General features: G+C 38.5%; 40 protein-coding genes (2 of these 40 only partly in view). 12 read left to right on the forward strand and 28 right to left on the reverse strand.

From position 1 onward, the window contains the following. Together C3K47_RS03825 and C3K47_RS03830 are read left to right on the forward strand one after the other, a co-directional pair. On the forward strand, positions 1–113 hold the 3' end of the coding sequence (locus C3K47_RS03825; protein ID WP_103787791.1) for an RluA family pseudouridine synthase. Its footprint begins 598 nt before the window's first position; 113 of the gene's 711 nt are visible here — the last part of the coding sequence; its start codon lies beyond the left edge, outside the window; it ends in the stop codon at positions 111–113. Positions 114–243: 130 nt separating this feature from the next. Next, complete coding sequence (locus C3K47_RS03830) at positions 244–1,539, forward strand: NCS2 family permease (protein WP_103787792.1); 1,296 nt, start codon at positions 244–246, stop codon at positions 1,537–1,539. 550 nt (positions 1,540–2,089) lie between these two features. Here the strand turns inward: C3K47_RS03830 and C3K47_RS03840 are convergent. The 8 genes from C3K47_RS03840 to C3K47_RS03875 all read right to left on the reverse strand — a co-directional run bounded on the left by C3K47_RS03840 (position 2,090) and on the right by C3K47_RS03875 (position 17,195). Continuing rightward, positions 2,090–4,408 (reverse strand): glycoside hydrolase family 3 N-terminal domain-containing protein, encoded by a 2,319-nt coding sequence (locus C3K47_RS03840; protein WP_103787794.1) that lies wholly within the window; start codon positions 4,406–4,408, stop codon positions 2,090–2,092. A gap of 79 nt (positions 4,409–4,487) precedes the next feature. Further along, positions 4,488–6,002, reverse strand: a complete 1,515-nt coding sequence (locus tag C3K47_RS03845; RefSeq protein WP_103787795.1) for a RagB/SusD family nutrient uptake outer membrane protein — start codon at positions 6,000–6,002, stop codon at positions 4,488–4,490. Positions 6,003–6,062: 60 nt separating this feature from the next. After that, positions 6,063–9,176, reverse strand: coding sequence for a SusC/RagA family TonB-linked outer membrane protein (locus C3K47_RS03850; protein WP_103787796.1), 3,114 nt, complete (start codon positions 9,174–9,176; stop codon positions 6,063–6,065). 636 nt (positions 9,177–9,812) lie between these two features. Continuing rightward, positions 9,813–11,672 carry a 7TMR-DISM family protein gene (locus tag C3K47_RS03855; protein WP_103787797.1) on the reverse strand — a complete coding sequence of 620 codons (1,860 nt, stop codon included), beginning with the start codon at positions 11,670–11,672 and terminating at the stop codon, positions 9,813–9,815. A gap of 144 nt (positions 11,673–11,816) precedes the next feature. Next, positions 11,817–13,112, reverse strand: a complete 1,296-nt coding sequence (gene eno / locus C3K47_RS03860) for a phosphopyruvate hydratase (protein ID WP_103787798.1) — start codon at positions 13,110–13,112, stop codon at positions 11,817–11,819. Positions 13,113–13,395: 283 nt separating this feature from the next. Continuing rightward, positions 13,396–14,016 (reverse strand): trimeric intracellular cation channel family protein, encoded by a 621-nt coding sequence (locus C3K47_RS03865; RefSeq protein WP_103787799.1) that lies wholly within the window; start codon positions 14,014–14,016, stop codon positions 13,396–13,398. Between the two features lie 80 nt (positions 14,017–14,096). Further along, positions 14,097–16,178 (reverse strand): hypothetical protein, encoded by a 2,082-nt coding sequence (locus tag C3K47_RS03870; protein WP_103787800.1) that lies wholly within the window; start codon positions 16,176–16,178, stop codon positions 14,097–14,099. A gap of 216 nt (positions 16,179–16,394) precedes the next feature. Next, complete coding sequence (locus tag C3K47_RS03875; protein WP_103787801.1) at positions 16,395–17,195, reverse strand: TerC family protein; 801 nt, start codon at positions 17,193–17,195, stop codon at positions 16,395–16,397. Between the two features lie 149 nt (positions 17,196–17,344). Here C3K47_RS03875 and C3K47_RS03880 point away from each other — a divergent pair, with 149 nt between their 5' ends. The 3 genes from C3K47_RS03880 (at position 17,345) to C3K47_RS03890 (ending at position 19,834) form a co-directional block, all read left to right on the forward strand. Then, positions 17,345–17,773 carry a nuclear transport factor 2 family protein gene (locus C3K47_RS03880; protein ID WP_103787802.1) on the forward strand — a complete coding sequence of 143 codons (429 nt, stop codon included), beginning with the start codon at positions 17,345–17,347 and terminating at the stop codon, positions 17,771–17,773. A 79-nt stretch (positions 17,774–17,852) separates the two neighbouring features. Continuing rightward, complete coding sequence (locus C3K47_RS03885) at positions 17,853–19,010, forward strand: BamA/TamA family outer membrane protein (RefSeq protein ID WP_207765229.1); 1,158 nt, start codon at positions 17,853–17,855, stop codon at positions 19,008–19,010. Between the two features lie 29 nt (positions 19,011–19,039). After that, a complete protein-coding gene (locus C3K47_RS03890) occupies positions 19,040–19,834 on the forward strand; it encodes an alpha/beta hydrolase (protein ID WP_103787803.1) in 795 nt (264 codons plus the stop codon). A 150-nt stretch (positions 19,835–19,984) separates the two neighbouring features. Here the strand turns inward: C3K47_RS03890 and fabG are convergent, their stop codons facing one another. From fabG to C3K47_RS03905, 3 genes are all read right to left on the reverse strand, one after another. Next, a complete protein-coding gene (gene fabG / locus C3K47_RS03895) occupies positions 19,985–20,731 on the reverse strand; it encodes a 3-oxoacyl-[acyl-carrier-protein] reductase (protein ID WP_103787804.1) in 747 nt (248 codons plus the stop codon). A gap of 118 nt (positions 20,732–20,849) precedes the next feature. Then, a complete protein-coding gene (sucD, locus tag C3K47_RS03900; RefSeq protein WP_103787805.1) occupies positions 20,850–21,734 on the reverse strand; it encodes a succinate--CoA ligase subunit alpha in 885 nt (294 codons plus the stop codon). A gap of 273 nt (positions 21,735–22,007) precedes the next feature. Beyond that, positions 22,008–22,583, reverse strand: a complete 576-nt coding sequence (locus C3K47_RS03905; protein ID WP_103787806.1) for a DUF1579 domain-containing protein — start codon at positions 22,581–22,583, stop codon at positions 22,008–22,010. A gap of 169 nt (positions 22,584–22,752) precedes the next feature. Between C3K47_RS03905 and C3K47_RS03910 the strand changes: the two genes are divergently transcribed. After that, positions 22,753–23,832, forward strand: coding sequence for a serine hydrolase domain-containing protein (locus C3K47_RS03910; protein WP_103787807.1), 1,080 nt, complete (start codon positions 22,753–22,755; stop codon positions 23,830–23,832). Positions 23,833–23,902: 70 nt separating this feature from the next. Here the strand turns inward: C3K47_RS03910 and C3K47_RS03915 are convergent, their stop codons facing one another. The 3 genes from C3K47_RS03915 to C3K47_RS03925 form a co-directional block, all read right to left on the reverse strand. Further along, the gene (locus C3K47_RS03915; protein ID WP_103787808.1) at positions 23,903–25,663 is read right to left on the reverse strand and encodes an ABC transporter ATP-binding protein; all 1,761 of its coding nucleotides are present in this window, start codon (positions 25,661–25,663) and stop codon (positions 23,903–23,905) included. Positions 25,664–25,884: 221 nt separating this feature from the next. Further along, the gene (truA, locus tag C3K47_RS03920) at positions 25,885–26,679 is read right to left on the reverse strand and encodes a tRNA pseudouridine(38-40) synthase TruA (protein ID WP_103787809.1); all 795 of its coding nucleotides are present in this window, start codon (positions 26,677–26,679) and stop codon (positions 25,885–25,887) included. A 15-nt stretch (positions 26,680–26,694) separates the two neighbouring features. After that, positions 26,695–27,345 carry a hypothetical protein gene (locus C3K47_RS03925; RefSeq protein WP_133159324.1) on the reverse strand — a complete coding sequence of 217 codons (651 nt, stop codon included), beginning with the start codon at positions 27,343–27,345 and terminating at the stop codon, positions 26,695–26,697. 419 nt (positions 27,346–27,764) lie between these two features. Between C3K47_RS03925 and C3K47_RS03930 the strand changes: the two genes are divergently transcribed. Together C3K47_RS03930 and C3K47_RS03935 are read left to right on the forward strand one after the other, a co-directional pair. Next, positions 27,765–28,250 (forward strand): DUF4293 domain-containing protein, encoded by a 486-nt coding sequence (locus C3K47_RS03930; RefSeq protein WP_165784621.1) that lies wholly within the window; start codon positions 27,765–27,767, stop codon positions 28,248–28,250. 336 nt (positions 28,251–28,586) lie between these two features. Continuing rightward, positions 28,587–30,467, forward strand: coding sequence for a DEAD/DEAH box helicase (locus C3K47_RS03935; protein ID WP_103787812.1), 1,881 nt, complete (start codon positions 28,587–28,589; stop codon positions 30,465–30,467). Between the two features lie 104 nt (positions 30,468–30,571). Here the strand turns inward: C3K47_RS03935 and C3K47_RS03940 are convergent, their stop codons facing one another. The 13 genes from C3K47_RS03940 to C3K47_RS03995 all read right to left on the reverse strand — a co-directional run bounded on the left by C3K47_RS03940 (position 30,572) and on the right by C3K47_RS03995 (position 52,759). After that, positions 30,572–31,582, reverse strand: coding sequence for an NAD(P)H-dependent glycerol-3-phosphate dehydrogenase (locus C3K47_RS03940; RefSeq protein ID WP_103787813.1), 1,011 nt, complete (start codon positions 31,580–31,582; stop codon positions 30,572–30,574). A gap of 154 nt (positions 31,583–31,736) precedes the next feature. Further along, positions 31,737–33,095: an efflux RND transporter periplasmic adaptor subunit gene (locus C3K47_RS03945; RefSeq protein WP_103787814.1), complete on the reverse strand. Its 1,359-nt coding sequence runs from the start codon at positions 33,093–33,095 to the stop codon at positions 31,737–31,739. Between the two features lie 34 nt (positions 33,096–33,129). Next, the gene (locus tag C3K47_RS03950) at positions 33,130–34,560 is read right to left on the reverse strand and encodes a TolC family protein (protein WP_165784622.1); all 1,431 of its coding nucleotides are present in this window, start codon (positions 34,558–34,560) and stop codon (positions 33,130–33,132) included. 100 nt (positions 34,561–34,660) lie between these two features. Beyond that, positions 34,661–35,326 carry an ABC transporter ATP-binding protein gene (locus tag C3K47_RS03955; protein WP_103787816.1) on the reverse strand — a complete coding sequence of 222 codons (666 nt, stop codon included), beginning with the start codon at positions 35,324–35,326 and terminating at the stop codon, positions 34,661–34,663. 90 nt (positions 35,327–35,416) lie between these two features. Further along, positions 35,417–37,801 carry an ABC transporter permease gene (locus tag C3K47_RS03960; protein WP_103787817.1) on the reverse strand — a complete coding sequence of 795 codons (2,385 nt, stop codon included), beginning with the start codon at positions 37,799–37,801 and terminating at the stop codon, positions 35,417–35,419. 145 nt (positions 37,802–37,946) lie between these two features. Then, complete coding sequence (locus tag C3K47_RS03965; protein ID WP_103787818.1) at positions 37,947–40,394, reverse strand: ABC transporter permease; 2,448 nt, start codon at positions 40,392–40,394, stop codon at positions 37,947–37,949. Positions 40,395–40,563: 169 nt separating this feature from the next. Then, positions 40,564–42,957, reverse strand: coding sequence for an ABC transporter permease (locus C3K47_RS03970; protein WP_103787894.1), 2,394 nt, complete (start codon positions 42,955–42,957; stop codon positions 40,564–40,566). A 107-nt stretch (positions 42,958–43,064) separates the two neighbouring features. Next, positions 43,065–45,425 carry an ABC transporter permease gene (locus C3K47_RS03975; RefSeq protein ID WP_103787819.1) on the reverse strand — a complete coding sequence of 787 codons (2,361 nt, stop codon included), beginning with the start codon at positions 45,423–45,425 and terminating at the stop codon, positions 43,065–43,067. Between the two features lie 28 nt (positions 45,426–45,453). Then, positions 45,454–45,588, reverse strand: a complete 135-nt coding sequence (locus C3K47_RS19780) for a hypothetical protein (RefSeq protein ID WP_262508174.1) — start codon at positions 45,586–45,588, stop codon at positions 45,454–45,456. Positions 45,589–45,673: 85 nt separating this feature from the next. Beyond that, positions 45,674–48,100, reverse strand: coding sequence for an ABC transporter permease (locus C3K47_RS03980; protein WP_103787820.1), 2,427 nt, complete (start codon positions 48,098–48,100; stop codon positions 45,674–45,676). 145 nt (positions 48,101–48,245) lie between these two features. Next, on the reverse strand, positions 48,246–50,603 hold the full coding sequence (locus C3K47_RS03985; protein ID WP_103787821.1) for an ABC transporter permease: 2,358 nt from the start codon (positions 50,601–50,603) through the stop codon (positions 48,246–48,248). Positions 50,604–50,744: 141 nt separating this feature from the next. Further along, positions 50,745–51,422 (reverse strand): ABC transporter ATP-binding protein, encoded by a 678-nt coding sequence (locus tag C3K47_RS03990; protein ID WP_103787822.1) that lies wholly within the window; start codon positions 51,420–51,422, stop codon positions 50,745–50,747. 74 nt (positions 51,423–51,496) lie between these two features. After that, entirely contained in the window at positions 51,497–52,759 is a 1,263-nt protein-coding gene (locus C3K47_RS03995; RefSeq protein ID WP_103787895.1) for an efflux RND transporter periplasmic adaptor subunit, read from the reverse strand. A 280-nt stretch (positions 52,760–53,039) separates the two neighbouring features. Between C3K47_RS03995 and C3K47_RS04005 the strand changes: the two genes are divergently transcribed. The 3 genes from C3K47_RS04005 (at position 53,040) to C3K47_RS04015 (ending at position 56,488) form a co-directional block, all read left to right on the forward strand. Next, positions 53,040–54,437, forward strand: coding sequence for a sigma-54-dependent transcriptional regulator (locus tag C3K47_RS04005; protein ID WP_103787824.1), 1,398 nt, complete (start codon positions 53,040–53,042; stop codon positions 54,435–54,437). Next, positions 54,427–55,776 (forward strand): sensor histidine kinase, encoded by a 1,350-nt coding sequence (locus tag C3K47_RS04010; RefSeq protein WP_103787825.1) that lies wholly within the window; start codon positions 54,427–54,429, stop codon positions 55,774–55,776. Before C3K47_RS04005 ends, C3K47_RS04010 begins: the two co-directional genes overlap by 11 nt. Before the next feature lie 103 nt (positions 55,777–55,879). Then, positions 55,880–56,488 (forward strand): polysaccharide deacetylase family protein, encoded by a 609-nt coding sequence (locus C3K47_RS04015; protein ID WP_103787826.1) that lies wholly within the window; start codon positions 55,880–55,882, stop codon positions 56,486–56,488. A 2-nt stretch (positions 56,489–56,490) separates the two neighbouring features. Here the strand turns inward: C3K47_RS04015 and C3K47_RS04020 are convergent, their stop codons facing one another. Beyond that, the gene (locus tag C3K47_RS04020; protein WP_165784623.1) at positions 56,491–57,228 is read right to left on the reverse strand and encodes a carboxypeptidase-like regulatory domain-containing protein; all 738 of its coding nucleotides are present in this window, start codon (positions 57,226–57,228) and stop codon (positions 56,491–56,493) included. A 247-nt stretch (positions 57,229–57,475) separates the two neighbouring features. On the opposite strand from C3K47_RS04020, the gene C3K47_RS04025 reads away from it, so the two are divergent. Then, on the forward strand, positions 57,476–57,671 hold the 5' end (the start) of the coding sequence (locus C3K47_RS04025) for a DUF4136 domain-containing protein (RefSeq protein WP_103787828.1). It continues 461 nt past the right edge of the window; the window shows 196 of its 657 coding nt (coding positions 1–196); the start codon lies at positions 57,476–57,478; the stop codon falls past the right edge of the window.

A 57,671-nucleotide genomic window follows, 5' to 3' on the forward strand; every position in this document is an offset into this window, starting at 1 on the left:
TTAATCTCCATGCCCGAAAGATTATTTTTGAGCACCCTATTAAAAAAGAACCGATGGAAATTGTAGCTCCATTACCCAAAGATCCGGCCTGGCATAACTTTGGAACTAAATAAAGGTAGAAGTACTTTTAACTTCCTACCTCGCAACACTTCATCAATCTAAAATCTTAAATCGTACTTCGTACTTTGTACTTCTAACTTTATTCGTCTATTTTCATTAAATTCAACATACCAGAATCTATGTATGTTTGAAAAACTCTTTCAGCTTTCGGCACATAACACTACTGTTAAAACTGAAATTCTTGCCGGAATTACCACCTTTATGACCATGGCCTACATTTTGGCGGTTAATCCCGCCATTTTGGGAACTACAGGCATGGACAAGCAGGCTCTTTTTACGGCTACTGCCCTAGCAACAATTGTGGCAACGGTAACCATGGCATTTTTGGCCAATTTACCCATTGCTGCCGCACCAGGCATGGGCCTGAATGCCTTCTTTGCGTTTACCGTGGTACAAATTATGGGGTATAAATGGCAAATGGCCATTACTGCTGTTTTTATTGAAGGACTCGTTTTCTTAGTGCTGACCTTTTTTAATGTCCGTGAACTTATCATCAATAGCATTCCTAAGACCTTAAAAGATGCCATTCCTGTAGGTATTGGATTGTTTATCACCTTTATTGGTTTACATAATGCCGGGCTGGTGGCCTCAAACCCTGATACGCTGGTAACACTGGGCGACATGCACAACCCGAATGTTATAGTAGGCTTAATAGGATTACTACTCACCGGAGTGTTGGTGGCCCTCAACGTAAAATCAGCTATTTTAATTGGAATTATTATAGCCGCATTAGTCGGTATCCCTTTGGGGGTTACTCATTTACCTCAGGAGCATTGGGTTAGCCTTCCACCGTCACTGGAACCCATTTTTGCAAAATTTAATTGGAATGAGATTTTAACAACAGACATGCTGGTGGTGGTTTTAACTTTTTTGTTTGTTAATCTCTTTGATACCGTTGGAACGCTATTGGGAGTGGCTGCTAAAGCTGGGTTAATAGATGCAAACGGAAACTTCCCTAAAGTTAAACAGGCATTATTTGCCGATGCATTTGGAACAACAGTAGGAGCTGTATTAGGAACAAGTACCGTTACTGCCTATGTCGAAAGTGCATCCGGGGTAGCCGCCGGTGGGCGTACAGGGCTTACTGCATTGAGCACCAGTGGAATGTTTGTAATTGCTTTATTTTTTGCCCCGGTATTTCTTATGGTTCCTTCTTCGGCTACAGCTCCGGCCCTGATCATTGTGGGCTTATTCATGGTCTCGTCAATTGCAGCCATAAATTTCTCCGATTTTACAGAAGCAATTCCTGCCTTTATGACCATGGTAATGATGCCTTTTACCTACAGCATTGCCGAAGGTATAGTTTTCGGAATGATCTCATTTGTATTTATTAAGCTTTTCACAGGCAAGGCTTCACAAATAAGTATCACCGTCTACATTATCGCCACCCTGTTTCTTATAAAGCTTTTTTGGGCATAAAAAAGCAGCATCAGAATACCAATGCTGCTCTCTAAATTTCTTATTTGTCTACTTCCTTTTTAAAGAACCTGTTTTTTTAATTTTAGTACAATTGTTTTCTTCATAAATGGACTGTTTTCTTTAATAAATAGGGATAGGGTAAAAGTTGACTAAAACTAATGATTAAGCCTGATTAAAAAATATATAAAACGACAAACGCCGAACCTAAAGCCCGGCGTTGTCTATAAATACAACATAGTTATTATTCAATTAATACTGGGTAATTATTGTCGTCTAATGGACACAACCACAGTTGAGGTCTTTATCAATAATGTTGATGAGTACTGTATTAGCAAAGTTATTATTATTAAGCTAAACCCAAACTTTAGTTCTATCAATATTTTCAAAAGTTATAGAGCCGTTCTATTTAAAATCGATACGAACATAATAGGTAATAGCTATAGATTGATGGAGGGATTTAAGAAGATGAGTAAAGTAAGGAAGGAAAGTTAGCGTAAAAACAAAAAAGTGGGCTTTGAGTTACTACCCAAAGCGCCACTAACCAATTCAATTAATCACTACTTGTAGTACCTTCTAAAACTGAAATGGAGGTTTTTTGATCACCGATCTGAATCATAAATTCACCAGGTTCAGTTACACGTTTCAGATCATTATTGATGAATGATAGTCGTTCTCTGTCAATTTCAAACGAAACAGTTTTAGTTTCGCCTGGCTGAAGTGCCACTTTTTCAAATCCTCTTAAACGTTTTGCTTCAGGAGTAATTGAGGCCACTAAATCTTTAGCAAACAATAACACTGATTCTTTTCCGGCAACTTTGCCAGTATTGGTCACTTCAACAGAAACTGTAATTTTTCCGTTTTCGGCAATTTGGTTATTGCTAACTTTTAAGTTTGCATACTTAAATGTTGTATAGCTTAAACCATAACCAAACTCCCACTGAGGGTTGTATCCTGCCCACTCATCGAAAGGCAATGTTTCAGTGGTTTTATGGTAATAGTTGTGAAGGCTGTTTGAACTACGAGGATATGTATAAGGCAGTTTTCCGCTTGGATTAATTTTACCTGCCAACACATCGGCAATTACATTACCACCTTCGTTTCCTAACAAGAATGCATGAACCACAGCAGAGCTTAACGGTTCAATTTCTGCCAGTACACGCGGACGTCCTTCGGTTAACACAAATACAATTGGTTTTCCGGTAGCAGCAAGGGCTTTCGCCAATTCAATTTGTGATTTTGAAATATCAAGGTCACCAATATTACCAGGTGTCTCAGTATAGCTATTTTCACCAATACATAATACAATCACATCAGCTTTTGCTGCTTTGGCAACAGCTTCGCTAATGCTTGTGGCATCAGTAAAGGATGCACCTTCGCTGTAATCAATATTGGCGGCACCGAAAGTTTTTTGAAGACCCTCGAAAATGTTATTCTTATCTGCTTCGGTAACATCGCTGTTTAAACCTTGCCAGTTACGACTCCATCCTCCGTTTAAGGCACGCATTGATTTTGCAGCAGGACCAGTAACCAAAATCTTAGCAGTTGAAGCTAATGGAAGAATATTATTGTTGTTCTTTAATAAAGCAACACATTCGGCAGCAACATCATAGTTAACTTTTGAATGATCCGCACTGTTAAACGCAAGGTAATCTTTAGCGTTTCCGGTTGGATTATTGAATAAATCAACTTCAAATTTCACTCTTAATACACGTCTTACAGCATCGTCGATACGGCTCATTGGCACCTTACCTTCTTTAGCCAATTCAATTAATGCATCACAAAAGGTATAATCGGTTGGCACCATGCTCATATCAATACCGGCATTAATGGCCATCATTACCGCCTCTTTATTGTCTTTCGCCACATGATGACGTTGGTATAAATACTCAATATCCTGCCAATCGCTTACTGCAAAACCTTTGAAGTTAAGTTCGCCTTTTAAGATATCTGTTAATATATGTTTGTTGGCATGTACAGGTACACCGTTAATTTCACCGCTATTTACCATCACTGTTTTCGCGCCAGCCTTTACAGCTTCAGCAAACTGTGGTAAAAAATATTCACGTAATTCGCGTTCCGGAATCCATGCTGGTGTACGATCATGACCACTTAGCGGCATGCTGTAACCCATATAATGTTTTAAACAGGCAGCAACATGAAATTTATCTGTCACCAGGCTCTCTCCTTGAAAACCCTTTACCATAGCTTTACCCATTTCAGCTACCAGGTAAGGATCTTCACCAAAGGTTTCCCAAATACGTGGCCATACCTGATTGCGCCCTAAATCTAACACAGGACTGAAAGTCCATGGAGTAAACGAAGCTCTTGTTTCGTAAGCGGTTATCTCCGCAGCTTTCCTCACCATTTGCGGGTTAAAAGAGGCAGCCTGTGCAATTTGTTGAGGGAACAGCACCGAGTTGGCGGTATAGTTATTACCATGAATGGCATCGATACCATATAAAACCGGAATTTTATTAGGTGACTCAAGCGCCATTTTCTGTATGGTTTCAATAACGCCCTGCCAATTTGCAACCGTTTGTGCATCGCCACCAACATTAAGGATAGATCCTACTTTATGGGTGCGAATACATTCACTAAGTTTATCAAGATCAAGCTGATGAGGCTCTACCACTTTACCGCTTTCAGTTTTGAGCAAAATCTCGATACTAATTTGAGTCATCTGCCCTACTTTATCTTCCAACGACATTTTAGCCAGCAACTCGTCAATCTTCTTCTCAATATCGGCAGAAGTTAAAGGAGTAGCAGCCGTTTGTGCAGGAGTGCCTTTTGTTTTTTTAGTTTGGGCATAAGCACCAGAGCAAACTGCAGCTGCTAACAGCAGCGTTAATGATACTTTATTAAATTTCATATTGGTTGTGTGAAGCGAAGAGGATAAATTAATCGGTTTACAGCCCGTAAACTGTAAACCGATTAGAAAAATTTAGTTATTAGTAGTTATTTTGAGTTAAACCACCAGTTCTTACATCAGTAATAGGAATTGGCAACACATTATGTTTACCATCAACGTAGCCATATGGAGCAAGCTCTGTTTTAGCCATTCCCCAACGAACAAGGTCAATGTAACGGAAACCTTCAAAGGCTAACTCAACCTGACGCTCGTGAACGATAGCTAAGAACAATGCGTTTCCAGTTGGAGTGATCGATCCCAACTCTGAACGATTTCTCACATCGTTCAAATATCCTTGAGCTTTACCCTCGTTACCAGCTCTGTAGTAAGCTTCAGCAGCCATTAACAATACATCAGCATAACGAATTAAACGCCAATTGGTAGTATAGTTAAGTGGACTATCTCCACCAGGTCCTGTCGCTTTTTCGAAAGTACCATATTTACGCTGCCAATAACCTGTGTAATCCCAGGTAGCCTGATTTGTAAAGTCTCCTCCGGCTGCTTTCAATTCAGCAAGTGACATAACTGAATATTTTTTACGCTCATCACCAGCTTCGAAAGCATCATACATTTTCTTGGTAGGTAAGTTAAAACCCCATCCATTATTTAATGAATCAGTAGGCGCTTTAACATATGAACCCTCTCTTGGACCCATTAACTGAACGTGAATATTACTTTCAGGCTGATTACCCCATGGGAAGTTACCCCAAGTGTATTTTTCAGCATTTGAAAATGAGGTCTCAAAGATAGACTCTTTACCAAACTCTCCATATGTTGAGAAAGTAGCGCCAATTGATGATTCAAGACCGTATACTTTCGAAGTAATAACATTTTCAAACTGAGTTGCTGCTGCAGCCCATTTCTCTTGATATAACAATGCTTTACCTAACAACGCTTGAGCAGCACCTTTAGACACCCTATATCTTTCAGCAACAGCATATGCCGATTTTAAAGGAAGATCAGGAATAGCTTCTGTTAAATCTTTCTCAATTTGAGCATAAACCTCTGCTTTAGGAGCCCTTACCCCTTTCTTATAGTCTTCAGGTTTAACCTCGGTTAAAATCAATGGAACATCACCCCAAAGCGATACTAAGTCTAAATAGTTATAGGCTCTTAATGCTTTTGCCTCAGCAACGATACGTTTACGTAAATCAGTCTCAGGTTTAACATTATTGATAACAAGATTAGCTCTGTAAATAGTGAAATACATTGTTCTCCATGCAATTTCCATATTTCCATTAGTTGGATCGAGCTGAGCTAATTTATCCAAAGCCTGGTAGCCAGGTTGATCACCCGGGCCACTACCTCCTGCTGCGCTCTCATCTGAAGGCATTGTTTTTATCAACAAACGACTACCCCAAGCAGTAAAATAGTCAGCGCTATTCATATCATATACCGCAGTAATAGCCAACTGGGCATCTGCATCGGTTTTATAGTACTCATCCACAGGTAGCTTTCCAGGAACATCTTGCTCCAGGAAACTTTTTCCACAACTACTGGCAACGGTTACCAGAGCAGTGCATAATAGTATATTCTTAACAATTGATAGTTTCATCTTTAAAATGATTAAAAGTTATACGTTGTGTAAATCAACATAATTCAAAAACCTTTTTAATTAAAAGGTAACAGCAAGTCCACCTGTTATCATTCTAGGAGTAGGGTAAACACCTCTGTCAATACCCACACTGTTTGCTGCATTAGCATTTGAGCCACCTTCTGGATCAAAACCTTTATAATTTGTAAAGGTGAAGTAGTTATCCAGTGAACAGTAAAGACGTAAGCTCTTCACTTTAACAGTGTTCATCATTTTGCTTGGGAAAGTATAACCCAATTGTAACTGACGAATACGCATGAAATCACCTTTAAATACCATTAAATCACTTTGATAAATGAAGTCATTATTAGTATTTGAAGCAAACCAAGTGTTTGTACTTCCATCACCGGTCCAACGATCTTTGAAGAAGAATTCAGGTTTATTAGCTGAAGGACGGTCAGTACGGTTAAAGCCCATCATTACGTCGTTACCACCTTGTCCCTGTAAGAAACATAAGAAATCAAATCCTTTGTAGCTCATGTTCAAGGTTAAACCGTAAGTAAAATCAGGATTTGGATCTCCAATCATTGTATGGTCACCTGAACTGATTTGAGTATCGCCATTTGAGTTAACAATAATAGGATCGCCTGGTTTAGGAGCATAACCGGTTAATTTATTATCAGCTATGTACTTGTCGATTTGTGCTTGATTTTGGAAGATACCTGCAGTTTTATATCCGTTAAAGTACCATAAAGGCTTGTTCAAAGAGAACATTGTTGCAGTATAACCAGTACCTATACCAGCACCGTTAATGGTGTTAAGGAAAGGATTCATGTAGGTAACTTTATTTTTCATCAAGCTTAAGTTACCACTAACAGAATACTTAAATGCTTTCGTTGTATTGCTTTTGTAAGTTAATCCAAACTCCCAACCATTATTCTCAACGTCACCACCATTTACAACTGTAAGTACGTTACCAACATAATCAGGAACCACACCTGGAGTTAATAGATCTTTAGTTGTTTTTTTGTACCAATCAACTTCTAAGAATATGCTATTATTTAAGAAACCGAACTCAGCACCAATATCTAACTGCTCACTGGTTTCCCATGTAAGTAGTGGGTTTGGAAGATTACTTGGAGCAGCTCCAATTATGTTTGCTGGATTAGCAGGATCGGAGTTAGGAATTTGAATACCGGCAGTAGAAATACCTGCAGCCCAGGTACCAACACCTATATTTGCCAAACTACCATTTTGACCCCAGCTTGCACGAAGCTTGGTGTAATTCATCACTTTCGCTACACTTTCAGGGAAGAAATCTTCACTTGACATTACCCATCCGCCTGAAACTGCAGGGAAATAACCCCACTGATGACCAGGTGCTAATCTTGATGAACCGTCAGCTCTGATCGAACCGTTCAATAAATACTTGCCTTTATAATCATATCCAACACGTCCAAAATAAGACGCTAAAGTAGAAGTATTATATTGACCCGCTATTTTATCTTGTGTATCAGGTGAAAAATCAGGATAAGCATATTTCTCACCTTGTCTGAAGAATTCGGCATAACTGCTCGCCATATTATTGAAATTCGCCTTGTAAGCCGACATACCAGCCATTGCAGTTAATGAATGACTACCGAATGCTTTTTGGTAGGTAGCAAAGTTTTCCCATTGCCAATTAAACCAGTTGTTTTGGGTATCACCACCACTCAGGGTTGAGTTACGGTTAACATCTGTGAAATAAAATAGAGGACTCCAGTTGTGAGTTTTAACAAATGCAGCATCAACACCAAAACGGGTGGTAAATTTCAATCCTTTAACAATATCAATATCTGCATAAACGTTACCTACAATTTTATTCTGAATTGTCGATGTTTCTGTAACATCAATCAATCCCAATGGGTTTCCATACTCCCCTTGTACAAATCTTGACATTCCGTAGTAGTTACCATTTTTATCCTTAACTAATGGAAGACCACTTGCAAGTGCAGTAGTAACGTGAGCAGGAAGTGTGCTACCTGAAGGATAAGTAACAGGAGTAATTGGATCCAATGCTAAAGCACTTGATATAACCGAACGAAACTCACTGTTCTCAGCAAGACCGGTGGTTGCAAAGTTTGAATACGACAAACGCTCACCGATATTTAACCAGTCTTTTACTTTATTATCTGTATTTAAACGAACTGTGTAACGTTTAAAATCAGCTTTATCACCACCTGCAACCCCTTTTTGGTTGAAATAGCTAAGACCAACCAAATAGCTTGATTTTTCTGAGCCACCACTAAGGGTTAATGCATGACGTTGTTGAGGTGCATTTTGAAATAAGGCATCTTTCCAGTTGGTACCCTCGCCCGCAGCTTTAACTTCTGCGTCTGTAGGTAAATCACCGTAACCTGACTCTTTTAAGTATTGTGTATACTGTTGAGCATTCATTAATGGCATGATGTTGCCAATAGATTGTTGACCGATTTGAAACGAGTAATCAATACTGCTGGTTTCTTTCTTTTTGCTACCCGATTTTGTAGTAATAAGAACAACCCCGTTCGCACCTTCAGCACCGTAAATAGCAGCAGAAGCAGCGTCTTTCAATATTTCAGTTGACTCGATCTCTGATGGATCTAAATACTCGATACCACCAGCTCTCATACCATCGATAATATACAATGGTTGAGAATTTTGGTTTGAACCAGCACCACGAATACGAATACTTACTGGAGAACCAGGAGAACCCGACTGAGGTAACACGGTAACACCAGCGGTACGACCTTGTAAAGCCTGGTCGATACGGCTGATTGAAGTGGTTTTTAAATCTTCAGCTTTAACCTGAGAGATCGCGCCAGTTACTAACCCTTTTTTCTGGGTACCGTAACCTACAACAACCACTTCTTCTAAGGCTGCCACATCTTCCTGTAATTGAACAGAAATAGAAGTTTTACCCGCTACGGCTCTTTCAACAGGTTTGTACCCAATAAAATTAAATACGAGTGTTCCGTTACTAGGTACGGAAATTGAATAATTACCATCTACGTCTGTAGAGGTACCTTTACTGCTCCCTTTAATAGATACAGTAACGCCGGTTAAAGGAAGACTCTGTGCGTCTATTACTTTACCTTTAACGACTAATTCTTGGGCGAGGAGGTGTGTTGTACACAACATCAGCAACGCCAAAAAAACAAGTACATGTTTTCTCATAATTGGTTGAATTTGTTATCGAACAATAAATTGGTTAATAAAAAATTAATTTAAATCGGTCGATTCAAATATATATCACCAAACAAGAAAAACAATACAACTTATTAATTAACAGTGTATTATATACACTATGATACGCTTTGTTACCATGAGGTTTAAGACTGTTATGCATTGATTTTGTGGCTAAAAACAATAAAAAAAACATGTTTTTTTTTTTTCTGATACGCATTTCTACCATAAAACATAAAACAGCAAATAACCTATAAATCAATAAGTTAAACTTGATAATATTTTTTAAGAACTAATAGAAAAAATAATCTTTGCTTGATAAAATGTCAATTTTCTTCTTACAATGCCAACGTTTGCATAAAACTATTAAAAAAGATCTTGGTATAATCAGCTTACAGCAGTACCGAAAAACGCGTTCAAGAGAATATTCAATGGATCAAACAGGCTTTTAATTCATTGAGATGGAGAAGAGGCATCCAGTATTAGATAAAACGAAAGAAAAGACAATACCTGCAAAAGAGGTTTACCCTCCCTTATAACGTTAATAAAGACAGCGTTAAGGCTCAATTGAGCAATAATCCAAGAAGTTTAGCAGGTTAAAGTTGCAGATCGAGTTAAAAGATCCATCTATTCCACCTCTTCCAATAGCAAGTCACTCCAGCCATGGATTGCTCCATTTTTCTTTCCTTTTTTACTCTGAAGCGCTTTTTTAATTTTCGAGGAATAAGCCCAACAAGTACTTTGGCGTATATCCAAAATCTCGGAAAGTTTATGAGATGAAATGCTTCCCTTTGAAGAGTACATAAGGAAGATCATATAAAAGGCTTTATTAATTGGAATACGCGTGTTTTGCAGTATTGTGTTGGCGGTAACCGACTCTTCATAACCACATTTAGCGCATCGCTTATTGAGCAAGCCATGCCCATTATAATACCCACCGTGATTACATTTTAAGCAGGTATAGCCATTTTGCCATTTAAGGTCGGCAAGGAACTTTATGCAACTGTCATTATCAGGATACATCTTACTAAACTCCTCAAAATCCACATCTTTTGACATGATTCTCGCCTGGGTAACTTTAGCAACATCCTCTTTAAGCTGCACATTATCTTTGGCCAACAAGTCGTTCATATGCGCAATTTCATTGGCCTGATGTCGCAATAGCTCATTGGCGTTCAACAGTTCCTGGGTTTTAAGTTTTACCTGTGCCTCAAGTTCTTGATTAAGGGAATCCTTCAGCTGGTGATTTAGCTTCAACTGCTTAATGGTTCGTTGTGTTGCGATTTCCTTTTGCTCTTTCAGTAATCTAACCTTATCTCCTATTGCTATTGAAAGGAACATCATTTCGGCTACAAAACAGAAACTTAAACTATAGTGGGTAATTGGCCCGTAAGGCAAAAAGTTGGGCCAAAAAGTTAATATACTTTTAACCACAAGCCCAAAAAAGAGGAAAGAGTAGGCAATAACATAAAACCTGGCCGGTCTATATCCGGATATTCGAAGCCTGGCTCCTACATAAAAAGCGATACTCAGCGGAATCACCTCAATTCCCCTCATTTCAAAACCTGAATGAAAGTAAAAGAGGCAGTATAAGAAAAAGATGGAACGAAGTACCAAGGTCACCACGATAAGTTTATCGAGCCTAGGCGCTACCTTCTTTAAATTCAATAGCTTACGACCAAACAAGAGCGCAAAAAACGAAGCCGCAAATAAGGTATAGCCCGTTGTATGCTGATTCCAATAGGGGTAATTTGGCCATAGGTATTCGTAGGCAATCCCATCAGCACACATTTCATACATTGCGATCGACAATAAATAAGCTATATAGTACAGGTACTGCACTTCCTTAATGGCGAAATACATGATGAGGTTATAAAAGCAGAAAACTGCGATCATTCCGTAAAAAAAGCCAAAAAAGAAGTATTCATTTAATGCATACTCTACAAACCAGTTAACGGAGCGTAGCACCAGAAGGGCATCCGCTTTTTGGTCGGACTTAATTTTGAAATAATACGTATGAACCTGATTGTCTCCATTATCAATATCCATTACGTAATTTTTATGGATATAATGGCGCTTTCGGAACTTAAACCGGTCTCCAAACTCAACTGCATGATAAGCACCGCTGGGCAATGGCTTGTAAAACTGTATATAATCAATCGTTTGATCGAAAAATTCAAACACCCAACGTTTATTAGAATAAAGATCGTTTTTTAGGCGGATCCGGTACCAATAGGTGGCATTACGTTTAAAATTATACGGAAAGAGAAACTTGCTGGATGTAAACTTATTCGAATATGCTACTGAAGATATGGTATTGATATCAAGTTTCCCACTTTCATCTTCAAGAAATTGTATATCGTTATACATGAAAATATGTTGATTAACACTATCGTTAATAGCAACAATATTTTGTGCCGAAACGCGGTTACAACAAACTAATATGAACGCAATTACAATAAAAGAAGCACGTAAAACTTTAATCATATATGAAACTTTGGTTAGGGAAATTGCCTGCTCCAAAGCTATATAAAAAGTATTTACATCAAAATGTGGCTGTTAATTTTAGCCAAATAAAAAAGCGAGTCTGATTATTAGTCAGACCCGCTTACTTATAGTGTATTTTCTTAACTATTTTTTAGCAAACTTGAAGTTTTTGCCTAAGAAACGAGCAGTACTTCCTAATTCTTCTTCAATACGAAGCAATTGGTTGTACTTAGCGATCCGGTCTGAACGAGAAGCAGAACCAGTCTTGATTTGTCCACAGTTTAAAGCAACTGCTAAATCAGCGATGGTATAATCTTCAGTTTCGCCTGAACGGTGACTCATTACAGAGGTATAGCCATTATTTTGAGCCAAAGTAACCGCATTAATGGTTTCAGTTAATGAACCAATTTGGTTTACTTTAACCAGAATTGAATTAGCAACACCCATATCAATTCCTTTTTGAAGGAATTTAGAGTTGGTAACAAATAAATCGTCACCTACTAACTGGATTTTATCACCTAATTTTTCAGTTAATTTTTTCCATCCATCCCAATCATTTTCAGCTAAACCGTCTTCGATAGAGATAATTGGGTATTTAGCAGCCCATTCGGCCCAGTAAGCAACCATTTCATCGCTGGTCATTTTACGATCAGGGTTTGATTTATAAAAACTATACAAACCAGTTTTCTCATCGTACATTTCTGAACTTGCAGCATCCATAGCAATGTAAACATCGCTACCGGCTTTATAACCTGCCGATTCGATAGCTTGCAACACAGTTTCAATAGCCTCTTCGTTTGATCCGATATTTGGAGCAAATCCCCCTTCATCACCTACGTTAGTCGAATAACCTTTTTTCTTCAACACATTTTTTAAGTGATGAAAAACTTCGGTACCCATACGCAAAGCATGAGAGAATGACTCAGCACCAACTGGCATTACCATAAATTCCTGGTAATCAATTTTGTTATCAGCATGAGCACCACCGTTAACGATGTTCATCATTGGAATTGGTAATGTGTTAGCATTAACACCACCGATATAACGATATAATGATTGACGCGACTCTTGAGCAGCAGCTTTAGCAACCGCTAAAGAAACACCAAGAACTGCATTTGCACCTAAGTTTCCTTTGTTTTCAGAACCATCGATTTCGATCATAGCCTTATCAATCAGGTTTTGATCGAAAACATCCATTCCGCGTAAAGCATCGACTAAATTATCGTTCACATTGGCAACGGCTTTCAAAACGCCTTTACCCATGTATACGCTTTTATCATCATCACGAAGCTCTACTGCTTCGTGCATACCGGTTGAAGCACCGGATGGAACTGCTGCCCGACCCACTACTCCGTTTTCGGTAATCACATCCACTTCGACAGTAGGGTTACCTCTTGAATCGAGGATTTGTCTTGCTTTAACATCTAGGATTAAACTCATGTTATTTTAATTATTAAATAAACACTAGGGTAATGTGTACAAAATAGATTTTTCAAGGTAATAACCCCCCAAATCACACGCACACTTACCATTTTAATTTTCGAAGCCGAAAGTAGTTAAAATTACTCAGAGAGACAAACTGTTTCTCTGAGTAATTTTAATGATTTTACAATAAATTGATAAAAAATTAATGAAATGATTATTTATTAAATGTTTTATTATGTATATTAAAACAAAAACACCTTAGTGTAAAAAATACACAAAAAGAACATTTCAACCTATTTCACTCAGTTTCCTTATAATCATAAATCTTAGGCAGATATAGTTTAAACCGAAATGAAACAACCCGAACCACAACTACTGTTAAGGCGGCAATAACCTCGGTCAAATGTGTTTCGATATTTAGAAATCTTAATAAAAAATACAAACTACCCCCCGCAATACATGCTGTTGCATAAATTTCCTTTCTAAACACTACAGGAATTTCATTGAGCATTATATCCCTGATAACTCCACCGAAAGCACCAGTCATAGTTCCCAAAGCAATGCACAGCACCGGATGAAGTCCGTAAGCCAACCCTTGAGCAATACCCGTTACAGTAAAGGCTCCTAATCCAAATGAATCAAAATAAAATAATAGCTTTTTTAAATGATGAATGTGTGAATTAGCAAAAAGGGTAACGACATAGGTAATAAGAATTATCGAAATGGTGGTAAAATTACGCATCCAAGCCACTGGAGCATAACCAATCATAACATCTCTTAAGGTTCCTCCACCAACAGCTGTCACAAATGCTAAAATAAGCACCCCGAAAATATCAAGGCGTTTATTCATAGCAGCAAGAGCACCCGAAATGGCAAAAGCAATGGTTCCGAGTATATCAAATAAATCGAGGATTGTCATTTAGTTAATTAAGATCGATTAAAAAACACCCAAAGCTTCTTTTAAAAACATTCTATCATTCGATTAATAATTCTTTAATACTAATAATCTCCATTCCTCTTTCTAATGAACCATTCGATCGTTAGTAAAGCCATGATCAAGCCGAATAACCATTTTAAATTGACCAGCTCATTAAGTGTTTTATCTTCATAAGAGACCGGCTTTATCGTATCCTTCTTTGCAATTAAATCAACTAATTTGTTCAGGTTACCGGGATAGATCAGTTCCCCACCATTGTTTTTAGCTAAATTATAAAGTAACTGATGATTAGCAGTAGTCTGAAGTTCTTCAATATTTAATGCATTGATGATGAACATACCAGTAAAAGTTTGCTCTTTATCACCCAATCGAGTTTTAGCGGTATAAGTATAATCGCCAACCGGTAACACACCCACATTTAAAAAATAAGCCTTTTCAGATCTGCTAAAGGTGAAATTGTAATTACGGCCTTCCTTGTTTTTAACCACCAATGTTACTTCGGGATCATTAACCGGCTCATAGCTATCATTGTAAAGCTCCGCATTAAAAATAATAGGCTCATTCTCTTCGAAGATCTTCTTAGGCTGAGTTATTCTGAACTTACGTTTATCGTCACGTGCAGTTAAATATTGAACTGTTTTAGTTAGAAACTCATTAAAAGCATCGTGATTGCCGGTGGTCTGAAAATTAGCCAGTCGCCAGCGCCAAATTCCCTCACCAAATAAATACCCGGTTTTCAATCCATTATTATCAATAAAGCTTAACAATGGTTCGCCCGTTTTCACCGACCCAACCTGTTGCGTAAGCAATGTTCCCGTTTGATTTTTTATTTCAAACCTGGCAAAAGGAACATTCAATGGCGGATAGTTTGTAAACTGACGCTGTGCCGCTTCAGAAAAAGTAAACTGAAAAAAGTCACCTTGAAAAATGGGCTGTGTTTCATTATAACTATTTCTGAAATTATTGATACTGGCCCCCGATTGAACCTTGTTAAACAAATCGATATAAGTTTGATTACCAATTATAAACCAAACCGGAACTCCGGAAGTAAGCACCTTGCTCAAAATTGAAGCAGACCCCGCATTAGAGGTAGGTAACTGATGTAATATAATCAAACTATAATCGCCATATTTTAAACCATTAGCTTTTTCAGCCAGTTCAATTTGCGCCTCATAGTTTTTATTGTTCTCAAGTGTTTGTTTTATAGCTCCCAGATCAGGATGTGGAGCATCAGCCAAAATCAATACTTTCTGACGGGCATCCAAAACATCAATAAAAATATGCTGCGTATTATTCTTTTGGGTAATTTCACCCGGAAGCACCTGCAGGTTAACCGTATATCGCTGCGTTCCTATATTATCCGCTTCAAGGTCAACAGGAAATGATTGACGAAAATCTGTATTAAAAATAGGTACATCTTTTACATAAAGAACTTTACCTCCATTTGAAACGCTCAATCTCGTTTTCTGATTCTGAAGACCAAATGCAGCAACATTAACATTTATTCGAAAGGTGTTGCCCAAATAGGCGATCTTATTATACTCCACCGAAGAAATTAATAAATCTTTCTTCGGAGTAGTATCGCCCAAGGCAACGGTATAAACAGATGCATTAAAGTTTAATCGCTGATAAACAGGGTTAGGACCTCGGTTATACAATCCATCGCTGACCAAAATAACAGCCCCGACATTGCGGTTGGCGAAACGGCTGTTCAGTTCGTCGAACAATTGCCCAAAATCAGTACGTTTAGCCGAAAAATCAATTTTATTCCCCTCCTCTACCTTATCACCAAATGAGTAATTCTTTACTTCAAACTTCGCCGACAGGTCGCCTGTTAATTGTTGAATTGCTTTTGGCAACGTGGTCTTATAATCGGCAGCTTCTTTATTTAATAAAATTGAAGATGAGTTATCAGAAGCAATAATGATCAAAGGCTTTTCAACAGTACGCGAAATGGTTTTTATCAACGGGGCCAACAATAGAAAAGCTATTAAGGTAACGGCCAATGCCCTAATCACGAACAAGCCTTTCCTTAATATTGCATGAAGAGAATTAGCTTTATGGTAAAGTAACCAGGCATAGCCCAATCCTAAAATTATACACGGAATAATCCACCAGGGAGAAACACTGCTAAAAATGATCACTGAAAATTTGTTATTAATTTAATCTTCAAGAGTAAAACGTAACCTGTACACAGCACCAGTAGGCACCTTTTAACAGGGAATTAAAATATTAAAAAAATCAAGCAAAGCGCAATTCAAAAAGTAAAAGTTTTAGTGATGTGATTTTCAGTCACGCTTTAAAACCTATTTATAAAAACAAAGGTGCTTTTTTAAGCACCTTAAATTTTGAATTGTGAATTATTCAGAAATCAACTCTTCTAAAGGCTCTTCAATTACCGTATTTCTTTTAGGATAATTAAATAAAACCGACGTTAATACAGGAATCACGAATATGGCCACTGTTAAGATGGACACAAACAGATCGGCGTGTTCGCTTTCAATAAGTTGTGATATTTCACTAGTCGGAGTAAAATGGGTATAAATAGAAACAGAAAGCTTCAACCCTAACAATCCGATTACTAAAAAAGCAATGGTTTCCAAAAAGGTGAATTTCTCCATTAATTTCACAAAAGCCTGAGCAACAAAACGCATAGCCAAAATGCCTATAAACACTCCTGTACAAATCAGGTAAATGTTATCAGTGAAAGCAACGGCCGCAAACACATTATCTATCGAAAAGGCAAGGTCCATTATTTCAACCAAAGCCACAGTTGCCCAAAAGTTACCCATTAACCCTACCGTTAGTTTATAAAACCAGTTGCCTTTTTTATCTATCAGATCATCATCGGTTTCAGGAGTGGCTTTCCCTTTAAAATAACCATATGCTAAATACAATAGATAAAGTCCACCTAAAGGCTTTAACCACCAGATTTTCACAAGCCAGGTAGCTAAAAGCAAACAAACGCCCCTGAAAAAATAAGCCCCAAAAATACCATAGCGCAGGGCCCTGTTGCGTTCTTCCTTAGGCAGGTCCATAACCATAGTTGCCAATACGGCGGCATTATCAACCGAAAGCAAACTTTCAATAACAATTAAGTTCAGAACAATTAAAGATGCAGCTTTTAAGTCACTGCCAAGAAACTGGTGAATTAAATCCATTTAATGATTAAATTATGGAGCATAAGCTCAACGAGTCCGCAAGTATACAGCTTTAGTTGAAATCAACTTTCAATATTTTTTATAAACCAAACCGAAAGAACTCCTAATTACTGAGAATCATTGAAATATAAACCCAAAAACATACACACATGACCGAAAGAGAACAACTAATTGAATTAGCAAACAAGCTATTTATTTACACCGATTATCGTCAATGGGAAAAGTTAAAAAATGAAGTTTTCACCCAAAACGTCCGCATTGACATGTCGAGCCTTGGAGCCGGAGAGCCGAAAGAACTTCCCGCCATTGAACTTTGCCAACTTTGGGAAAAGGGTTTTGAGGGTATTGATGCCATTCACCATCAATCCGGAAATTTCCTGGTAAGCACCATAAATAATACAGCCGAAATTTATTGTTATGCCATTGCATCGCATTTTAAAGAGTCGGCAACAGAAGGTAAAACCCGCGAATTTGTTGGCAGTTATAATTTAGAAGCTGTAAAATCAGATAAAGGATGGCGACTGCGTAGTTTTAAGTATAATCTTAAGTACATAAACGGAAACCTTTCTTTAAAGTAGCCGTAACAACCGCCTGATTAAGCTTTGCCATTAATTTCCTATTTTGAAGTAGTTCTGTTTTAATAAATGCGCCTTTTAAATGAGATCCTATTTACGCTTGTTTTGTTTTTGGGCAGCCACTGTTTGTACCTGTTTATCAACATTTAAAGTATATGCTCAAAAAAAACATTTTTCTTTAAAAGACTCTCTTGATCACTCTTTTGACCTGAGCGACTGGATAATTAACGCGCATGGATTTATTCCCGTTCCTTACATTATCACAGAACCAGCCTTAGGCAATATTGGAGGTGCTATTGCTCCTGTATTTCTTACCCCCCGAACTCCCTATATCGACTCAATAGGAAATCGAAAGCTGGTTACGCCTCTTCCACCGGATATAACTGGCGTAGTATTTTATTACACTGCCAATAAAACATGGGGAACTGGCGCTTTTCGAACAGGCACATGGAAACAATACCGCATAAAGTACAAGGTGGTTGCCAGCTATTCAGATGTAAACATGGATTACTACAGAACATTGCCACCTACCGGAGAGCAAAAATTCGAATTTAACCTTAAAACAGTTTCATTTACCGGTTTTGCATTAAAACAATTCAGAGACCCTAAATGGGCAGCCGGACTGCAAGCGCTTTTACGACGAACAAAGGTAACATATGACGGCACCCTGCCCGATTTTGTAACCCAACAGGAATTAACAAGCACCGTTTCAGCAATTGGACCGATGATTGAATTTGACAACAGGGACAATATATTTACCCCCAATAAAGGTTTTAAAGCTCATATTGATTCTTATTGGTCAAATAATATTATTGGGAGTGATTATAATTATGGGCTCATCAATTATTTCATTTATAGCTACAAACCCCTGCTTAACAATTTAATTTTAGGCTTACGATTGGAGGGTCAGCAAGCAATGGGCGACCCTCCATTTTATTTACTCCCTTATATTGATATGCGTGCTATTCCAACGAACCGTTACCAGGGAAATGCAGACATCTTAACGGAAGCAGAGTTTCGCTGGGACATTAAAAAACGCTGGAGTATAATGGCTTTTGGTGGCACGGGCAAAGCCTTCGAAAGCTGGGATGACTTTGGTTCATCAACCTTGGCGTATAGCTACGGTACAGGCTTCAGATACCTGCTTGCCCGGAAATTTGGCTTACGGATGGGCATTGACATTGCCCGTGGACCAGAACAATGGGCTTATTACATTGTTTTTGGCAGTGTCTGGCTTTAATAACTTAAGAATTCGTTTATTTTTAGCGAATGAAAAGAACCATTTTATTCGCTGTTTTACTCATCAGTGGGTTTTGTTGTTTTGCACAGGATCAACTACTGCTTAAATCCGCTAAACTTCCTTCCATAGATACCGTATTGGTATTCAAACCGAAACAATATGATTATGTTCAGAAAGTACCAGTTGTTTTTTTACTGCATGGATGGTCGGCTAACTACAACCAATGGAACAGAATTATGAACGCACAAAAATATGCTGATGAATATAATGTATTGATCGTTTGTCCAGATGGCCTTTTTGATTCATGGTATCTTAATTCTCCGATAAAACCTAATTCCCAATACGTCGACTTCTTTTACGAAACACTGTTGCCTAAAATTAAATCGGGGTACCGGATAGATGAAAGCAATATCTTCATTACCGGATTAAGCATGGGAGGCCATGGAGCCTTGAATATTTTCCTTGAGCATCCTGAAGTTTTCAAAAGTGCCGGCAGTACCAGCGGCGGTGTTTATTTGCAAGCATCGGGCGATCGTTTTGGAATTAACAAGGTAGTAGGCAGCTATCAGACTTCGCTCGACACCTGGAATGCGTATTCAATTGTTAACAAAATTGACAAACTAAAAGGCAGCGATAAACAAATTATTTTCGATTGTGGAACGGAAGACTTCTTTTATGAAGCCAATAATATGCTCCGTGCAAAATGTGATTCGTTGAAAATTAAAGCTACTTATATTTCGCAACCTGGAGGACATATTCCTGATTATTGGAAAATCTCGATCAAACAGCAGTTCGAATTTTTCAAGCGATTAATGGAAAACTAACCTGAAGAATTTAAAATTTGCGTAGTTATACTGATGTAGTTTATAAACCATGTACCTACATTTGATCATCAACTACCTATAAAAGCTAACAAGCCGAATTTCTAACGAAATCCGGCTTGTTTTTTATATTGTCTTATAAGATAAAATCAATTACGATTCCATACCACCACAAACAGCGATTGACTGTCCGGTGATATAAGCGCTCATATCAGAACCTAAGAATACAGTTAAGTTAGCTACATCTTCGGTTTCGCCCATACGTTTTAACGGAATAGACTCAGCCCATTTTGCTACTTGCTCTGCTGGTAATACTTCAGTCATCTCAGTTTTAATAAAACCAGGACAAACTACGTTAGCACGGATATTACGTGAACCTAACTCTTTTGCAATTGATTTGGTAAAGCCAATGATACCTGCTTTTGATGCAGCGTAGTTAGCCTGACCAGCATTACCTTGCAAACCAACAATTGAGCTCATGTTTACAAAAACACCTGAGCGTTGTTTCATCATTGGTTTAGAAGCAGCTTTAGTTAAGTTAAAGATCGATTTTAGGTTTACACGTAACACCTCATCCCACTGTTCTTCGGTCATACGCATTAATAAACCATCTTTGGTAATACCGGCATTGTTTACCACAATGTCAATTTTACCAAAATCAGCTACTACATCATTGATCAATTGTTCTGCAGCAGTATAATCAGAAGCGTCTGAACGGTAACCTTTAACTTTAGTTCCGAATTGTTGTAATTCTTGTTCTAAAGCCTGTCCCTTTTCAACAGACGACAAATAAGTGAACGCAACCTGAGCTCCGTTTTTAGCATACAACTCAGCAATCTTACGACCGATTCCTTTTGATGCACCGGTAATTAGCGCTACTTTTCCTTCTAGAAGTTTCATGTTTGTGTTTAGATTTGAAATAGGCGACAAGAACAACCCTTGTCGCAATAATCAGTATAAAATGAAATGAGACATGAAACTTTTCTCAAATCTCATGTCTCAAATCTCATATCTAATTTTAGATCTTTCCGGCTTTCTTCAATTCTTCTGCCATGGCTTCGCCAATTTCAGCAGGAGATTCTACTACCCTGATACCACACTCACGCATGATCTTCATTTTAGCGGCAGCAGTGTCATCAGCACCACCAACAATTGCACCAGCGTGGCCCATACGACGACCTGGAGGCGCTGTTTGGCCTGCGATGAAACCTACAACCGGTTTAGTACCGTTTGCCTGGATCCAACGAGCTGCTTCAGCTTCCATTCCACCGCCAATTTCACCGATCATGATGATACCGTCAGTTTCAGGATCGTTCATTAATAATTCAACTGCTTCTTTAGTAGTGGTACCAATAATTGGGTCTCCACCGATACCGATTGCTGTTGACTGTCCTAAGTTTTGCTTAGTAATTTGATCTACCGCTTCGTAAGTTAAAGTTCCTGATTTAGAAACAATACCAACACGACCCGGAGTAAAGATAAAACCAGGCATGATACCTACTTTAGCTTCACCAGCTGTCATAACACCTGGGCAGTTAGGACCAATTAAACGGCTTGATTTATCTTTTAAGTATTCTTTAACCTGAATCATATCCTTAGTAGGAATACCTTCAGTGATACAAATAATTACTTTAATACCAGCAGCAGCAGCTTCCATAATAGCATCTGCAGCAAATGCAGGCGGAACGAAGATAATCGACACATCAGCGCCAGTTTCTTTTACCGCGTCAGCCACAGTGTTAAATACTGGCAATTCTAAGTGATGTTGTCCTCCTTTTCCTGGAGTTACACCACCCACTACATTTGTTCCGTATTCGATCATTTGCGAAGCATGGAAAGTACCTTCGCTACCGGTGAATCCTTGAACAATAACTTTTGAGTTTTTATTAACAAGTACGCTCATTTTAAGCTTATTTATGAAAGTGTTTTGTTGATTCTTTTTCGTCCTAAATATTGAAACTGCCGAAGATCAAGAGTTTTCAAAAGGCAAAAACAATAATGCTACAGGGTTTAAAAGTTGTGGTGCAAAGCTAAGTTTATTTTAATAATTTGAAAATGCATATAAAGATTTTATGGCCTGGTTCTGTGGCTTAATTAGTTGCTGAATTTCCATAAAAAATCCTGCCCATGGTTTGGGCCATGGGCAGGATTAAAAACTCTCAAATGAGGCTGATTATTATTTCTTCGTTAGCTTAATCTCCATTGTTTTAAACTCCTTTCCATCGGGAGCAGGCATGTACATTTCCAAAACCTGTGTTTTATCATCAATAAATTTCAACACTTGTTTCATCATAGTATCCTTTCCTGTCATTGGATCAACGGATTTGCCTGTAAACGTAATGCTCTTGGCTACTGCGTCCCAGATTCCTTCCATGTACAACAAGCCGGTTCCAAAGTTGTCAATCCATGAAGTAACAAACACCTTTTTGGCGTTATCATACCCGGTTATTCCCAGCCCTTCAAAAGGCATACCCATCATATTTCCGGTATGAACTGCTTTTTGGTAACGCCCTCCTAAGATCATTGTGTTTACACAAGAGGCTTTGTAAGTTAACGGAGGAGTTCCCGGAGACATCCACATGGTGATATCTTCATTCCATTCCCCGGTGTCTTTGGCCATCATTTTATGAACATCCCCAGGAGTCATATAAGCTTGCCAGGCTTTCATGTTGGCATCTTCCGTATTCTGAGCCTTGAGCTGACAACAAACAATAAATAAAATGGCTGATAATAGTAGTGCTGACTTTTTCATTTTAAATTTTTATAAGGTTGGTTATTCTAAATTTACAAAAAGAATGCCATCAACAACTAATAATCAACTAATTAAGCATAACCAAGCGTCTACTTTTGAACATTCACCATTAAATTTTCTTAATTAAACGTTTCGATAGTACTTTCGTCAAAAAACCAAAACCTTAGCTATGATCCGAAAATTCATCCTGTTCATTTGCCTCTTCTTTATATCATTTGCTTTTTCCTGTTCCAAATCCAATCCCGAACCATTTATCAATTCAAACAATTCATATTTTCCACCCATAAACAGTGATAACTGGGAAACAGAAACCCCAAAATCTTTAGGCTGGGACGAAATAAAACTGAACAAAGCCATAAACTATGCTCAAAGCGTTAATACCTATGGATTACTGATAATTCATAAAGGGCGGATAGTAACCGAGAACTACTGGAACGGATGGAATAAAGACACGAAATATTATATCGCTTCGGCTGGAAAAAGCGTGACAGGTTACCTGACAGGAATTGCGCAGCAAGAGGGTTTATTGAACATCAATGATAAAACGTCGAAATATTTAGGAACAGGATGGACCAGTTTGCCCGAAGCAAAGGAAAATCTAATTACAATTAAACATCAACTGAGCATGACCACCGGACTGGATGATGGAGTTGCCGATGTTGATTGTACCGATCCATCATGTTTGATCTATAAAGCAGATGCAGGAAAACGTTGGGCCTATCATAATGCACCTTATCACCTCTTACAAAATGTTATTGCCAATGCGTCAGGCACAACGATGAATAACTTTACCAAAACCCGGTTATCGGATGTTATTGGAATGAAGGGTTCAACCTGGGTGAATTATATTTTGTGGTTGAATACACGGGATATGGCCCGTTTTGGATTGCTGATTTTAAATAAAGGCAAATGGGCAGATAAAACCTTAATGACGGACCAGAACTATTTTAATGCAATGGTAAATACTTCGAATACCTATAATCCCTCGTATGGATATTTGTGGTGGTTAAACGGCAAGAACAGTTTTATGGTACCAACGCTGCAAACTGTTTTTCCTGGCTCATTAGTCCCATCAGCTCCGGCCGATATGTTCTCCGCTTTAGGCAAAGGCGACAAAAAAATCTATATCGTGCCCAGTTTGGATTTAGTTGTGGTAAGACATGGCGATGATACCGGAACAAACCTTTTAGGCACGTCATCTTTTGATGAACAGTTTTGGGCAAAATTGAAATTAGCAATAAAGTACTAATCAAAATAAAAGCGGGAAATCAACAATTATTGTCAATTTCCCGCTTTCCAAAATATCTTTAAAATCTAATTTACACTTTAATCCCTACCGAATTGAATTGCAAATCATACAAGCGTTTGTAAAAACCATTTAGTTTTAGCAATTCCTGGTGATTGCCCATTTCTTTGATCTCTCCCTTATCCAACACAATAATTTTATCGGCATTTTGAATAGTTGACAACCTGTGAGCAATAACAATAGTAGTTCGTCCCTGCATAAGTTTCAGGATCGCGTTCTGAATCAGTTCCTCGGTTTCCGTATCTACAGAAGAAGTAGCCTCATCCAACACCAAAATTTTAGGATCGTAAACCAGCGCTCTGATAAATGAAATCATCTGGGCCTGCCCTACTGAAAGTGTAGCGCCACGTTCCATTACATTATACTCAAATCCACCTGGTAAACGCTTTATAAAATCTACAGCTCCAACTTCCCGGGCCGCCTGTTCTATTTGTTCATGTGTAATTTTATCATTCTTTAAACTGATATTATTATAGATAGAATCAGAAAACAAGAAAACGTCCTGTAAAACGGTAGCTATCGACGAACGCAGATAGTTCAATTCATACTCCCTTACATCAACTCCATCCAACTTTACTGAGCCTTTACCAATTTCATAGAATCGATTTAAAATATTAATTGTTGAAGACTTACCGGCTCCGGTAGCACCCACAAGTGCCAAGGTTTCTCCGGGCTTTATATTAAACGATAGATCTTTAAGCACCCAATGCTCATCATTATAGGCAAACCAAACATTTTCAAATTCAACCTCTCCTTTTAGAACGGCTGGCTTCAACGTTCCTTTATTCGGAGTTATTTCATCGGTATCAATAACCTTAAAAACGCGTTCGGCACTTACAAACCCCATTTGCAATGTATTGAACTTATCGGCCAGTTCCCTGATTGGGCGATAAAGCATATTTATATACATCAGGAAAGAAACCACTACTCCAGGTGAAATTTTATCGCCGATAATTTCTTTTGAGCCCCACCAAACCAACAAACCCACCGACATGGCTGAAATCAATTCAACTACCGGAAAGAAAATGGAATAGTACCAGTTAGAACGAATATTAGCCCTTCTGTGTGCACGATTTATGCCTTTAAACTTATTGAACTCTTGCTCCTCGCGACCAAAAAGCTGGGTAACAAACATTCCCGTAATATGCTCTTGTAAAAAAGTGTTCAAACGGGTAACCTGCTGACGAACATCCTGGAAAGCCGATTTTATTGCTTCCTTAAACACATATGTGGCTCCAATTAGCAAAGGCATTGGCGCTAAAACCACCAGCGTTAAAACAGCATCGGTATAAACCATAAAGGCGATGATGGTAATGATCTGTAAAATATCGCCGATGATCGATATCAATCCTTCAGAAAACACATCTGCAATTGTTTCCAGATCTGAAACGGTACGGGTTATTAATGTACCAATGGGAGTATTATCAAAGTACTTTAAGCGGAGATTAGTAATGTGATCAAAGGTATCTCTCCGAATATCTTTAATTACCGATTGGCCCAGCCAGTTAGTAAAATACGTATGGTTGTACTGAATGATGGTTTGCAAAAGAATAACCGCTATCATTAAACCCGTCATTCGCAGTAAGCCATTTGTATCATTAAATAAAATGAAATGATCAACCGTGTATTCTACCAGGTAAGGGCGTAAAGGAGCCACAATAGCCAGTGAAATGGTCAATATTACGGCCCAATAAAAAATACCTTTATAGGGCCTGGCATAATTAAGTACTCTTCGTGTAAGTTTTATATCTAGGGCATTACCAGTTACTGCCATAAAGTTGGTTGAAACGAATTAAGGTTTTAAAAGTACAAATTGATCTGTTGTTATAATGTTAAATGACAAGATTGTTATACTGTTAAAGTGATTTATTGCCATATTGCTAAATGGCTTTATTGTTGAATTGCTTTAATCGGAAACAGTTTAACGATTTTTTCATTTAACAATATTTCAGTTTAACAATATTTCAATTTAACAGTTTTCCAATCACTGTCTTTTTATAAGTACAGGTAGGAAATTGTGGTTAAGAATAATCCAGCTGCCGGAACTGACTCTCCTGCATTTGAACGGTTTTTACTGTCTAAAATTTCCTGAACGTTGTTGATCGTTAAGTTTCCTTTGCCTACCTCAAGTAAAGTACCCACAATTGCCCTAACCATGTTGCGAAGAAAACGGTCGGCGGTGATATGAAACACCAAACCTCCTTCTACTTCAATCCATTCTGCCCGGGTAATCTTACAGTTATTGGTAAAGGTTTGCGTATTGCTTTTGCTGAAACAACTAAAATCAGTGTGTTCCATAATTACCAATGCAGCCTCATTCATTACCACCACATTGGGTCTGTTAGTTAACAAATAGGCAGTTTCGAGTTTAAATGGATTTTTTTCGAAATAAACATGATACTCATATGAACGACTGATTGCATCAAAACGGGCGTGGGCCTCCGCATCTACTTTTATAAAACGTTTTATAGCGATCTCGTACCCTACCAAAGCATTTACCGCCTTAACTAATCGCTCGTGAGTAATTTGTAATTTATTTTCACTTTTAGGCTGATTGTCAGTTGTAATTTCAGTTATGGTATCATAATGAGCAAAGAAATTAGTGGCATGGACACCTGTATCCGTCCGTCCACAGCCAACGGTTTCAATTTCTTCACGCAACACAGTCGACAAAGCCTTATTCAAAACTTCTTGTACACTAATTGCATTAGGCTGAATTTGCCAGCCATGAAAATTGGTGCCTTTGTAAGCTAGTTCAACAAAATAGCGTTTTTTTAACTGCTCCTCCATCTCCGACGCTCTAAGTTAATTATTAGTTGTGGTTGTATTACTTAATAAGTACTCCTGTACGAGTTCCTTTATCCCCTTAGCTGTATTCTTAATTTGACCGGTATTTATTTTTTTTAATATTGAAAAGTTATCCCAAAAATACCCTACCAAAATCCTAGAAGTCTCCGTTTTATCACCCGAAAAACCAATAGGTATTTTTTTTAATCCAACTTTGTCATTTTCTAAATAAAGCTCCGTAACAACAATTCTATTTCCAGGACTTAAATCAACATTAGTTGTTATAAACAGATAACTAACTTTTTCATTTAAAATGAACTTCATCTCCCCTTCCTTAAACTTAACTGTTGTTTCTTCATTAATTGTTTTTCCTTTAGGTATAAAAATGAAATCCTCCTCATCAGTACCAGCATTTAATACTTTCTTAGAAATATATGTCATCGAACTCATACCATCGAAGTAGCCTTTAATTGCACCAGCAGGAAATTCCTGATCTTTATTTTTGCGTATAAGACCAACCTTTATACTTCTTGGCGTTGCCTCGGAAATATAACCTTCATACTTTACAGAATCAGCATCCAATATATAATCCAATACATAGTCTTGAGCCAACGAACGGTTTATCATTAGACCTAATAACACTACAAATAGGGTAGTTTTAAATCTCATAAATAGAAGTTGTTTTTCCGGCCAAAGATAAACACGAATTTCACGAATTAAACGAATTGCTCCAATTCACTTTCAATCGCCATAAATAGTGTAGCACTGAACTGTGGCTTAGGAATCAATTTTATGCATAAAAAAGGGTTTAACTTGGGTCCAAGGGCCGTAAGCATGAACTATTGGTTACAGCGATTTTTTAATGCTTCTACCATGAGTACTGCAATGATAGACACGAATTAAACAAATTGCTCAAATTCAATTCGAGGGTTGTAAAAAGTGTAGCGCAACGCATTATTTGATTAATTTCCAACTATGATATTGGAATCAATTTATACATAAAAGAGCCCTTAACAATGGCCAAATGGCTATGGACAATTAACTATGGACTATTGACTATCGACTATCGACTACCTATATTTGGCAGCATGATACAACGCGTTCAATCTATCTATTTAGCTATCGCTTTTATTGCTGCAACAGCTTTATTCTTTGTTCCGGTTATTAGTTTTGTCGACATGGACAATGTTGGGCAAGGCAGCATTAAAGAACTAGTAGAGATTAAAACATCAGGAAAATATGTAATGTCAATGGCTGGGCCTAGCCAAGTGGAAACTTATATCCCAGGTATTGTTTTAACTATAGTTGTTGCTGCTTTAGCCTTGATCACCATTTTTCAGTATAAAAACAGAAAACGACAAATTAGTCTATGCTGGATAAATGCATTTATGGCTTTAGGTCTTTCAGTTTTTATGATGATTAAAGCTCAACCCGAAAGTCTCGGTCAGGTTTCGGACTGGAAAGCACATATAGGTTCTTATCTTTTCACTGTAATTATTATTGCGCTGATGCTTGCTCTGCGTTCGATAAGGAGAGATGAAAATCTTGTGCGCTCAGCTGATCGATTAAGATAAAGCTACTACGAAATAAAATTTAATTCTGCCAGAAAATGCGAATTGGTCTATTAAGGATAAATTCGCATTTTCTGCATTTAAAGCTTAACAGCCCCTATTTTAGTTGATTAAAATCAAGCCGCCTACTTCAAAAAAACAATTAAAACCTGATAATCAAGCAACTACAACAAAAATAAATTTCTTTTTTAAAATAAAATAGCCTTACCTTTGCCGCTGTTAAAAAACACCCGATGTTTATCGGAAAAGGTAGAGAGGTATTTTGATCTGGCGATCATCCCCTTTTTAAATCCAAGCTACCCTCCTGTTAACCATTCGGTTAAAACTTAAAAAAACTTGATGAATTTATTTGAACAATTGGGCATTGGCCCCAAAACTGTCCAAGCTATTACTGAGCTGGGATTCGAAGCGCCTACTCCTATTCAGGAACAAGCAATCCCGGAACTTTTAAAAGGCAATCGTGACTTTGTTGGCTTAGCACAAACTGGTACCGGTAAAACTGCAGCATTTGGCTTGCCAATGTTGGAGCTTATCAACCTTGATTTGCGTCAACCACAAGCGTTGGTATTATGTCCAACCCGCGAACTTTGCTTACAAATTACTAACGACTTAGTAAATTTCAGTAAATACCTAGGCCAAGTTAATGTTGTAGCCGTTTATGGCGGTGCCAGCATTATTAACCAAATGCGCGACCTTAAGCGTGGAGCTCATATCATTGTAGCTACTCCAGGCCGTATGTTGGATATTATCAACCGTAATGTTATCAACTTTGATAATGTTAAGATCTCTGTGTTAGACGAAGCTGATGAGATGTTGAATATGGGTTTCCAGGAAGACATCAACGCTATCCTTTCTCACACTCCTGACACTAAAAACACTTGGTTATTCTCGGCAACTATGCCAAATGAGGTTCGTCGTATTTCACAAAATTACATGACCGACCCATTTGAATTAACTGTAGGTAATCGTAACGAAGGTAACGCCAATATTGAACACGAATATTACGTTGCAAAAGCACGTGACAAATACGCTGCTTTTAAACGTTTAGTGGACAATAACCCTGAAATCTTCGGTATCGTTTTTTGTCGTACCAAAATTGAAACTCAGGAAATTGCTGAGGCGTTGATCCGTGATGGATACAATGCTGATGCTTTACACGGCGACTTATCACAGCAACAACGCGATAAAGTAATGAAACGCTACCGCGATCGTTCTTTACAGTTATTGATTGCTACTGACGTTGCTGCCCGTGGTATTGACGTTAACGACGTAACTCACGTAATTAACTATTCATTACCTGATGACGTGGAAAGCTACACTCACAGAAGTGGACGTACTGCTCGTGCTGGTAAAACCGGTATTTCTATGGCTATTGTTAATAGCAAAGAAATGGGTAAGATCCGTCAGATCGAGCGCATCATTAAAAAGAAATTCACTAAATGTGATATTCCTAACGGATTTGATGTTTGTGAAAAACAACTGTTTGCTCTTATTCACAAAGTACACAATGTACAAGTGAACGACCAGATCGATCAATATCTTGAGCGTATCAACGCTGAGTTTGCCGATATGACCAAAGAGGACATCATCAAACGTTTCGCATCCTTAGAATTCAACCGTTTCCTTGATTACTATAAAAACGCTCCTGATTTGAACGCCCGTATGGACGAGCGCGAAGGTCGTGTTGAGCGTGGCGAAAGAGGAGAAAGAGGCGAACGCCATACAATGCGTGGAGGAGCCGGTAAATTCACTCGTTTATTCGTTAACCTGGGTTCTCTTGACGACTTCACTCGCGGCGATATGTTACGCTACATTTGCGATAATGCACATGTAAGCGGTAGCAAAATTGGCCGTATTGATGTTAAAGGTGTTTACTCATTCTTTGAAATTGAAAGCGATAACGTTGACAAGATCTTTGAAGGTTTCAAAAGCAAAGATTTCAACGGCCGTCAGGTTCGTGTTGAAATTTCGCAAGATGGTGACCGTAAACGCGAAGAACGCCGTTCAGGCTTTGGCGGTGGCGAACGCCGTTCATTTGGTGGTAACCGCGAAGGTGGTAACCGTGAAGGCGGTGAGCGCCGTAGTGGAGGCTTTGGTGGCAACCGCGAACGTAGCGGCGAACGTTCTGACAGAGGGGACCGCGGAGGTCGTGGTGGCTACGGAGGTGGTAACCGCGAACGCAGACCATCTGGTAACGATGACAAAAGAGGTCGTTGGTAATCTCACTTAATCGATATAAAAAAAGTCCGAATCGTTGATTCGGACTTTTTTTGTTTCAAAATGTATCTTATCACGATTTCAAAACATATTTATCTTTTACAGTATTAGCTCAACTTCTCCGCTAGAAGCCTAATCTCCATACTGGGTGAAATATTTTCGTACAGGATGGCATAAACCGCCCTGCTGATAGGCATATATACTTTGTGTATACGATTGATCTCATGCAAGCATTTTACGGCATAATACCCTTCGGCAACCATGTTCATTTCTAACTGTGCTGATTTTACCGAATATCCTTTCCCCAGCATATTTCCAAAGGTGCGGTTACGGCTAAATTGAGAATAGGCCGTTACCAGTAAATCCCCTAAATAGGCTGAGTCTTTGATATCGCGACCGATCGGATGAACGGCATCTACAAATCTTTTTATTTCTTGTATACTGTTAGAAATTAACACGGCCTGAAAGTTATCACCATAACCCAAGCCATGACAAATTCCACTTGCAACCGCAAAAATATTTTTAAGCACTGCAGCGTATTCTGTTCCGTATATATCATCAGAAACAGTGGTTTTGATATAACGATTTGAAAGGGCTTGCGCGATCAACTGAGCGACTTCAGTATTTTGCGATGCAATTGTTAAGTACGACAGTTTTTCAAGGGCTACCTCTTCGGCATGACAAGGGCCTGAAATTACCGCTATGTTACTAAATGGCACATTATAGCGCGTATTTAAGTATTCGCCAATAATAAGATTATCAGAAGGCTCAAAACCCTTTATCGCTGAAACAACTATTTTATCTTTAAAGTCTTCGGCAGAAAGTTCGGCTATAGCTCCTTTTAAGAAAGCTGCAGGAACCGCCAAAATGATCACATCAACCTTCGCCACTGAACTTTTCAGATCGGATGTTAAATTTTCGGGTTCAATATTAATTTCAACGGAACTCAGGTAACGGGGATTATGACGGTACTTTCTCAGGTGATCAATATCCTCCTGATTACGCATCCACCAATAAATAGTATGCTTACGGCTATTATCGGTAAGCATTTTAACAATAGCGGTTGCCCAGCTTCCTCCGCCAATAACCAGTATATTCTTCTTCTCTTCAGTCAGCATTGTATGGTTTGAGTTCTTAAAGGTAAAACAGTCAATTAATTGAAGCCAAAACGTAACCCTATTAATGATATTAAACGGCTGTAATTGATTGTTTCAAAATAAAAATGGCCCAATTTTACATTAAATTAGGCCATTTTTAAGAAATTTTTAAAAACTATTTTTTCTTTTCTCCGGCATACAGCTTGTCTTTTTCAACCTTTTTCACTTTATCTCCACTCTTAAGTGTCTTAGATACTGCCAGATACGGACCAGTGATTACCTGATCGCCATCTTTTAAGCCCGACTTAATTTCGATGAAAGAATCGTTCTGAATACCGGTAGTAACATTAACCGATTGGGCCACACCGTTACGCATAACAAACACAAGCGGTTGAACCTGATCCAGGGTCTTTTCTGATTTTTTATCATCATTTTTTTGCGGAGCATCTTTGTCCTTATCATCTTTCTTTTCAGGCTCACGGGTAGTTACTGCCTGAATAGGAACAGAAAGCGAATTAGTCACCTTTTCAGTATGAATGTCTACTGTTGAAGATAAGCCCGGACGGAAAGGAGATTCCGTGTCGCCTTTTAATAATTGTTCGTATGATGAAGGGATTAAATGTACTTTAACCTGAAAGTTAGTTACCTGGTCAGTGGTAGCTGTTGAGCTCGCAGTTGAAGCGGAGTTAGCAATTGAAGTAACCACGCCTTTAAACTTCTTACCAAGGAACGCATCCACTTCAATGTCGGCTGTATCATTCAAGGAGATACGATTAATATCGTTCTCGTTTACATCAACCACCGCTTCCATACTTTTTAAATCAGCGATACGCATAATTTCGGTACCCTGCATTTGAGCTGTACCTAATACGCGTTCTCCCTTTTTAACGCTTAATAAAGAAACAATACCATCAATTGGAGAGTAAATAGTTGTTTTGGCAAGATTAACCCCTGACTGTTGTAACGAAGCCTGAGTGGAAGCCACATTATAGCGTGAAGCCTGTACACTTTGCTTAGCTGCGCTTACCCTTTGCTTAGCCTCCTCGTACTGAGCCAATGCGGCGTCATATTCTGATTGAGAAATTACTTTCTCTTGAAACAGCTTTTGGTTACGATTATACGAAGCTTCGGCATTTTTAAAGGTCGCTTCAGCTGATGCTAGTTGAGCCTGGCTGTTGGCCATATTGGCTTTTACTTCATTTACCATCGCTTCAGAACGGCTGTAATCAGAAGCATAAAAATCCGGACGAATTTTACATAACAATTGCCCTTTTTTAACTCGGTCACCTTCTTTTACATAAATTTCAACCAACTCGCCTGAAACTTCCGGGCTAAGTTTCACTTCAATTTCCGGCTGAATTTTACCGCTTGCTGAAACAGTTTCAACAATAGTGAGTTTAGAAACCGGGTCGATCGATACTTCCACCTCATCCTTGCCACCTATCCAACCTTGTTTCTTACCTACAAATGCAACAATTATTAACAGCGCGACGGCACTTAATAAGTACCATAACATTTTATTACTTTTCTTCATTTAAGTTTCGTGTTATTGCTGATCTATTATTTTATTATAAAGTTAATGGCTTTCCCAGGTAATAATCAATCACTTTGCTTTTAAAAATCATATCGTATTTAGCCTGTAATGCTTCTGATTCTGCTTTGCTATAATTAGTTTTAGCAATATTCAGGTCCAAACTGTTGATCAAACCTACATCAAAACGTTTCTGACTGTATTCATAGGCCTTTTTAAGTGATTCGAAAGATGTTGACGCTGAAGCAAACTTCTTTTCAGCTGCATTTAAATCTACTACTGCTTGAGTTACTGTTTTGTTTAAGGTATTCTTTGCAAACTGCTCATTAATAACAGAGTTTTCATAATTAATTTTACTCTTTCTAACACCTGTTCTTATTTGCAAACCATTAAAAATAGGCACACGTAATGTAAATCCAACTCCAGAACCTAAGTTATTCTTAATTTGCTCAGAAAAACCAATATCTGAAAAGGACACACTTGCATCTGGCCCATAAACAGCAACATTATTACCACCCGGACCAGGAATATAAAGTCCTGTAGGAGCATCAGGCAATGGAGTTCTTATTGTTTTTTGACCAAGACTAGAATAGTTAGTTGAATAATAACCGCCTAAACTTAAGGTTGGCAAATAACCGCCTTTGGCAACAGACAATGACTTTTCTGAAGCCATACGTTGGTACTCCAGTCTTTTAATTTCAGGATTGATCTTAAGCGCTTCTGAATACACTGCCATTGAATTGTACTTAGTTTCGATATTCATAAGTTCGACTTCTGAGGGTCTTACAATTTCAAATGGCTTATCAGCATCAATACTTAATAATTGACGAAGATTCAACAACGATATTGTTAGCTGGCTTTGAGCCGTAGTTAAATTAAACTCATCAACAGATTGTTGAGCTTTGAACTGAAGAAAATCTGCTTCAGTAATTGATCCTACATCGGCCTTTTTCTTTGCAACTTCAACTTGCCCTTGACTAACTGTTAATTGGTTTTCATAATTACGAACCAACTCCTGATTAAACAAAGTGGTTAAGAATTCCGAAACCACATTTAAAGTAATGTCTTGCTTAATTTTCTCAACATTACTTTGCTGCGACATCAAAGAATATTTATTCTGTTTAATCAAATTCAACTTTTGTAGGCCAGAGAATAAAACAACCTCTGCATTGAGCGAAAGATTGGTTGAATTCAAGCTCTGATCAACATAAAGATTGGTTTGAGGGTTAATATTACGGCCCTTATTAAAATTTTGACTAGCCTGACCATTAATACTTGGAAGTAAGTTATACTTTGATTCAGTTAAATCTTCTTCTGTAATGGCCATATTAAATGCCGCCTGTTTTATTGTTAAATTATGTTCTAAAGCATAATTAACACATTGCTCTAAAGTGAATTTCTCTTGAGCTCGCGCACTATTTAACAGTAAAATACTTGATGCAATGAATAAGGATAGTGACTTTTTCAAGGTATTTAAATTATTTGAGGCTGAAACTAAATATATTTTTTTTAATAGAAGATATTTCTTTAAAGCTGGAGCCGTAATTTTTTGGTTACAGCTATCAAAACTATAAGGCAATTTTCCCATCTAAAAGATTTATTGTTCGTGAACCATATGACGCGTTCTTTTCCGAATGGGTTACTTGTATAATGGTCACACCTTCTTCTTTATTTAATCGGGTAAACAAATCCATAATTTCTTCACCTTGCTTGGAGTTGAGATTCCCGGTTGGCTCATCCGCTAAGATTAGCTTTGGCTTGGTAATAACGGCTCTGGCGATACCCACTAATTGCTGTTGTCCTCCTGACAATTGCTCCGGAAACAAATCTTTCTTCCCCACAATCTGAAATCGGTCTAATATATCTGCAACCATTGCCTTACGCTCTGCTGAACTTATTTTGTGATACAACAATGGCGTTTCAATATTCTCATAAACTGTTAATTCATCAATTAAATGATACGCCTGGAATACAAAACCAATGTGCTTTTTATATAGTTCAGAACGTTGTTTCTCTTTCAATGTAAAAACAGATTCTCCTTCAAAAAAATATTCTCCTTCCGATGGATCATCAATCATTCCCATCAAATGTAATAAGGTCGACTTCCCCGAACCTGAGGGCCCCATGATGGAAACAAACTCGCCTTCATTGATTTCAATATCAATATGACGCAGAATATGCGCTTTTGCCGATCCATTCGAATACCACTTTGATATATCTTTTAACCTTATCATTGTTTACAGGTTTTAGCCATTGGCTGTTAGCTAATGGTTTATAGTTTTAAAATCTTATTATTTGGAATGAACTAATAGCCAATAGCTTCTTTATTCTGTCCTTAAACTTTTCACCGGATTGGCCAAAGCGGCCTTAATAGCCTGATAGCTTACGGTCAATAAAGCAATGCCAACGGCGACAATGCCCGCCAGGGCAAAAATCCACCATGATATTTCCATCCTGTATTGAAACTTCTGCAGCCATTGAGACATAAAATAATAGGCAAAAGGTGTTGAAAACACGAGTGAAATGACCATTAATAAAACAAAGTCTTTAGACAAAAGCCCCCACAAATTAAAAACTGTGGCTCCCAGCACTTTTCTTACGCCAATTTCTTTGGTTCGCTGCTCGGCCATAAATGAAGCTAATCCGAAAAGACCTAAACAAGAAATAAATATAGCCAGAACTGCAAAGATCGATGCCAATTTTCCAATTCGTTGTTCATCATTGAACTTAGAGGCATATTCCTGATCAATAAACCTGAATTGAAAAGGAGATCCGGGATCATACTTTTTAAACACGACCTCAATTGCTGCCAGTGCTTCTTTTGTACTTTTATCAGGATTGATCTTTATGTTAAAAACTGATGCCCAGTTATAATTCAGCATAAACACGGTCCTGAAAACAGGTTCATAAGGTGAAGTCATTACCAGGTCTTTAACAACGCCGATAACTTTAAAGGGTTGTCCATCACACTTTACAATTTCACCTACGGGGTTTTTCAGATGCATAAAAGAAGCTGCTGCTTCATTAATAATCATGGCGGTGGTATCCGAAGGGTAAACTCGCGAAAAGTCTCTGCCTTCTTTCAATTGCCAGCCGATAGTTTTACCGAAATCATGACTCACAGCTACCGTTCCGAAGTTACCCTGTTCGCCCGGCTGCATCCCTTTCCATTCGTAACCATTATTAACAGCCCAAAGGTCGGTGCTGGGATTGGATGATTGAGCCATTTCAGTAACCATACCCGTTTTAAGCAGATCATCGCGTAATGCATTATAATGACTGCAGATGGTTTCCGAGAAAATAGGCACATAGATCAACCCTTCGCGGCTATAGCCTACAGGCCGGTTTTGCGCATGCTGAATTTGGCGAAACACGATAGCCGTACCAATGATTAACACTATAGATACTGTAAACTGTATAACCACCAAAACCTTTCGAGGAATTGACGCCAAACGGCCTGCTCTTAATTTTCCCTTAAGCACCTTTACCGGCTGAAACGACGAAAGATAAAGGGCTGGATAACTGCCTGAAACAATTCCGGTAAATAAGCTGAATGTGATACATAAAATCCAAAACAGCGGGTTAGCCCACAGGATCTGCATTTTTTTGTCCGCTATCCCATTAAACAATGGTAAGGAAAGCTGCACAATTACAAGGGCCAATACAAATGAAAAAAGTGTAACCAACAACGATTCACTAAAGAATTGGGATATAAGCTGAGAACGCAATGAACCAACAGCCTTGCGAATGCCTACTTCCTTTGCTCGTTTTTCGGAGCGGGCTGTGCTCAGGTTCATAAAGTTAATACAGGCCAGTAACAACACGAACAGCCCAATAATTCCGAACAGCCAAACAAAAGTGATACGCCCCCCATTATTTACTCCATTTTCAAAATTGCTGTATAAATGCCAGTTGCGCATCGGATGAAGAAAGATCTCAGGTTTAAACGCGGCATCTTCTTTGGTCACCTTGTTGAGTTTAACATTTTTGATCTTCTTCGAAACCTGCTCCATATCGGCGTTATCGGCAATTTGAGCATAACAAATAAATGAGTTATTCCTCCATGGGTTGGTTTCTTTTTCCTCCCAATGCTGGTCGTCGATAAATTTTTTCCATGGAATAATGAACTTAAGGTTTGTAAATTCTGAGTTATAAGGCAGATCTTGATAAACACCTGTTACTTTTAAATCAAAGCGATTTTGAAAGTTGATGACTTTATTCATCGGATCCTCATTGCCAAAAAATGATTTGGCCAATGAAGCAGAAAGTAAAATTGAAGATGGATCTTTTAACCCATCTCTCGAGCCTTTCAGCATAGTTAGCGAGAGCATTTCTGTAACTTGGGGTTCAAAGAAATTTCCTCTTGGAAGTAATTTTTTATCCTTGTACGACAAAGCATGTTCGCCTTCCCATGAGCACATCGTCACATACTTAAAATCGCTACCATACTTGGCTTTAATTTCATCACCCAAAACATAAGGAACTGCTCTTTGGGTTCCTTTAAAACCATTAAAGGTTTGGTTTTGCCAAACTGCTGCAATTTTATCATAGTTTTTGAAACTCTTGTTAAACGATAACTCATCCCAAATCCATAAACCTATAAGTATTGCCACCGCCATACCAACAGCCAATCCTCCTATATTAATAAAGGAGTATACCTTGTGCCTCGAAAGGTTTCTAAGTGCTATTTTTATATAATTTCTTAACATAGCTTTTATACATTCGTTATTAAGTTATGAATGTCACACTAAGCGGAGTCGAAGCGTGTTGCATTTAGCCTTCGACTACGCTCAGGCTGACTCTTTTGAACATGTCTCGCTGAGCAAGACCCATTCGTCACGCTGAGCGAAAGCGTTACTCTGTTTTCAAACTGTTTACCGGATTTGTAATTGCAGCCTTAATAGCCTGAAAGCTTACGGTCACTAATGCAATAACTGCTGCCAATAAACCGGCAACAATAAACATCCACCAGCCAATATTTATCCGATAGGCAAAATCCTGCAACCATTTGTCCATTGCATACCAAGCTATTGGGAAGGCAATGATGGTTGCAATAAGCACTGGTTTCAAAAAGTCTTTAGATAGCAGTAAAACAATATTGCTAATACTGGCTCCCAACACTTTTCTGATACCGATTTCCTTAATGCGCTGCTCGGCAGAGTAAGTTGCTAAACCGAATAATCCTAAACAAGAAATCAAGATGGCTATGAGAGTGAAATAACTTACGATGGAAGAAAGCCGTTCTTCCGATTGGAAGTTTTTTGCAAAGTCTGCATCTAAAAAACTGTATTCAAATGGCTCGGCTGGATTAAGTTTTTGCCATTTGCGTTCTATTGAGGTTAAAACTGAATGGATATTCTCTGCAGTAGCATGAACAATCAGGTAGTTATAGCCATCTGTTACCAATCTGAATGCAAAGGGCTTTATTTCGTTATGCAGGTCCTCGAAATTAAAATCATTAACCACACCCACAATTGTGAATGGCATAGATTGTCCTTGCCAATCCCAATTCAGCGTTTTTCCAATTGCTTCCTGCGGATTTTTGAAGCCTAATTCAGCAATAACTTTATGATTTACCACTAATCGGTCATTGGTATCAGCTTTAAACTCGGTTGTAAATAAACGGCCGGCGAGTGGTTTTATGTCCAAGGTCTGTAGTAGATTATCATCCACATAGTTCATAAAAATATTTTTCGCCTCATTAACAGTTTCTTCAGAGCGATACAAATTCATATCACTGGGGTTCATAATCCCAGGGTAATAATAGCAGGCTCCAACCGAACGTATTTGTGTTTCTTTTTTGAGCTCATTTTTTAACGGCTCATAAATTTGTTTTGCCAATGATGTTCGTAAAGGAACGATCACCTGTTGTTCACGTTGAAATCCCAGATCCTTTGAACGCATGAAATGCATCTGACTGTAGATAACAATAGAAGAAACTATGAGTACCACTGAGATAACAAACTGGAATACGACCAAAAACTTACGAACAGAAACCGCCGCCATTGTATTTGACAACTTACCCTTTAACGCCTTAACCGGTTTTAATGATGATAAATACCAGGCGGGGTAGCTTCCTGCCACCACACCTGCAATTAACGAAAAGATGAAAAAGCCGATAATAAGAAGATAATGCTGCTCAAATGAAAAGGTAATTTCCCTGCCCGAAACCTGTGCAAACAATGGAACCAATACTCGTGTAACAACCAAAGCAAAGCCAAAGGCAAACAAGCTCATTAATATCGATTCACTTAAAAACTGCCGTACCAAAGCCAATTTTTCTGCTCCTAACACTTTACGAACACCTACTTCAGCTGAGCGTTTTGCCGAGCGGGCAGTTGACAAATTCATAAAGTTAATGCAGGCAATCAGTAAAGTGAACAACGCGATGGATGCCAGTATGTAAAGATAGGTTACACTTCCAGGCGACGTTACTGTATTTTTTAGTCCTGATGCCAGGTGGATTTCGGTTAGTGGAGTAATCGTGAACTTTCTTCCTAAACCTACCTTTTTCAAAGCTTCGCCCAAATATTTATTTACAAACGAGGGAAACTTCGATTCTAAGGTTTTGGCGCTGGCATTTGGTTTTAAACGAAAATAGGTAAAGAACATATTGTGGGTGATCAAATCAGACGATTGGCGATTGATCAACTGTTCCATTGCACCGCCCCTCATCGACATAAAAAAACGTGCATTTATATGCGAGGGCTTTTTACCTTGCAAAAAAACACCTGTTACTTTAAAGTCGCTTTCGCCGTTAGTGTTACTGTTAATATGAATTACCTTATCTAAAGCCGATTCGTTGCCGAATATTTTCGTAGCTATTTCTTCCGAAATCACTAATGAATTAGGCTCAGACAATGCTTTAAGCGGATTTCCTTCTTTAAACTGATACTTAAAAACATCGAAAAAAGTAGAGTCGGCTAAGAAACCACGATTTTCATAAAAAGGCTTAAGCGTTCCTTTATCATTATACTGAAACAGGGTTTTGTCATCAACAAAAGTCTGCAGTAGGCGAGTGGTTTGTTCAATTTCCGGAAATACCTCTTGCATGGTTTTAGCCATTGGCGCAGCTGCTGTTGCCGACGGAGACTCCTTTCCATCTTTAACAAACACGGTATTCAATTGATAAATCCGGTCTGCATTTTTATAATGCTTATCGTAACTCAATTCATTGCTCAAATACAACGCAATGAGCAAACAACTGGTTAAACCTATTGCCAAACCGAACACATTGATAAAAGTGAACGCTTTATTCTTCTTAAAACCTCGCCAGGCTATTTTTATATAATTTCTTAGCATACTTTTTAAGTATTTAGCTTTTATGCATTTGCCTTCGACTACGCTCAGGCGGACACTATTGATCGAAGTCCATGCGTATTGCATTTGGCCTTCGACTACGCCAGGCTGACCTTATTGGAAGTGTCTCGTTGAACACAATTCATTTATCAGGCTGAGCGAAGTCGAAGCCTTACTCTGTTCTCAAACTCTTCACCGGATTGGCCATGGCCACACGAACGGCTTGGTAGCTTACCGTTAGTAATGCAATTAAAATTACCAGCACACCTGTTGCAGTAAATATTCCCCAACTAACATTAATGCGATAAGGATAGTTTTCCAGCCATTTATTGGTTACCCACCAAGCTATTGGCATTGATATTAAAAAGGCAACGATGATGAGCTTAAGAAAATCTTTGGATAATAAGGCCACTACCCCTCCTACTGAAGCTCCCAGCACTTTGCGAATGCCAATTTCTTTGGTTCTCTTTTCAGCAGATAAAACCGAAAGGCCAAACAAACCAATGGCTGAAATGAAAATGGTCAACACAGCGCCAAACAACAAGATAGTTTTCCATTTAGCCTCACTCTGATAATTCTCAAGGTTTTCGATATGCTTGAATTTGTAAACGTAAGGGTTAATTGGGAACAGCTTCTTGAACACCTTTTCAATGTATTCAAGGCTTGCCGTTTCGGTACGTGGCTTAATTTTGATGAAGACAATGCCATAGCCATTATCCTTTTTCATAGTGAATAACTGCGGACCAATCTTTCTGCCTAAACCCTCAAAATGATAATCCTTCACCACACCTATCACATTATACTTTGTATTATGGTACCAAAAATCAACTACTTGGTTCAACGGCTCCTTCCAACCGGCTTCCTTTACAAAAGCTTCGTTAACGATAACCGAATGGCTTGAATCAGAAGGATAATCCTGAGAGAAATTACGTCCTTGAATAACCGGCACTTTCAACAAAGGCAAATAGGTTTCGTCAACGGTTTCGTAGGCAAACTGCATTTGTTTCTCACCATTAACTTTAGCCATAGTGCCCCAAAAACCTCCGTTTTTAGGTGCAACTTCCAATATATCCGGGCTCTTTTTCAACTCGTTTTTAAACACCAGTGCCTGCTCTCTGGATAGATCCCATTTTTGCACGCCAATTAAATTTGCATCGTCGTAACCCAGTTTTGCATTTGTTAAGTAGTTGAACTGTGAGAAAATAGTAAGGGTGGCAATAATTAAAAACGATGCTAATGCAAACTGCGTAACCACCAATAATTTTTGAAGGTAGTTTTTGCCGGCCAGCATAAAACGTCCGTAAAGTGTTTGCGTTGGGTTATATTTTGAAAGCACTAGAGCCGGATAAAAACCTGCCAGTAAACCAGTGATCAAAAACAATAATACATAGCCGCTAACGAGCTTTGCATCAATCAGGTAGCTAAACGACAATGCTTTATTCGACAAATCGTTGAAAACCGGCAAGATCAGTTGCACCACTCCTAAGGCAAGCACAAAAGCGATAAAGCATAGGATGAATGATTCACCCATAAATTGCATGATCAGCTGCATTCTTCCTCCGCCAACAACTTTGCGTATACCTATCTCTTTGGCTCTTTTAACCGATCGGGCTACAGTTAGATTAATAAAATTGATGCACGCGATCAGCAAAATAAAAATGGCAATTCCGGAGAGTATATAAGAAAACATGGGATTACTGCCACCGACCAAGCCATTTTGAGCGGGCATTTCAGTACTAAGGTGCATGTTGGCATAAGGCTGCAACAAGTACTCCCATTTTTGAGTAACACCATATTTATCAAATTGCGCCTTTATTTCAGATGCGGCATCTTTCTCATAAACCATTTTCATTTTGCGCTCCACGGCCTGCGCATTGGCCGTTGGCTTTAAAACAATAAAGGTGTTAAGAAAGAAATTGAACCAGTTCTCGCTATTTTGTTCATCCTCTTTTGATACGATCATCGGCAACAAGACATCGAACTTAAGAGATGAATTTTGCGGACATTTTTTAGCAACTGCAGTAACGGTATAAGGAACGAACTTCTTGTTTTCTTCAAAAAGGATGGCTTTACCAACCGCATCAGTCGTACCGAACTGTTTTATTGCTTCTGTCTCGCTGAGCACCACCGTTTGCGGATGCACAAGAGCCGTATTAGGATCTCCGCTTAGCAGTGGGAATGAAAACATCGAAAAGAAATTTGAATCGACATATGAAAGTTCCTGCGAATAAATTTCGCCCTTGCTTTTTATATCGCGGTTTCCACCTTGCACACGAACAAAGGCTTCGATATCGGGAATATTTTGGGTGAAACGAGGCCCCTGGAAATATCCTGTTATGGCATCCTTGCGCCCTTTTACACCATCTTTTGTTACTTCCTGAAAACCGATCCGATAGATCTGATTCACATTTTTATGGAACCGATCATAACTCACCTCATCCTTTACATACAAGACAATGAGCATTGCACAGGTTAGGCCTAAACTCAGCCCTGCGATATTGATGAAGGAATAAACTTTATTCCGAAGTAAATTCCTTAATGCCGTTTTAAAATAGTTTTTTAACATAACTGTATTTTTAACTATAAGCCTTAGTGACACAACTCTATTTTCCACCTCATAATATTTCCCTTCCAAAGAATTGCACTGATTTTCAAAAGCTCAACTTCTTACTTCTATTCCGTTCTTAAACTTTTTACTGGATTGGCTCTGGCCGCTTTAACCGCCTGAAAACTTACAGTAAGCATTGCTATTGCAATGGCAGCGAAGTCGGCAATAACAAATACACTCCATCCTATATCAATACGATAAGCAAAATCCTGAAGCCATTTATGCATAGCCCACCAAGCCAATGGAGAAGCGATAACAATAGCGATCAAAACCAGTCGTAAGAAATCTTTGCTCAGCATAGCCAAAATACCCGGCACGCTGGCGCCCAGCACTTTGCGAACACCAATTTCCTTAGTTCTTTGCTCTGCGGTAAAAGTGACCAGGCCAAACAATCCTAAGCATGAAATAAATATGGCCAGAAAGGCAAAGTATCTTGAAAGCTTGTTAACCGTAAATTCTGTTTTATAGGTCTTCGATATTTCCTGATCAGTAAAATTATACCTGAAAGGAAAGCCAGGATTGAACTGTTTCACCATCTTTTCCATACTTGCGAGGGCCTGTTTGGTTTTACCAGCTTCTGATCGTATGATCACGAATGAGCCATACCCCCAGTCTTTTTTTACTAAACGAAGTATCAATGGTTCAATAGGAACATGTAATGAATTATGGTGAAAATCCTTCATTACCCCAATAATAGTTCCTTTGTCACCCCACATAGTCAACTCCTTTCCAACAGGGTCCTTATACCCAATTTTTCTGGCCGCAGCTTCATTTACCAGGTAGTTCAACGTGTCAGTTCCATAACCGTTACTAAAGTCACGCCCATTCACCAATTGAATACCCATCGTATTTATATAATCATAGCTAATAGGGTTTGAACTGAATAGGATGAGCTTGGTGGTGTCTTTGCCGGGCCAGGTTACCCCTTGAGTAGAGCTACCTACTTCCAAAGGGCTACTTGAAGCACTTGTGACATTTTTTATCCCCGGTTGTTTAAGTAGTTCTTGTTTAAACGTTGGGAAGTTCTTTGCTAATTCGCCTTCTAAGGGAATGAATAAAAGATCTTCCCTGGCAAAGCCCAGATTCTTATTATGAATAAAATCGATTTGTCTGTATACCACAATCATTCCGAGTATTAAAATGATAGATAGCGAGAATTGAAAAACGACCAAAGCTTTACGAAAAAAAGCAGCACTTGGATTAATTTTCAACGCTCCTTTTAAAACAACTATCGGTTTAAGAGATGACATGAACAAGGCCGGATACGAGCCTGAAATAATTCCGGTTAACAGGGTTAGCAAAATAATTGTCGACCAAAAAGAAGCATCACCAAAATTGAGGGCAAGCTGTTTATCGGTTAAGGCATTGAACGAAGGAAGAATGAAAAGGACAATCAGCAAAGCCGCCCCCATTGCCATAAAAGAAACCAATAGGGATTCACCAATAAACTGCCCTATTAATTGTCTTTTACTTGCACCAACTACTTTTCGCACCCCAATCTCCCTGCTTCGTTTAAGCGAACGAGCGGTGGCAAGATTCATGAAATTAATACAGGCAATTAAAAGTATAACAATGGCTACAACTGAAAATATTCGCACATACTCTATTCGTCCACCATTTGGCTTTCCATCTTCCCAGTTCGAATACAGGTATGATTCGCCGTAATTTTGCAAAAACACTTCTACATTGCTGCCCTTGTTCTTACTTTTTATATACCCCTTAAGTTTAGCATTTACTTTCTCAAGCGACGTATTTGGAGCAAGCATTACATAGCAACGCGGACCATTATTGCCCCAATCTTTTGCCCATGTATTTTGTTTTGCCCATAAATCGAAACTCATTAAAAAATCAAATTTCAAAGAAGATGACTTTGGAATTTCGTCGAGTACACCTGTAACAATCACATTTTCCCTGTTATCAATGCGGATCATTTTTCCCATAGGATCCTGACCTTTAAAGTATTTATCCGCAAGTTTCTTTGACAACACCACCGCATCAGGGCGAGCGAGGGCCGTAGCCACGTCGCCTTTGGTCAGTTTAAACGAAAACATTTTTAAGAAATCCTTTTGCACGTAACGGCCCTTTTCTTTGTCGAAGGTATCGTTCACGGTAAAAAGAGGCTCTTCTTCCCATAGGAACTGGCTTGCCATTTGAATTTCAGGAATATCCTTTACTACGTTTTCAGCAAAGATTCCCGGTGTTGAAGGGAAAGTTGATATGGCCCCTGAAAAAAACTGGTTTTCCATCACACGATAAAGCCGGCTGTCATTAGCATGGAACTTATCCATAGCCAACTCATCTTTAACCCAAAGCATAATCAACAGGCTGCAGGTCATCCCCAGTGCCAAGCCCATTATATTTATGAAAGAGAACAACTTGTTGTTCAACAAATTTCTCCAGGCGGTTTTAAAATAATTTTTTAACATAGTCTTAGCTTGTGTACGTTAAAGAGTCTTAGTGAATTGATATCCAAAACAGCATCAATGCACTGCAAATAACCCCCAGGGCAAGTCCCAATACAGTAAGCACAATGGTGCCTTGAATTTGAAACTTGTTTTTCATCTGTCTTTCAATAATGTGAGGTCCCATAGTTTTTAGTTATAAGTTATTTTTAGCCTTCGACTACGCTCAGGCAGACGCTATTGGAAGTATCACGCTGAGCGAAGTCGAAGCGTTACTCTGTTCTTAAACTTTTCACCGGGTTAGCCAAAGCTGCTTTTACTGACTGGAAGCTGAGCGTAACCAGTGCAATTACTAATGCGGTAAGACCGGCTAAAACAAACACCCACCAACCAATTTCAATGCGGTAAACAAAATCTTGTAACCATTTATTCATGGCGTACCAGGCTATCGGAAAAGCAATAAGCGAGGCGATTAACACCAGTTTTAGGAAATCTTTTGAAAGCATTGCAATAATATTAGCAGCCGAAGCTCCCAGTACTTTGCGGATGCCAATTTCTTTGGTGCGTTGTTCGGCCGAGTAAGCCACTAATCCGAACAAACCCAAACAGGCTATTACAATGGCAAGCAGTGCGAAAATGATTGCGATTTTACCGATGTGCTGCTCGGAACGATACATTTCGTCAAAAGCACCATCAAGGAAACGGTAGCTGAACGGCATTCCAGGAGCCAGTGCTTTCCATTTTGTTTCCACCTGAGCAATTAAACTTTTAACGCTTGATGTTTTCACTTTAAAAGCTGCATAGCCATCGGTTTTTGCAAGAAATAAACACAAAGGGCCAATATTTTGACGTAGAGATTGATAATGGAAGTTTTTGACTACACCTATGATCGTATAGCTAATCATTACTCCCGATTGAAGGTCTTTAAGTGTGTAGATCTTTTGACCAATTGGATTTTTATAACCTAATATTTTTGCTGCGGTTTCATTAATGATCACTGCGTTTGAATCGGTTCCAAACTCTTTAGAAAAGTTTCTTCCCTCCTTCAGTTGAATACCAAGCGTTTTAAAATAATCATGTTCCACCCCCCATGTTTGGGTACTAAAGGAGTTTTGAACACTCATCACCGTTTCCGTAGAAATGGTGCGTTCATTCCGCCAGGATGAAGAAACAGGCAAGAAACCACTTACAGTAGCACTTACCACACCTGGCATATTGCTAACGTCATTCTTAAAAACATCGATATTTTTTTGAAGCGAACCTGCTCCATCAACAATCAAAACCTGCTCTTTATCGAAACCCAATTTTTTGGTTTGTATGTAATTAAGCTGGCAATAAACAATGATGGTTCCGATAATTAATACAATAGAGGTAACAAACTGAAAGACTACCAAACCGCTGCGCAGACTACTGCTTTTCATGCCGCCCGAAAGTTTTCCTTTCAACACCACCACCGGCTGAAAACCCGACAGGAAAAACGCGGGATAACTACCTGAAATAACACCCACTATAATCGGCAGCATTACTAACCATACAAGAATCCGGGTATTTAACAGATCTTTAATTGAGAGCGTTTTTGCGGCCACATCATTGAAGTAAGGCAACACTAACCAAGCTATAACTATAGCAATGGAAGTTGAAATAATAACAGTAAGTATTGATTCGGTTAGAAACTGTCCGATAAGACCTTTGCGTTCTGTCCCCAACACTTTACGTATCCCCACTTCTTTAGCTCGGCGACTCGAACGGGCAGTTGAAAGGTTCATGAAATTGATACAGGCCAGCAAAAGAATAAACAATGCTACTGCTGAAAATATATAGATGTACTGAATATTACTATTTGGAGCTATCTCCGCAACACGATCTGATCTTAGGTGAATATCTGTTAATGGCATCAGACTGTAATCGATTTTATTTCCGGCTTTGTAAAAATCATCCATGCTGTTTATTTGCATAATCTGCTTGGCCTGCGGAAAAATGTACTTCTGAATTACCTGTGCAAAATTCTTTTCAAATGCCTTATGGTCTGTTCCTTCTTTAAGGAGTACATACGTATGAAAATTATGGCTTAAAAAAGTACCAAAGCCATAATCCAAATTTTGCATCGGAAAGAAGAAATCAAAATTGAAATGCGAATTATGCGGTATGTCTTTTATTACAGCGGTAACCTTAAACGGTGTTTTATTGGCTTCAATAACTTTGCCTAAGGCATTTGTTGTACCAAAGTATTTAATGGCTGTTGATGCTGTAATTACTACTGAGTTAGGCTCTGTAAGAGCTTGCTGAGGATCACCTTCAATAACAGGAAGCGTAAATACACTGAATAAGGTAGAGTCAACGTGTGCAATACGCTCTTCCTTAAGATACTCATTACCTTTTTTCACCAACTTACCACCACCTGAACTATAAATACGAACGAATTCTTCAACCTGAGGATAATCTTTTTTAAGCGTTGCCCCCATTGGATCAGAAGTAACAGCATACTTCGATTCAATACTGCCAAATTTCAAATCAGAATTTATACGAAAAATCCGATCAGCGTTTACGTTATAGCGATCGTAGCTGAGCTCATCAACTACGTATAACGAAATAAGAATGAAACAAGCTAAACCGGTAGCCAGTCCAATTATATTGATGAGGGAGAAGGTTTTGTTCTTAACCAGGTTTCTCCATGCAATTTTTATATAGTTGCTTAACATGATAGTAGGTTAGTTTTTATGTTATAAGTTGTTTGTTTTAACCTTCGTCTTCGCTCAGGCTGACGAGGTATTCGATTACGATCAGGCCATCCTTGTCATGCTGAACGAAGTCGAAGCGATTGCCCTGCTGAGCGTAGCTGAAGTGTTATTCGGTTCGTAAACTCTTTACCGGATTAGCCATTGCAGCCTTTATGGCTTGGTAGCTCACCGTTGAAAAAGCAATGAGAATGGATAGTATTCCCGAAGCAATGAAAATCCACCATTGCATATTTATATGATAGCTGAATGTTTGCAGCCACTTACTCATTGCCCAATAAGCAATGGGCGAAGCAATAAGAATGGCTATAACAATCAGCTTTAAAAAATCTTTGGATAATAAAGCGGTTATATTAATTACCGAAGCGCCCAATACCTTACGCACACCAATTTCTTTTATGCGGTTTTCGGCCATATACGTTGCCAGACCAAACAAGCCCATGCAAGAGATGATAATGGTTAATGCCGCAAAAAGACTGATCAGTTTTGAAGTGCGCTCTGCATCATTGAACTTCTTCGCATATTCCTGGTCAATAAACTGGTACTCGAACGGAAACTGAAAATTGTATTTCTTGAATATCTGCTCCGCTGTTTTAATGTTTTGAGCCGTTGAGTTTGCATTATTTAATTTGATATGGATTACATTGAACCATCCTTTGGCTCCTTCAATTACCATAGGTTGAGTATTTTCAAATGGCGACTGCAGCACAAAATCTTTAATCACGCCCACTACATGCCAATCGATGCTATTGTCTTTAACTATTTGACCAATCGGATCTTTAAAACCCATTATTCTTACCGCCGACTCACTTAAGAGACAGGCTGTTGAGTCAGTTGGAAATTCTTTCAGGTTGATATCACGCCCTTGAGTAATCGTTAAACCGATGGTTTTGGTAAGGTCATCATCCACACAAAAGCGGTTGAATATAATTTTTGATTTCGGATCTTTTCCCTTCCATTCGAAACCCCAGGAATTGCTCCAGCCTTCGGTAATTGGTGCGCTGGTTTTACATACCGAAACAGCAGCACCTGAATTCAGTAATTCGTTTTTAATTAAAGGATATTTTTTAACAAGGTCTTCAGTTAAAAAATGATAGATCAGGTTATCTTTTGAATATCCGGTTTCCCGGTCCTGTGAAAACAGTATCTGTTTTTTGATAAAAAGTGTGGAAATAATAAGCACAATGGCAATGGCAAACTGTATTACCACCAATACTTTGCGCGGACTAAAAGAAGTATGCGCTGCCTTTAAAACTCCTTTTAGTACCCGCACCGGTTGAAATGCAGAAAGGTAAAAGGCAGGATAACTTCCGGCCAGCACGCCTGTAAACAGTATGAAAGAAACTAAAAAAATCCAGAACCTGATATCGGTATATTGAACCGTTAATTGTTTATCGGTAATGCTGTTGAAGAGTGGTAAAAAGAACTGAACCAGCGCTAGAGCAAAAACACCTGCAATAAAGGCAAGCATAATCGATTCGCCTAAAAACTGACCGATCAGGGTTGATTTTTCAGCGCCAACAACTTTACGAATACCCACTTCTTTTGCCCGTTTTTCACTTCTTGCCGTACTTAAATTCATGAAATTAATGCAGGCAATTACAAGGATAAATACAGCCAACAATCCAAAGATCTTAACCAGATCAATTCTTCCGCCCGCAATTTTACCCTCAAATTGAGTATACAGCCTAAGCTTAGTTAATGGATGAAGAAAAAGTTCATTTTGCTCTTGTCCTTTTGAGTGTTTTATGGTGAAATCTTTAACCTTCGTACTAAAGGCTTCGGCATTAACATGAGGTTTTAATTCGATAAAAGTGTTAGTTGAGTTATTGCCCCAGTAATCATCGTCCCAGCCAATTTTTGTTAAATAGGCCCAAGGCAATAAATATTCAAATTGAAAACGTGAGTTTGTTGGCGGGCTTTTTACTAATCCGGTAACAATAAAATTGTCTTTATTCTCAATTCTGATCGTCTTTCCAATCGGATTATCATCATTGAACAAGCTTTTTGCAAGTTTTTCAGTGATCACAATCGAATAGACATTATTCAGAGCTGTTTTCGCATCGCCTTTTAGTACCGGAAAAGAAAACATAGTTAAAAAACCCGGATCAACAAATCCACCAGGCACCCGCAGTTTATTGTCGCCTACAATTAATAAAAACGGACTCCTGATTTCCACCCGCGAAACTTCCTGTATATCGGGCATTTCTTGCTTTAAGGTTTTACCTAAAACCTTCGGTGTAAAATCCCACGATTGTAATTTGCCATCAAACACCGAACGGTTCCACATTTGATAAATGCGGTCTTTTTTCTCATGAAACTTATCATAACTGAATTCATGCTGAATCCACATTAAAATTAGAATAGCACTGGCCATACCCATAGCCAAACCCGAAATATTTATAAATGAGAATCCTTTGTTTCTCAATAAATTTCTAAATGCTATTTTAAAGTAGTTGCGTAACATGAGTTTGATGATTTAGCAAAAGGCCCTGCCCGGCAGGGCCCTTAATTGAAACTTAAATAAATGAAGATCTTATAATCGGTGGTTGACTTAGTGATAAACCATTGAAGCAAAATGCCAATGACTAATCGCCAAACCCACAATTTATATCATCACATTCTCCAGCACCACTTGACCGTCGAGCATTCGAACAATGCGGTGACTATAACGGGCATCGTGCTCAGAGTGAGTAACCATTATCACAGTTGTTCCTGCATCGTTTAATTCGGTAAGCATTTGCATTACTTCGTTACCATTGATTGAGTCAAGGTTACCGGTAGGCTCATCGGCAAGGATCAGTCTTGGTCGGTTAACAACAGCACGCGCAACAGCCACACGCTGCTGCTGTCCACCCGACAATTGCTGAGGGAAGTGATTCTTACGGTGCATGATCTGCATTTTCTCTAACACCTCTTCCACACGTTTCTTGCGTTCATCGGCTCCTACTTTTAGGTAAAGCAAAGGCAACTCAACATTTTCATAAACCGTTAACTCATCGATCAAATTGAAGCTTTGGAAAACAAAACCAATATGTTGTTTGCGCAAACCTGCACGCTTACGTTCGTTGTAGTGAGCTACTTCCTGACCGGCAAACACAAAACTTCCACCATCAGGATCATCGAGCAAACCCAAAATATTTAACAAGGTAGATTTGCCACAACCCGAGGGGCCCATGATGGCAACAAACTCACCTTCCTTAACATCAAATGATACTTTGTTAAGGGCAACGGTTTCTACATCTTCAGTTCTGTAGATCTTTTCCAGGTTGGATATCTTTATCATAGTTTATAATTGATTACACTGATTTATAAATTGATTAACTCGTCGTCCATGGACCATGGACTGTAAACTATTAACTATTTACTCTCTCCTCCAATATTCAATTCCTGTATCTCTCCATAGTTCTCATAGCTCGAGGTCACTACTTTGTCTCCTGTTTTCAAGCCGCCCAAAACCTCATAATAATCTGGATTTTGACGACCCAATTGGACATCAACCTTATAGGCTGTTTTTCCATCGGCGCTTACTTTAAACACCCAATTACCGCCGGTTTGTTGATAAAATCCTCCTTTAGGTAGCAATAAGGCTTGAGTTTCGTCGCCTAATGCCAGTCTGATTTGTAAGGTTTGGCCTCTTCTTATTCCTTTTGGAACGCTGCCAACAAACTCCATATCTACCTGGAATCGGCCATTTGACACTTGCGAATACACCTTTTTCACTTTTAGCTTATAGTTTTCATTTCCAATTTGAAAGTCACCGCCTAAACCGGTAAACACTCTCGAAATGTAATGCTCATCTATATCAGCTCTAACTTTAAAGCCACTTAATACATCTATTTGCCCCAAACGCTCGCCTTTATTCTTCGACTGACCGATCTCTGCATCCAAAGAGGTCAACTGCCCGTCAACCGGCGACTTCACTGTAAGATCTTCCGCTTTCTGACGCATCAATGCTAATGCACTTTGCATACGAACCAATGATTGCTTCATTTGAACCAACTGCTGGTTGGTGGCAACGGTATCTTTTTTCAAAGTTTCAATGGTTAATTTCTTACGGCGAACCTGGTAATTGTACTCGTTCTCTGAGGCCTTAAATTCCTGGTAAGAAACCACTTTCTGATCGTAAAGGGTTTTATTCATCTTGTACTTGCGTTCGGCCTCAGCAAAAGCATTGTCAACATCAGCCATTTGATTTAACTGGCGGATACTGTTCTGGTCAGCTAGGTTATGGGTATTTTGCATATTGGTGATAAGGTCGTAAACAGCCGTTTCACGATTCACCAGGTCCAATTCAAGATCGGTATTTGCTAATTTTAAGATCGGCTGGCCTGCTTTAACAATGGCACCGTCTTCAACAAATTTTTGTTCAATACGACCACCTTCTACCGCGTCAAGGTAAATAGTGGTAACGGGTTGAACCACGCCATTAATTGGAATAAACTCCTGAAAAGCGCCGGTTTTAACTTCACCTATAATGATCTGTTCATTTTTTACATTTAAACGAGATTTACCACTGATAGAGAAGTAACTAAAACCAATCAATCCTGTAATGGCTGCCACACCTGCAATAGTTGCAATCTTTTTAGCAGTCCATTTTTTCTTTTCTATAATCCTGTCCAAAGCTTTAAAATTTGGACTAGCTATCTTCAAAAGCGTGCCACTCAAAAAACAGGCTTATTTTCAAGCTATTGAGCTTTTTACATTTATTTTAACCAAAATAAAGTGTTCGGTTTCGTTACAACTTCTGTTCGCTTACGAACAACCGTTCATTGCGGCTATCCTGTACTGCACTGAAACAAAGCACTATTTATTAACTGCACGAAAATTGTTGATTGCATTATAGGCTGCCGTACAGCTTTTTTGTAGTACTTTTATCGGAAAAAAGCCTTCTTTTTTAAAAATGAAATTGAAAAACGCCAAAATTCTCATTGTTGACGATGACCCGGATGTATTAGTAGCAATGAAAATGCTGCTGCAACCAGAAGTTAAGGAGCTTGTTACCGAAAAAAATCCTGAGAATTTAAATGCCTTGATCAGCCGTAATAACTTCGATCTGATCATTTTGGATATGAATTTTAAAAGTGCCTTAAATACCGGGAATGAAGGTTTTTTTTGGCTGAACAAGATCAGGGAACAGGACAAAGAGGCGTTGGTAATAATGATTACCGCTTATGGAGATATCAACCTTGCCATTCGTTCGTTAAAAGAGGGTGCAAGTGACTTTGTAGTGAAGCCCTGGCGCAATGAAAAATTAATTGAAGTTATTACAGAAGCTTTAGGCAAAACACTTAATAGTAGTAAGCCAAACCAAGGCGCTATACAGGTTAATGAAAAACCAGTTCGAAACGGAACATCAAAAGAAAATGAAAGCCTTACTGTTGAAATTATAGGTGACTCAGAAGCGATGCAGGAAGTTTTTTTCAAGATCGATAAAATTGGCCCCACTGACGCAAATGTGCTGATTTTGGGAGAAAACGGAACCGGAAAGGACCTGGTGGCAAGAGCTTTACATGAACGATCACTTCGAAAAGATAAACCTTATATTGCTGTTGACCTGGGAGCTCTTACCGAAACTTTATTTGAAAGTGAACTGTTTGGCCATAGAAAAGGAGCCTTTACCGATGCTCGGGAAGATCGAACCGGAAGAATAGAAGCTGCTTCGGGAGGAACCTTGTTTTTGGACGAAATCGGAAACATCTCTTTGTATCAACAGGCCAAACTCTTATCTGTTTTGCAAAACAGGCACATTGTACGCTTAGGTACCAATCAAATGGTTCCGGTGGATATTCGATTGATCTGTGCGACTAATGTTCCTATTTATGAATTGGCATCGGAAGCACGTTTCCGAAAAGATTTAATTTATCGGATCAATACCGTTGAGATCACCTTACCTCCGTTACGTAAGCGGGGAAATGACATTGAACTACTTGCCCGTCATTTTCTAAAGATCTATACCACCAAATACAATAAATCAGGAATTGATTTTGAGACTGCCGCGCTGATCAAACTAAAGCAATACAACTGGCCAGGCAATGTTCGTGAGCTTCAACATACCATTGAACGAGCCGTGATTATGGCAGGCGAAGGTTTCATCAGGGCGCATGAACTTTCTTTTTCGCCAATTGAACATGCCGAGCTGATGATAGATGAACCTAAAAGCTTTCAACTTCATGACATTGAAAAAGACACCATTTTAAAAGCCATAGAAAAACACCAGGGCAATATTAGCAAAGCTGCCAGGGAACTTGGAATTACTCGAACTGCATTATATCGCCGTTTAAATAAATATGACATCTAAACGCTTCGAACTAGTACTAATTGGCCGGGTGCTACTGCTATTCGTTACACTTTGTACAACGGCCTGGCTTTTTGTAAAATACCAAACGTGGTATCCGTTGTTACTACTTGTCATTGCTGTGTTTCAGCTGCTGGCCATCATCCGATACGTTAACCGAATAAATACCGAGCTGAAAGATTTCATCGGTGCTATTAAGTACAAGGATTTTAGCCAACATTACAGCGTTCAAAAAGCTCCGGCTTCGGTGGCTTTATTACGACAAGTTTTTAATGATGTAGGAAAAGCTTTCAATCAATTGAACATCGAAAAAGAAACCCAGTACAGGTATTTACAAACCGTTATGGAAATTGTTGACACCGGAATATTGCTTTTTGATGAAGATGGTTCAGTGAAATGGATGAATGAGGCGGCAAAAAAAATGTTCAACTTACCCGAACTGAAAAATATTGAAGGCTTAAAAAGTAGGAACAGGGAACTGAAGGAAATTATTGAATCATTAACTCCGGGAGAGAATAGGCTGTTGGAAATTGAAACGGGTCATTTTCCGATAAAGATCATTTCATCAACAATGCATTTCAGATTAAATGGCAAAACGCAATCGATGTTTGTATTCAAAAATGTAAACGATGCAGTGCAAGAAACCGAAATGCAAACCTGGCAAAAACTGTTGCGAACCATTACCCATGAAATTATGAATTCGGTGGCTCCTATTGCTTCACTGGCCGAAACATTGAAAAAACGGATCAATTTCCTGCAAACAGAAGGTGGTTTTGAGACATCCGACAATGAAGCTATTGAAGATATTGAGCTAATGGTGGATGTGATCAGAAAAAGAAGCGATGGTCTTTTAAAATTTGCCGAGACCTACCGTAGTTTAAGTAAAATAACCATTCCAACATTATCAACCATCAATATACAAGACTTGTTTGCCAATCTTAACCAGTTATTGGGGCCCGACCTAAAGCAAAAAGGCATTAAGATCATTGCTGAATTACGAGATCACGGTTTAAAAATTGAAGCAGACATTTCACTGATTGAGCAGGTTTTGATCAACCTGATCTTGAACGCAGCCGAAGCGGTGAAGGACCGTGAAAACCCACAAATTAAACTGTTATCATTTTTAAATGAAGCCAATCGCATCGTTATTGAAGTTATTGATAACGGTACAGGAATACCACAGGAATTAAAAGATCAAATTTTCATTCCATTTTTTACCACCCGCAAAAATGGTTCGGGAATCGGATTAAGTTTATCACGTCAGATTATGCAATTACATAAAGGCTCCATCATTGTTGATTCAAGGGAAAATGAAGGAAGTATTTTCCGGCTGATTTTTTAACTAGTGAGATTAATCAGCAATTTAACATTACATTAAAGGAAAGCCAATAGAAATTTCGTAATTCGTAATTCGTAATTCGTAATTCGTAATTCTAAAATTAATTATGTATCCGGTAAAGACTCCCTATTTTATAAAAAAGCTGTTTCCTTCATTAACCTGGAACTTTACAAGGGCTGAGAAAGTATTATATCTTACTTTTGATGACGGACCGATACCGGAAGTAACCCCATTTGTTGTAGAACAACTCAAAATATACAATGCGAAAGCGACTTTTTTTTGCATTGGTGATAATGTTCGCAAGCATCCTGAAGTTTTTGAACTATTGAAAAAAAACGGGCACTCCATCGGAAATCATACCTTCAACCATTTAAATGGATGGCATAGCCCAACCGCCGACTATGTGAAAAACATTCAAAAATGTAATGAACTGGTAAAAGCTCAACTATTCCGACCACCATATGGGAAGATCCGCCCAACACAAATCCTTAACCTGAAAAAGAACTATAAAATAGTTATGTGGGATGTTTTAAGTGGCGATTTCGATTTGAATTTAACTCCCGAAGAATGTTTAGAAAATGTGCTAAAGCATACCGAAAACGGCTCCATCATTGTTTTTCATGACAGCCTTAAAGCCGAACCGCGATTGCGGCATACTTTGCCACTTGCTTTAGCCCATTGGGCCAAACAAGGTTATAATTTCAAAGGATTATAGGATTATTTATTTACCTGAACCGAATCGGCCTTAATGCCTTCAGCCTTAAATTTTTTATACTGATTATTGATATAAACATATATATCATATTGATTGGCTGATTTAATAAAATCATATTCAGGTCTGCTGTATTTTATGAACTGTTCTACTTCAGCCTCATCTTCGATCTTCACAATTTTCTTTACTAATAGAGGGGTATAATAATTGTCGATAAACTTTTCATGTTCATAATTTATTATCCGGCTTTGGAAACTTCTCAATCCGTGCCGTTTTTTACCACTATATAAATACTCTATAAAAGATAAAGGGTGAAATATGGCTGTTCCTATAAGGTTACCGGTTGTTTTGTCTTTGTAATTAAAGGCTCGGGCGTAATCTTCTCTAACCTCCACCGAATCGGCTTTGTATGACTTTTTCCCCGAAACCAACACCTCTGGTAATGACAGGGTTCGGGTTTGCATGTAAATGTTTTTGTTAATAAAAGTCAGTGATTTATCAATGATCAACTTTTGGGTTTCATACCCTAAAGCCGAAAACAAAATCGTATCTCCTTCTTTTACGTATATTTTATAATTACCGGCATTGTCGCTGGTGAGCTGGTAATCCGAAGTTTTATTATACACTTGTGCAAACTCCATTGGCTTTGCCTTTTCGCGGTCGTATATTTTACCCGAAAGAATACCCTGGGCATTTACATTAAAAGCAATTACTGTTAAAAATACCGCAATCAATACTCTCATATAGTTCATAATCAGCACTAATCTTCTAAAACTCAAAAATACCTAAAGATAGTATTCAGGAGGTAAAAGATTTTTGGGTCAGGAATAAAAATATACAATCCAAGCAAAACAGCATCAAACTGCCTGACTAATAAATATTTACAATAAATTAATGAATCAAAAAAGATACATTTAAAATAGAAAGTTAAATACCATAACCTTTGTTTTATCCAATTTGATACTTATATTTAAGTATAAACGCTCTCATATGAATAAGAAATTTTACTTAGCCAAATTCGGCTTATGTGCATGTGTGGCTATATGTGCATTTGCACTCAATTCATGCTATCCCAATAGCGATGCAGAGATTGAAGACTTAGATGTTGTTGCAAGTTTCCCCAAAAAAGATTACAACTTTACAGAGAACAACACTTATACTCTACCTACCCGTATTCCAATTGTGG

The organism is Solitalea longa, from assembly GCF_002920915.1.
In the GTDB taxonomy this organism is placed as follows: domain Bacteria; phylum Bacteroidota; class Bacteroidia; order Sphingobacteriales; family Sphingobacteriaceae; genus Solitalea; species Solitalea longa.

What these genes read in the sequence shown, in the direction of transcription:
- C3K47_RS03855 (WP_103787797.1), bottom strand. Translation starts at nt 11,672, where the DNA reads ATGATTAAAGTTTTACGTGCTTCTTTTATTGTAATTGCGTTCATATTA.
- C3K47_RS04005 (WP_103787824.1), top strand. Translation starts at nt 53,040, where the DNA reads ATGAAATTGAAAAACGCCAAAATTCTCATTGTTGACGATGACCCGGAT.
- C3K47_RS03935 (WP_103787812.1), top strand. Translation starts at nt 28,587, where the DNA reads ATGAATTTATTTGAACAATTGGGCATTGGCCCCAAAACTGTCCAAGCT.
- C3K47_RS04010 (WP_103787825.1), top strand. Translation starts at nt 54,427, where the DNA reads ATGACATCTAAACGCTTCGAACTAGTACTAATTGGCCGGGTGCTACTG.
- C3K47_RS03875 (WP_103787801.1), bottom strand. Translation starts at nt 17,195, where the DNA reads ATGGATTTAATTCACCAGTTTCTTGGCAGTGACTTAAAAGCTGCATCT.
- C3K47_RS03930 (WP_165784621.1), top strand. Translation starts at nt 27,765, where the DNA reads ATGATACAACGCGTTCAATCTATCTATTTAGCTATCGCTTTTATTGCT.
- sucD (WP_103787805.1), bottom strand. Translation starts at nt 21,734, where the DNA reads ATGAGCGTACTTGTTAATAAAAACTCAAAAGTTATTGTTCAAGGATTC.
- C3K47_RS03980 (WP_103787820.1), bottom strand. Translation starts at nt 48,100, where the DNA reads ATGTTAAGCAACTATATAAAAATTGCATGGAGAAACCTGGTTAAGAAC.
- C3K47_RS03970 (WP_103787894.1), bottom strand. Translation starts at nt 42,957, where the DNA reads ATGTTAAAAAACTATTTTAAAACGGCATTAAGGAATTTACTTCGGAAT.
- eno (WP_103787798.1), bottom strand. Translation starts at nt 13,112, where the DNA reads ATGAGTTTAATCCTAGATGTTAAAGCAAGACAAATCCTCGATTCAAGA.
- C3K47_RS03975 (WP_103787819.1), bottom strand. Translation starts at nt 45,425, where the DNA reads ATGTTAAAAAATTATTTTAAAACCGCCTGGAGAAATTTGTTGAACAAC.
- C3K47_RS03985 (WP_103787821.1), bottom strand. Translation starts at nt 50,603, where the DNA reads ATGTTACGCAACTACTTTAAAATAGCATTTAGAAATTTATTGAGAAAC.
- C3K47_RS03865 (WP_103787799.1), bottom strand. Translation starts at nt 14,016, where the DNA reads ATGACAATCCTCGATTTATTTGATATACTCGGAACCATTGCTTTTGCC.
- C3K47_RS03830 (WP_103787792.1), top strand. Translation starts at nt 244, where the DNA reads ATGTTTGAAAAACTCTTTCAGCTTTCGGCACATAACACTACTGTTAAA.
- C3K47_RS19780 (WP_262508174.1), bottom strand. Translation starts at nt 45,588, where the DNA reads ATGGGACCTCACATTATTGAAAGACAGATGAAAAACAAGTTTCAAATT.
- C3K47_RS04015 (WP_103787826.1), top strand. Translation starts at nt 55,880, where the DNA reads ATGTATCCGGTAAAGACTCCCTATTTTATAAAAAAGCTGTTTCCTTCA.
- C3K47_RS03915 (WP_103787808.1), bottom strand. Translation starts at nt 25,663, where the DNA reads ATGGCAGTAACTGGTAATGCCCTAGATATAAAACTTACACGAAGAGTA.
- truA (WP_103787809.1), bottom strand. Translation starts at nt 26,679, where the DNA reads ATGGAGGAGCAGTTAAAAAAACGCTATTTTGTTGAACTAGCTTACAAA.
- C3K47_RS03840 (WP_103787794.1), bottom strand. Translation starts at nt 4,408, where the DNA reads ATGAAATTTAATAAAGTATCATTAACGCTGCTGTTAGCAGCTGCAGTT.
- C3K47_RS03925 (WP_133159324.1), bottom strand. Translation starts at nt 27,345, where the DNA reads ATGAGATTTAAAACTACCCTATTTGTAGTGTTATTAGGTCTAATGATA.
- C3K47_RS03885 (WP_207765229.1), top strand. Translation starts at nt 17,853, where the DNA reads ATGAGATCCTATTTACGCTTGTTTTGTTTTTGGGCAGCCACTGTTTGT.
- C3K47_RS03945 (WP_103787814.1), bottom strand. Translation starts at nt 33,095, where the DNA reads ATGAAGAAAAGTAATAAAATGTTATGGTACTTATTAAGTGCCGTCGCG.
- C3K47_RS03910 (WP_103787807.1), top strand. Translation starts at nt 22,753, where the DNA reads ATGATCCGAAAATTCATCCTGTTCATTTGCCTCTTCTTTATATCATTT.
- C3K47_RS03940 (WP_103787813.1), bottom strand. Translation starts at nt 31,582, where the DNA reads ATGCTGACTGAAGAGAAGAAGAATATACTGGTTATTGGCGGAGGAAGC.
- C3K47_RS03905 (WP_103787806.1), bottom strand. Translation starts at nt 22,583, where the DNA reads ATGAAAAAGTCAGCACTACTATTATCAGCCATTTTATTTATTGTTTGT.
- C3K47_RS03890 (WP_103787803.1), top strand. Translation starts at nt 19,040, where the DNA reads ATGAAAAGAACCATTTTATTCGCTGTTTTACTCATCAGTGGGTTTTGT.
- C3K47_RS04020 (WP_165784623.1), bottom strand. Translation starts at nt 57,228, where the DNA reads ATGAGAGTATTGATTGCGGTATTTTTAACAGTAATTGCTTTTAATGTA.
- C3K47_RS03845 (WP_103787795.1), bottom strand. Translation starts at nt 6,002, where the DNA reads ATGAAACTATCAATTGTTAAGAATATACTATTATGCACTGCTCTGGTA.
- fabG (WP_103787804.1), bottom strand. Translation starts at nt 20,731, where the DNA reads ATGAAACTTCTAGAAGGAAAAGTAGCGCTAATTACCGGTGCATCAAAA.
- C3K47_RS03850 (WP_103787796.1), bottom strand. Translation starts at nt 9,176, where the DNA reads ATGAGAAAACATGTACTTGTTTTTTTGGCGTTGCTGATGTTGTGTACA.
- C3K47_RS03955 (WP_103787816.1), bottom strand. Translation starts at nt 35,326, where the DNA reads ATGATAAGGTTAAAAGATATATCAAAGTGGTATTCGAATGGATCGGCA.
- C3K47_RS03960 (WP_103787817.1), bottom strand. Translation starts at nt 37,801, where the DNA reads ATGTTAAGAAATTATATAAAAATAGCACTTAGAAACCTTTCGAGGCAC.
- C3K47_RS03965 (WP_103787818.1), bottom strand. Translation starts at nt 40,394, where the DNA reads ATGCTAAGAAATTATATAAAAATAGCCTGGCGAGGTTTTAAGAAGAAT.
- C3K47_RS03990 (WP_103787822.1), bottom strand. Translation starts at nt 51,422, where the DNA reads ATGATAAAGATATCCAACCTGGAAAAGATCTACAGAACTGAAGATGTA.
- C3K47_RS03880 (WP_103787802.1), top strand. Translation starts at nt 17,345, where the DNA reads ATGACCGAAAGAGAACAACTAATTGAATTAGCAAACAAGCTATTTATT.